We start from the raw sequence: 57671 nt of genomic DNA on the forward strand, positions 1-57671 counted from the left end.
CTGTAAGCCTGTGAAGGTGAGTTGAGAAGCTTGCTGGAGGTATCAGAAGTGCGAATGCTGACATGAGTAACGACAATGCGAGTGAAAAACTCGCACGCCGAAAGACCAAGGTTTCCTGCGCAACGTTAATCGACGCAGGGTTAGTCGGTCCCTAAGGCGAGGCTGAAAAGCGTAGTCGATGGAAAACAGGTTAATATTCCTGTACTTCCGGTTATTGCGATGGAGGGACGGAGAAGGCTAGGCCAGCTTGGCGTTGGTTGTCCAAGTTTAAGGTGGTAGGCTGGAATCTTAGGTAAATCCGGGGTTCCAAGGCCGAGAGCTGATGACGAGTTGCCGTTAGGCGACGAAGTGGTTGATGCCATGCTTCCAAGAAAAGCTTCTAAGCTTCAGATAACCGGGAACCGTACCCCAAACCGACACAGGTGGTTGGGTAGAGAATACCAAGGCGCTTGAGAGAACTCGGGTGAAGGAACTAGGCAAAATGGCACCGTAACTTCGGGAGAAGGTGCGCCGGTGAGGGTGAAGCACTTGCTGCGTAAGCCCACGCCGGTCGAAGATACCAGGCCGCTGCGACTGTTTATTAAAAACACAGCACTCTGCAAACACGAAAGTGGACGTATAGGGTGTGACGCCTGCCCGGTGCCGGAAGGTTAATTGATGGGGTTAGCTAACGCGAAGCTCTTGATCGAAGCCCCGGTAAACGGCGGCCGTAACTATAACGGTCCTAAGGTAGCGAAATTCCTTGTCGGGTAAGTTCCGACCTGCACGAATGGCGTAACGATGGCGGCGCTGTCTCCACCCGAGACTCAGTGAAATTGAAATCGCTGTGAAGATGCAGTGTATCCGCGGCTAGACGGAAAGACCCCGTGAACCTTTACTATAGCTTTGCACTGGACTTTGAATTTGCTTGTGTAGGATAGGTGGGAGGCTTTGAAGCGTGGACGCCAGTCTGCGTGGAGCCATCCTTGAAATACCACCCTGGCAACTTTGAGGTTCTAACTCAGGTCCGTCATCCGGATCGAGGACAGTGTATGGTGGGTAGTTTGACTGGGGCGGTCTCCTCCTAAAGAGTAACGGAGGAGTACGAAGGTGCGCTCAGACCGGTCGGAAATCGGTCGCAGAGTATAAAGGCAAAAGCGCGCTTGACTGCGAGACAGACACGTCGAGCAGGTACGAAAGTAGGTCTTAGTGATCCGGTGGTTCTGTATGGAAGGGCCATCGCTCAACGGATAAAAGGTACTCCGGGGATAACAGGCTGATACCGCCCAAGAGTTCATATCGACGGCGGTGTTTGGCACCTCGATGTCGGCTCATCACATCCTGGGGCTGAAGCCGGTCCCAAGGGTATGGCTGTTCGCCATTTAAAGTGGTACGCGAGCTGGGTTTAGAACGTCGTGAGACAGTTCGGTCCCTATCTGCCGTGGACGTTTGAGATTTGAGAGGGGCTGCTCCTAGTACGAGAGGACCGGAGTGGACGAACCTCTGGTGTTCCGGTTGTCACGCCAGTGGCATTGCCGGGTAGCTATGTTCGGAAAAGATAACCGCTGAAAGCATCTAAGCGGGAAACTTGCCTCAAGATGAGATCTCACTGGAACCTTGAGTTCCCTGAAGGGCCGTCGAAGACTACGACGTTGATAGGTCGGGTGTGTAAGCGCTGTGAGGCGTTGAGCTAACCGATACTAATTGCCCGTGAGGCTTGACCATATAACACCCAAGCAATTTGCGAACCCGGAAGGGCCAGATTGCGGTGTGTGGAGACGAAAGAACCGAAAGTTCGCCAAACGCACAAAGCTGTCACATACCCATTCGTCGGCACGGGCCCCCAGGGCGCGGACCGGCACACAGAATTTCTTGACGACCATAGAGCGTTGGAACCACCTGATCCCATCCCGAACTCAGAAGTGAAACGATGCATCGCCGATGGTAGTGTGGGGTTTCCCCATGTGAGAGTAGGTCATCGTCAAGATTAAATTCCGGAACCCCAACTGCGAAAGCGGTTGGGGTTTTGTTTTGCCCGCAGGAAAGTTCGTGCGTCGAGTTTCCTGCTGGGGGCACTCACAGGGGCATGGCTGAGGATTGCCGTGCAGAGGAGGGTGTAGGACTGTCCAGGATGGCCCCTCGCAAACGCATACGGGTTGTTCGCGTCAAGTGTGCAATGGCGGCAGCACGTGGCTGTGGTGCCCGCAGAGAGGGGCTGTACCGCGTTCTGGCTGCCCTGGAGGCGGCATTGGCACGCTGCACTCCAAAATGCCTTGCCTGGGCTTGATGGCCGCTAAGCGCGATCCAGGCCGAGCAGGAGTCGCGCAATTGATCATGCCGCAGTGGCGATAACGAGTTTCTTGCCATTAATTGATGGCGGGACATTGCTCGCCACTATCCGGAAACGGGCAGTGGCTGCGCCCAATGCATTGGCGCGGCCTGATCAGAATCGCGATCGGTGAGGGAAGGGTAGGAGATAAACCCCAAAAACAAAAAAGCCCGCTGTTAGCGGGCTCTAGAGATGTTACCTAGACGATGGTAGTCGTCTATGTGCTGCAGATGGTGCCCCGAGGGAGACTCGAACTCCCACTCCTTTCGAAAACGGATTTTGAATCCGCCGCGTCTACCAATTCCGCCATCAGGGCTCAATGGCGGCGAAGTATAGAGACGCGCCTACCGTTGGTCAATCACGTTTCATGGTCAATTTTTGATAATTCCGCTAGACTTTCCGGCCCTGCCAGACGAACCCCATCATGCGTGTTGCTGACTTTACCTTCGAGCTTCCTGATTCGCTGATCGCCCGCCATCCGTTGGCCGAGCGACGCGGTAGCCGGCTGTTGACCCTGGACGGGGTCAGCGGTGCCCTGGCACACCGTCAATTCACTGATTTGCTTGAGCATTTGCGCCCTGGCGATCTGATGGTGTTCAACAATACCCGGGTGATTCCGGCGCGGTTGTTCGGGCAGAAGGCGTCCGGCGGCAAGCTGGAGATCCTCATCGAACGGGTGCTCGACACGCACCGCGTGCTGGCCCATGTGCGCTCCAGCAAGTCGCCCAAGCCGGGTTCGAAGATCCTCATCGAGGGCGGCGGCGAGGCCGAGATGCTGGCCCGTCACGACGCGCTGTTCGAGCTGGGTTTCGCCGAAGAGGTGCTGCCGCTGCTCGACCGCGTCGGGCACATGCCGTTGCCTCCTTATATTGACCGCCCTGACGAAGGCGCCGACCGCGAGCGCTACCAGACCGTGTACGCCGAGCGCCTTGGCGCGGTGGCGGCGCCGACCGCCGGCCTGCATTTCGACCAGACCCTGATGGAGGCCATCGCCGCCAAGGGCGTCGAGACCGCGTTCGTCACGCTGCACGTCGGCGCTGGCACGTTCCAGCCGGTGCGGGTCGAGAAGATCGAAGACCACCACATGCACAGCGAATGGCTGGAAGTCGGCGAGGACGTGGTCGATGCCGTCGCCGCCTGCCGGGCGCGGGGCGGGCGGGTGATCGCGGTGGGCACCACCAGCGTGCGTTCGCTGGAGAGCGCGGCTCGCGACGGCGTGCTCAAACCGTTCAGCGGCGACACCGACATCTTCATTTACCCGGGCCGGCCGTTCCATGTGGTCGACGCCCTGGTCACCAACTTCCATTTGCCCGAATCCACGCTGTTGATGCTGGTTTCGGCGTTCGCCGGTTATCCGGAGACCATGGCGGCCTACAAGGCTGCGGTCGACAACGGTTACCGCTTTTTCAGCTACGGTGATGCGATGTTCATCACCCGCAACCCCGCTCCACGCGGCCCAGAGGAAACAGTATGAGTCGCACCTGTCGCATGTCGTTCGAGCTGCTCGCCACCGACGGCAAGGCCCGCCGTGGCCGCCTGACCTTCCCGCGCGGCACCGTCGAGACCCCGGCGTTCATGCCGGTGGGCACCTACGGCACCGTCAAGGGCATGCTGCCGCGGGACATCGAGGCGATCGGCGCAGAGATCATCCTGGGCAACACCTTCCACCTGTGGCTGCGTCCGGGCATGGAAGTGATCAAGAAGCACGGCGACCTGCACGACTTCATGCAGTGGAAAGGCCCGATCCTGACCGACTCCGGCGGCTTCCAGGTGTTCAGCCTCGGCGCCATGCGCAAAATCAAGGAGGAGGGCGTGACCTTCGCCTCTCCGGTCGACGGCGCCAAGGTGTTCATGGGGCCGGAAGAGTCGATGCAGGTCCAGCGCGACCTGGGCTCCGACATCGTGATGATCTTCGACGAATGCACCCCGTACCCGGCCGACGAAGACGTCGCGCGGGTGTCCATGGAGCTGTCCCTGCGCTGGGCCCAGCGTTCGAAGAACGCCCACGGCGACAACACGGCGGCGCTGTTCGGCATCGTCCAGGGCGGCATGCACCAGGACCTGCGCATGCGCTCGCTCGAAGGCCTGGACAAGATCGGCTTCGACGGCCTGGCCATCGGCGGTCTGTCGGTGGGCGAGCCCAAGCACGAAATGATCAAGGTGCTGGACTACCTGCCGGGCCAGATGCCTGCTGACAAACCTCGTTACCTTATGGGCGTTGGCAAACCGGAAGATCTGGTTGAGGGTGTGCGCCGCGGGGTGGACATGTTCGATTGCGTGATGCCGACCCGCAATGCCCGCAACGGGCATCTGTTCATCGACACCGGTGTGCTGAAGATCCGTAACGCGTTCCATCGCCATGATGATTCGCCGCTGGATCCGACCTGCGATTGCTACACCTGCCAGAACTTCTCCCGCGCTTATCTGCACCACTTGGACAAATGCGGCGAAATGCTCGGCAGCATGCTCAATACCATCCACAATTTGCGCCATTATCAGGTGCTGATGGCTGGTTTGCGCGAGGCTATTCAACAGGGTACATTGGCCGCCTTCGTCGAGGCCTTCTATGCCAAGCGCGGGCTTCCCGTACCGCCTTTGGACTGAGTTTCCTGACCCCAAGATTCAACATTTTTGCAACTGGAGTGCTAAATGAGCTTTTTTATCTCTAACGCCATGGCCGACGCGGCTGCACCGGCTGCTGCGCCTGTCGGCGGCGGCTTCGAGTGGATTTTCCTGGTCGGTTTCCTGGTCATCTTCTACCTGATGATCTGGCGTCCGCAGGCCAAACGCGCCAAAGAGCAGAAAAACCTGCTGAGCAGCCTGCAGAAGGGCGACGAAGTGGTCACCACCGGCGGCATCGCCGGCAAGATCACCAAAGTGGCCGATGACTTCGTGGTGCTGGAAGTGTCCGACACCGTGGAAATGAAGTTCCAGAAGGGCGCGATCGCCGCCACGCTGCCAAAAGGCACGCTCAAGGCGATCTAAAGTTTCAACTTCCACTCAATCGACGGGGCGCGCAAGGCGCCCCGCGTCATAGCGGGCGGCGTGATGCTGAACAAATATCCTCTGTGGAAATACATTCTGATCCTGGCGGTGCTGGCGATCGGTCTGATTTATTCCGCTCCCAATCTGTACCCCGATGATCCGGCCATCCAGATCAGCGGCGCCAGCACGGCCCTGCAGGTCAACCAGGCCGACCTGGACCGTGCGGGTACTGCGCTCAAGGAATCCGGGATCGCCGTCAAGGCCGCGAGCCTGTCTGCCAACGGCAAGGGCGGCCTGATCCGCCTGACCAAGGCTGAAGACCAACTGCCGGCCAAGGACGTCGTGCGCAAGGCATTGGGTGACGACTACGTCGTCGCGCTGAACCTGGCCCAGACCACGCCGCAGTGGCTGCGCAACCTGGCCGCGCACCCGATGAAGCTGGGTCTCGACCTGTCCGGCGGTGTGCACTTCCTGCTGGAAGTGGACATGGACAAGGCCATCGACGCGCGCCTGAAGATCTACGAAGGCGAAGTCAAGAGCCTGCTGCGCAAAGAGAAGCTGCGCTACCGCAGCCTGCCGCAACTGGGCGGCGCCATCCAGCTGGGCTTCAGCGACGATGCGTCCCGCGAACAAGCCCGTGCGCTGATCCGCAAGAGCTTCAACGATTTCGACATTGTTCCGGCCGACCTCAACGGCCAGCCGGTGCTGCGTCTGGCGATGACCCCGGCCAAGCTGGTGGAAATCCGCGAATACTCCATCAAGCAGAACCTGACCACGGTGCGCAACCGCGTCAACGAACTGGGTGTCGCCGAGCCGATCGTCCAGCGTCAGGGCGCCAACCGCATCGTGGTTGAGCTGCCGGGCGTGCAGGACACCGCCGAAGCCAAGCGGATCCTGGGCAAGACGGCCAACCTCGAGTTCCGCCTGGCCGCCGAGCCGGGTGCCTCCAAGGCCACTTCCGAGACCTTCGAGTTCCGCGAGGGCAAGCGTCCTCCGGCGCAGATCGAGCGCAGCCTGATCATCACCGGTGACCAGGTCACCGACGCCAAGGCCGGTTTCGGCGAGCACGGCACGCCTGAAGTGAACATCCGCCTGGACGGTCACGGCGGCGAACTGATGAGCCGCGCGACCCGCAGCAACGTCGGCCGCAGCATGGCGGTGATCTTCATCGAACAGCGTCCGGTCACCACCTACACCAAGCAGGTGGTCGACGGCGTCGAGAAAGACGTGGCGGTGCAGTCGTTCAAGGAAGAGAAGAAGATCATCAGCCTGGCGACCATCCAGTCGCCGCTGGGTGCGCAGTTCCGCATCACCGGCCTGAACGGCCAGGGCGAGTCGTCCGAACTGGCGCTGCTGCTGCGCGCCGGCGGCCTGGCGGCGCCGATGTACTTCGCTGAAGAACGCACCATCGGCCCGAGCCTGGGTGCCGACAACATCACCAAAGGCATCGACGCTTCGCTGTGGGGCATGCTGTTCGTCTCGCTGTTCATCATCGCCATCTACCGCTTCTTCGGCCTGATCGCCACGGTCGCGCTGGCCGTGAACATGGTGATGCTGCTGGCGCTGATGTCGCTGCTGGGCGCCACGCTGACCCTGCCGGGCATCGCCGGCATCGTGCTGACCATGGGCATGGCGGTCGACGCCAACGTGCTGATCTTCTCGCGGATCCGCGAAGAGATCGCCGCCGGCATGACCGTGCAGCGCGCCATCAACGAAGGCTTCGGCCGGGCGTTCACCGCGATCCTCGACGCCAACCTGACCACCCTGCTGGTCGGCGGCATCCTCTTCGCCATGGGCACCGGCCCGGTGAAGGGCTTCGCGGTGACCATGTCCCTCGGGATCTTTACCTCGATGTTCACGGCCATCATGGTGACCCGCGCGATGGTCAACCTGATCTTCGGCGGTCGTGACTTCAAGAAGTTGTGGATTTAAGGGGCTGCCATGTTACGTACTATCAACTTCATGGGCGTTCGCAACTTCGCGTTCGGCGTCACTCTGTTCCTGACGGCACTGGCCTTGTTCAGCGTGTTCCACAAGGGCATGAACTGGGGCCTGGACTTCACCGGCGGTACGCTCATCGAGCTGACCTACGAGCGTCCGGCCGATGTCACCAAGGTGCGTGAGCAACTGGCGACGGCCGGTTACCACGAGGCGGTCGTGCAGAACTTCGGCGCGACCACCGACCTGCTGGTGCGCATGCCGGGCGAAGACCCGCAACTGGGCCATCAGGTGGCCGAGGCACTGCAGAAGGTCGGCGGCGAGAACCCGGCGACCGTCAAGCGCGTCGAGTTCGTGGGCCCGCAGGTGGGCGAGGAACTGCGTGACCAGGGCGGCCTGGGCATGCTGCTGGCGCTCGGCGGCATCTTGCTCTACCTGGCTTTCCGCTTTCAGTGGAAATTCGCGGTGGGCGCCATTGTTTCGCTGATCCACGACGTGATCGTGACGATCGGCATCCTGTCGTTCTTCCAGATCACCTTCGACCTGACGGTGCTGGCGGCGGTGCTGGCGATCATCGGCTACTCGCTCAACGACACCATCGTCGTGTTCGACCGGGTCCGCGAGAACTTCCGTGTGCTGCGCAAGGCCAGCCTGATCGAGAACATCAACATCTCGACCACCCAGACCCTGCTGCGCACCATGGCGACCTCGATCTCGACGTTGCTGGCGATCGCGGCGCTGCTGTTCTTCGGCGGCGACAACCTGTTCGGCTTCTCCATCGCCCTGTTCATCGGTGTTTTGGCGGGTACCTACTCGTCGATCTACATCGCCAACGTGGTGCTGATCTGGCTGAACCTGACCAGCGAGGACCTGATCCCGCCGGCCAACACCGACAAGGAAATCGACGACCGTCCTTGAGGCCATCCTCTCCCGGCAGAGTCACCCGAAAAAGGCGCGAGTTGAACTCGCGCCTTTTTTCATGCTCCAAGGCTGGGAGAAGCGCGGGCACGCCCCGCATGTGATGGTCAGGAGGTTCATGTGAACAAGTCGTTGCTGGTTGGTGCGGTATTGGGTGCTGTCGGTGTGACCGCCGGGGGTGCTGTTGCTACCTACAGCCTGGTGAAAAGCGGCCCTGAGTACGCGCAAGTGCTGGCTGTCGAGCCGGTCAAGACGCAGATCAAGACTCCACGTGAAGTGTGCAAGGACGTCACCGTGACCCGTCAGGCGCCGGTGAAGGATCAGCATCAGATCGCCGGTACGGTGGTCGGTGCGTTGGCCGGCGGCCTTTTGGGCAACCAGATCGGCGGCGGCACCGGCAAGAAGATCGCCACGGTGGCCGGTGCGGTCGGCGGCGGTTACGCCGGCAACAAGGTGCAGGAGGGCATGCAGGAGCGTGACACCTACACCACGACGCAGACGCGCTGCAACACCGTGAATGACATCAGCGACAAGGTCGTCGGCTACGACGTTCGCTATTCGCTGGATGGCAAGGAAGGCAAAGTGCGGATGGATCGGGATCCGGGCAACCAGATTCCGGTGGACAAGGAAGGCAAGCTGATCCTATCCCAGGCCCAGCCCGGACAGTGATCAAGCATGAAAAAGCACCCTGCGGGGTGCTTTTTTGTGCCTATCGTTCGGCGTACGACTTGGGGGTCTTGGCTGACTCCATCGCCAGCAGGCTGGCTCCCACATGGATTGTGGTGGCTGCCGAAAGCGGGTCAATCACAGGCATAAAAAAAGCACCCCGAGGGGTGCTTTTCTCGTATTGCGTAGCGCTTAACGCTTCATCGAAGCCGGCAGGTGCGGCTGGATGGCCGTCAGCACGGCCTTGAAGCATTTGGTGTTGCCGGCGACGACGTGGCCTTTCTCCAGGAAGTCGTGACCGCCGGTGAAGTCGCTCACCAGGCCGCCCGCTTCCTGAATCAGCAGGGCGCCGGCTGCCATGTCCCACTCGGACAGGCCCGATTCCCAGAACGCGTCGAAACGGCCGGCGGCCACGTAGGCCAGGTCCAGGCTCGCCGAACCTGCGCGGCGGATGCCGGCGGTCTGGCCCACCAGGGCGCGGAACATGCCCAGGTAGTTGTCCAGGTTGTCCATCTGGTCGTCACGGAACGGGAAGCCGGTGCCCAGCAGGGCGCCGTCCAGGCTGGTGCGGCCGCTGACGCGCAGGCGACGGCCGTTCAGTTGGGCGCCACGGCCACGGCTGGCGGTGAACTCTTCCTGACGGACCGGATCCAGGACAACGGCGTGTTCCAGACGGCCGCGGTATTTGCAGGCGATGCTGACCGCGAAGTGAGGGATGCCGCGCAGGAAGTTGGTGGTGCCGTCCAGCGGATCGATGATCCACAGGTACTCTTCGCCTTCGATGCCGGAGCCTGCGTGCATGCCGGTCTCTTCACCCATGATCGAGTGATTCGGGTAAGCCTTGCGCAGGGCGTCGATGATTTTCTGTTCGGCGGCGCGATCCACCTCGGACACGTAGTCCTTGGCGTCTTTTTCGTCGACCTTGATGCTATCCAGGCGCTCGATGGAGCGGAAGATCAGTTCACTGGCGCTGCGGGCGGCGCGCAGCGCGATATTCAGCATGGGCTGCATGGATGTGTCACCTAAGGTTGTTAAAGAAAGCCGCGCATTCTATCAGAAGTTTTCTTCAGGTGAAGGTCGCTGTTCGCATTCATGGCTTAACGGTAGGCTGTTCTGTAAGATTTGCACCCCTTTCCCGAGTCCGAGAGCCTGCGCCGTGCTGCAAAACATTCGTGTCGTCCTGGTCAACACCAGCCATCCGGGCAACATCGGCGGGACCGCGCGCGCCATGAAGAACATGGGGCTTTCGCGGCTGGTGCTGGTGGAGCCCCGGGTGTTTCCGCACCACGAAGCCGATGCCCGCGCATCCGGTGCCGGCGACATCCTTGAAAACGCGCAAGTCGTCGCCACCTTGGAAGACGCCTTGGTCGGCTGCAACCTGGTGCTGGGCACCAGCGCCCGTGACCGGCGGATCCCGTGGCCGCTGCTCGATCCCCGCGAATGCGGCGCCAAAGTGGTCGAGGAGGCCGGGCAGGGCGCGGAAATCGCCCTGGTGTTCGGGCGCGAGGATTCCGGACTGACCAACGAAGAGCTGCAGCGATGTCACTACCACGTGCACATCCCCTCCGATCCTGAATTCAGCTCGCTGAACCTCGGGGCGGCGGTGCAGGTGCTGAGCTATGAAGTGCGCATGGCCTGGCTGGCGGCGCAAGGCCAGCCGAGCAAGTTCGAAAAGGAAGAAGTGGCCTCCGTCAAAAGCAATGAGCTGGCGACCATGGACGAACTGGAGCGGTTCTACGAGCACCTGGAACAGACCCTGGTGGCCATCGAGTTCCTCGATCCTGAAAAGCCGCGGCACTTGATGGCACGCCTGCGCCGGTTGTACGGACGCAGCTCGGTCAGCCGGGCGGAAATGAATATTTTGCGTGGCATCCTCACGGAAACCCAGAAAGCGGCCCGTGGCGAGCTCCTTAAACGGAAGGAATGATGATGTTCGAGCGTTTGCGTGAAGATATCCAGAGCGTATTCCACCGAGACCCGGCGGCGCGTAACGCTTTTGAGGTTCTGACCTGCTACCCCGGCATGCACGCGATCTGGATCCATCGGCTGTCGGCGATGCTGTGGCGTGCAGAGCTGAAATGGCTGGCGCGGCTGGTGTCGAACTTCGGCCGCTGGTTGACCGGGATCGAGATCCATCCGGGGGCGAAGGTCGGGCGCCGCTTCTTCATCGACCACGGCATGGGCATCGTGATCGGGGAAACGGCTGAGATCGGCGACGACGTGACCCTGTACCAGGGCGTGACCCTCGGCGGCACCAGTTGGAACAAGGGCAAGCGTCACCCGACGCTGGGTGACGGCGTGGTGGTCGGGGCCGGCGCGAAAGTGCTCGGGCCGTTCACCGTGGGTGCCGGCGCCAAGGTCGGCTCCAATGCGGTGGTCACCAAGGAAGTGCCGCCGGGTGCGACCGTGGTGGGCATTCCGGGGCGGATCATCGTCAAGTCCGATGACGAGCAGGACGCCAAGCGCAAGGCGATGGCCGAGAAGATCGGCTTCGATGCCTACGGCGTCAGCGGCGACATGCCGGATCCGGTGGCTCGGGCCATCGGTCAGTTGCTCGATCACCTGCAGGCGGTGGACGGGCGACTGGAGGGGATGTGCGGCGCGCTGAAGGATCTGGGCAGCAATTACTGTGCGAAAGATCTGCCTGAGCTGCGCGAAGAGGACTTCGCTTGCGTCAAGGGCAAGGAAGACACCACGGCGGGTTGAGGCCTGCACGAGGGGAGGCGCGAACGGTGCCGCCCCTCGGGTGTCGCGATCAGGCAATGGCGCAGCGCTGGCCGGTGTGCCATTAAGCCGCAGACCCTGCTATCATGCGCGCGCTCTTTGCGGGTAAACCCGACTAAAGCACTAGGTCTTATAGTTGACTTAAATGCTCGGGAATTGCATACTCCCGCCCATTCCGAACTCCGTGGTAATTGTCCATGCGACTGACTACAAAAGGCCGATACGCCGTGACCGCCATGCTCGACCTGGCGTTGCACGCGCAGCACGGGCCCGTGTCCCTGGCCGATATCTCCGAGCGCCAAGGCATTTCCCTGTCCTATCTCGAACAGCTGTTCGCCAAGCTGCGCCGCAGCAACCTGGTGTCCAGCGTCCGCGGTCCGGGCGGCGGTTACCAGCTGTCCCGCGACATGCAGGGCATCCAGGTCGCTCAGGTGATCGATGCGGTCAACGAATCGGTCGATGCGACCAAATGCCAGGGCCAGGGCGATTGCCATTCCGGCGACACCTGCCTGACCCATCACCTGTGGTGCGACCTCAGCCTGCAGATCCACGAATTTCTCAGCGGTATCAGCTTGGCCGACCTCGTAACTCGCCGTGAGGTGCAGGAAGTGGCCCAGCGCCAGGATCAGCGTCGTTGCAATGGCAAGGCGCCGCGCCTGGACAAGATTGAAGCGTCCGCCGTCGAATGACAGCCAGAGAGCCAGCGGTACGCCAGCCAGCCTGATTTAGGAGATAGTCCATGAAATTGCCGATTTACCTTGATTACTCTGCGACCACCCCGGTCGATCCGCGCGTTGCGCAAAAGATGAGTGAATGCCTGCTGGTCGACGGGAACTTCGGTAACCCGGCATCCCGCTCCCACGTGTTCGGCTGGAAGGCCGAGGAAGCCGTGGAGAACGCCCGTCGTCAGGTGGCCGACCTGGTCAACGCCGACCCGCGCGAAATCGTCTGGACCTCCGGCGCGACCGAGTCCGACAACCTGGCAATCAAGGGTGCGGCACATTTCTACGCCTCCAAGGGCAAGCACCTGATCACCACCAAGATCGAACACAAGGCCGTCCTCGACACCATGCGCCAACTGGAGCGCGAAGGTTTCGAAGTGACCTACATCGAGCCTCGTGAAGACGGTCTGGTCACCCCGGAAATGGTCGAAGCCGCCCTGCGCGAAGACACCATCCTGGTGTCGGTGATGCACGTGAACAACGAAATCGGCACCGTCAACGACATCGCCGCCATCGGCGAGCTGACCCGTTCCAAAGGCATCCTGTTCCACGTCGACGCCGCTCAGTCCACCGGCAAGGTCGAGATCGACCTGCAGAAGCTGAAAGTCGACATGATGTCGTTCTCCGCCCACAAGACCTACGGCCCTAAAGGCATTGGCGCGCTCTACGTCAGCCGCAAGCCGCGCGTGCGCATCGAAGCGACCATGCACGGTGGCGGCCACGAGCGCGGCATGCGCTCCGGCACCCTGGCGACCCACCAGATCGTCGGCATGGGCGAAGCCTTCCGCGTGGCCAAGGAAGACATGGCCGCCGAGAACGTGCGGATCAAGGCCCTGAGCGACCGCTTCTACAAGCAGGTCGAGCACCTGGAGGAGCTGTACGTCAACGGCAGCCTGACCGCCCGCGTTCCGCACAACCTGAACCTGAGCTTCAACTACGTCGAAGGCGAGTCGCTGATCATGGCGCTCAAGGACCTGGCGGTATCGTCCGGTTCGGCCTGCACCTCGGCGTCGCTGGAGCCTTCGTACGTGCTGCGCGCCCTGGGCCGCAACGACGAACTGGCGCACAGCTCGATCCGCTTCACCTTCGGCCGCTTCACCACCGAAGAAGAGATCGACTACGCCGCGCAGAAAGTCTGCGAGGCCGTCACCAAGCTGCGCGCCCTGTCGCCGCTGTGGGACATGTACAAAGACGGTGTCGACATTTCGAAGATCGAGTGGGCGGCACACTGATTTCAAGTCGCCGCGAACCAGCCCTGCGGCCAGAGGCGGCAGGGCCCAAAGAGCGACTCTCTGATGAGTGAGGATTAAGCATCATGGCTTACAGCGAAAAGGTCATCGACCACTACGAAAACCCGCGCAACGTCGGCAAGATGAACGCCGAAGACCCGGATGTCGGCACCGGCATGGTCGGCGCCCCGGCGTGCGGCGACGTGATGCGCCTGCAGATCAAGGTCAACGAGCAGGGCGTGATCGAAGACGCCAAGTTCAAGACCTACGGCTGCGGTTCGGCGATCGCTTCCAGCTCCCTGGCCACCGAGTGGATGAAGGGCAAGACCCTGGACGAAGCCGAAACCATCAAGAACACCCAGCTGGCTGAAGAACTGGCCCTGCCGCCGGTGAAGATCCACTGCTCCGTGCTCGCCGAGGACGCCATCAAGGCGGCCGTGCGCGACTACAAGCAGAAGAAAGGTTTGCTCTAACAGCACACATCGCAAGATGTAAGGAGTCTCGATGGCCATCAGCATGACAGAAGCCGCCGCCAAGCACGTGCGCCGTTCCCTGGACGGTCGCGGCAAGGGCGAAGGGATCCGCTTGGGCGTCCGCACCACGGGCTGCTCGGGGCTGGCGTATGTGCTGGAATTCGTCGATGCCCTGGGCGAAGACGACCAGGTGTTCGAAAGCCATGGCGAAAAGGTGATCATCGATCCCAAGAGCCTGGCGTACCTGGACGGCACCGAACTCGATTTCGTCAAGGAAGGGTTGAACGAAGGCTTCAAGTTCAACAACCCCAACGTGCGCGGTGAGTGTGGCTGCGGCGAAAGCTTCAACGTCTGAGGCCGCTCGTGGGTATTCCTTGTCATTTCGCCTTGTTTGACCTGCAACCGGATTTTCGCCTGGATCTCGAGCAGTTGGCCTCGCGCTACCGCGAGCTGGCGCGCGGCGTTCACCCAGACCGCTTCGCCGACGCCTCCGAGCGCGAGCAGCGGCTGGCGCTGGAGCAGTCCGCCCGGCTCAACGAGGCGTACCAGACCCTCAAGAGCCCCCCGCAACGCGCGCGTTACCTGCTCACCATGAGCGGGCGCGAGCTGCCGCTGGAGGTGACGGTGCACGATCCGGAGTTCCTGCTGCAGCAGATGGAGCTGCGCGAGGAGCTCGAAGACCTGCAGGACAACGCCGACCTGGACGGTGTCGCCGCCTTCAAGCGCCGGCTGAAGGCCGCCCAGGACCGATTGAACGAAAGCTTCGCAGCCTGTTGGAACGACGCGGCGCAACGCGAGCAGGCCGAACGCCTGATGCGGCGCATGCAGTTCCTCGACAAGCTCTCCTACGAAGTGCGCCAGCTAGAAGAGCGCCTCGACGATTAACCCAGTGCCGCTCCGGTCGCACGCCTGATATACAGATAAGTCCTGATCACGATGGCCCTACTGCAGATCGCCGAACCCGGCCAAAGTCCTCAACCGCACCAGCGCCGTCTGGCTGTGGGGATCGACTTGGGCACTACCAATTCGCTGGTCGCTGCGTTGCGCAGTGGTCTTTCCGATCCGCTGGCCGACGCCCAAGGGCAGGTGATCCTGCCGTCCGCCGTGCGGTATCACGCCGACCGCGTCGAGGTCGGCGAGTCGGCCAAGCTGGCCGCATCCGCAGACCCTCTGAACACCGTGCTGTCGGTCAAGCGCCTGATGGGGCGTGGCCTGTCCGACGTCAAGCAGCTGGGCGAGCAACTGCCGTACCGCTTCGTCGGCGGCGAGTCGCACATGCCGTTCATCGACACGGTTCAGGGGCCGAAGAGCCCGGTCGAAGTCTCCGCCGACATCCTGAAGGTGCTGCGCCAGCGCGCCGAAGCGACGCTGGGCGGCGAGCTGGTCGGTGCGGTGATCACGGTGCCGGCCTATTTCGATGATGCACAGCGCCAGGCCACCAAGGACGCGGCGAAGCTCGCCGGTCTGAACGTGCTGCGCCTGCTCAACGAGCCGACCGCCGCCGCTGTGGCCTATGGCCTGGATCAGCATGCCGAAGGCCTGGTCGCGATCTACGACCTGGGCGGCGGCACCTTTGACATTTCCATCCTGCGCCTGACCGGCGGTGTCTTCGAAGTGCTGGCCACCGGCGGCGACAGCGCCCTGGGCGGCGATGACTTCGACCATGCCATCGCCGGCTGGATCATCGAGGGCGCCGGCCTGTCCGCCGACCTCGATCCGGGTGCGCAACGCAATCTGCTGCAGACCGCTTGCGCGGCCAAGGAAGCGCTGACCGATGCCGCTGCGGTTGAGGTGGTTCATGGCGACTGGAAGGCGCAACTGACCCGCGAAGCGTTCGACGCGCTGATCGAGCCGATGGTCGCGCGCAGCCTCAAGGCTTGCCGCCGTGCCGTGCGTGATTCCGGCATTGAGCTGGAAGACGTTCACGCCGTGGTCATGGTCGGCGGTTCGACCCGTGTGCCGCGTGTGCGCGAAGCCGTCGCCGAGGCCTTCGGCCGTCAGCCGCTGACCTCCATCGACCCGGATCAAGTGGTGGCCATCGGGGCCGCGATCCAGGCCGACACCCTGGCCGGCAACAAGCGTGACGGCGGCGAACTGCTGCTGCTCGACGTGATTCCGCTGTCCCTGGGGCTGGAAACCATGGGCGGGCTGATGGAGAAGGTGATTCCGCGCAACACCACCATCCCGGTCGCCCGCGCCCAGGATTTCACCACCTACAAAGACGGCCAGTCGGCCATGGCGATCCATGTGCTGCAGGGCGAGCGCGAGCTGATCAGCGACTGCCGCTCCCTGGCGCGCTTCGAGCTGCGCGGGATTCCGGCGATGGTGGCCGGCGCGGCGAAGATCCGCGTGACCTTCCAGGTCGATGCCGACGGTCTGCTCAGCGTCTCCGCCCGTGAACTGGGCTCGGGCGTCGAGGCCAGCATCCAGGTCAAGCCGTCCTACGGCCTGACCGACGGCGAAATCGCCAAGATGCTCAAGGACTCGTTCCAGCACGCCAACGACGACAAGGTCGCCCGTGTCCTGCGCGAGCATCAGGTCGACGCCCAGCGCCTGGTCGAGGCAGTGCAGGCTGCCCTGGACGCCGACGGCGAGCGTCTGCTGGACGCCGAAGAACGCATGGTCATCGACCTGCAGGTGCAGGAACTGACCGAACTGATGAAGGGCACCGATGGCTTCGCCATCGAGCAGCAGACCAAGCGTCTGTCGCAAGTGACCGACGCCTTTGCCGCCCGCCGCCTGGATTCGACGGTGAAAGCCGCGCTGGCGGGGCGCAACCTGAATGAAATCGAGGATAACTGATGCCGCAGGTCATTTTTCTGCCACACGAGAAGTTCTGCCCTGACGGCATGGTGGTCGAGGCCGAGCCCGGCACGTCCATTCTCGAACTGGCCCACGAGCACCACATCGAGATGGAAAGCGCCTGCGGCGGCGTTTGCGCCTGCACCACCTGTCACTGCATCATCCGCGAAGGTTTCGATTCGCTGGAAGAGGCCGACGAACTGGAAGAGGACTTCCTCGACCGTGCCTGGGGCCTGGAAGCCCAATCGCGCCTGGCCTGCCAGGCCATTGTCGGCGAGGAAGACCTGACCGTCGAAATCCCGAAATATTCGCTTAACCATGCGGCCGAAGCGCCGCACTGACTGGTAAGACTGTCATGAGCTACGGCTGGAATGATGTTCAACGCATTGCAGAAGAGCTGGCCGAGGCCCATCCGGGCGTCGATCCGTACTCTGTCAATTTCGTCGACCTGCAAAAATGGATCATGGCGCTGCCGGATTTCGACAACGACTCGGGCCGTGTGGGCGAGAAGGTGTTGGAAGCGGTTCAGACGCTCTGGGCCGACGAGTTAGACTGATCGTCCTCGCAGGTTAGGCAATACCCAAGAACCCGCGTATAATTCGCGGGTTTAATTTTTCGCAAATTACCGTTTCTGGAGTTACACCATGGCTGTTCAACGTACTTTCTCCATCATCAAGCCTGACGCCGTTGCAAAAGGCGCTGCCGGCGAAATCGTTACCCGTTTCGAAAAGGCTGGCCTGAAAGTGGTTGCTTCGAAAATGAAGCAACTGTCCAAAGCCGAAGCCGAAGGTTTCTACGCTGAGCACAAAGAGCGCGGTTTCTTCGGTGACCTGGTTGCTTTCATGATCTCCGGTCCAGTGGTCGTTCAGGTTCTGGAAGGCGAAAACGCCATCGCTCGCAACCGTGAGCTGATGGGCGCCACCAACCCTAAAGAAGCTGCTGCCGGCACCATCCGCGCTGACTTCGCTGAATCGATCGACGCCAACGCCGTTCACGGTTCGGACTCCGAAGCCGCTGCCGCTCGCGAAATCTCGTACTTCTTCGCAGCTACCGAAGTAACCACTCGCTAAGCATTGGCTTAAAGAGTGAAGGTGAATCCATGACGACATCGACTGCTAAAACCAACCTGCTGGGTCTGACCCAGCCGGAAATGGAAAAATTCTTCGACTCAATCGGGGAGAAGCGTTTCCGTGCCGGTCAGGTTATGAAATGGATTCACCACTTTGGCGTGGATGATTTCGACGCCATGACGAACGTCGGCAAGGCCTTGCGCGAGAAGCTCAAGGCCGTTGCCGAAATTCGTGGTCCCGAAGTGGTCAGCGAGGACATCTCCAGCGACGGCACCCGCAAGTGGGTGGTGCGCGTGGCGTCCGGCAGCTGTGTCGAGACCGTGTACATTCCCCAGGGCAAGCGCGGCACCCTCTGCGTTTCGTCCCAGGCAGGCTGTGCCCTGGACTGCAGTTTCTGCTCCACCGGCAAGCAAGGCTTCAACAGCAACCTCACCGCCGCCGAAGTCATCGGCCAGGTGTGGATCGCGAACAAATCCTTCGGCAGCGTTCCGGCCACCATCGACCGCGCCATCACCAACGTGGTGATGATGGGCATGGGCGAACCGCTGCTGAACTTCGACAACGTCGTGGCCGCCATGCATCTGATGATGGATGACCTGGGCTACGGGATCTCCAAGCGCCGCGTGACCCTGTCCACGTCGGGTGTGGTGCCGATGATCGATGAGCTGGCCAAGCACATCGACGTGTCCCTGGCGTTGTCCCTGCACGCACCGAACGACGCATTGCGCAACCAGTTGGTGCCGATCAACAAGAAGTACCCGCTCAAGATGCTGCTCGACTCGTGCGTGCGCTACATGTCCGCCCTGGGCGAGAAGCGTGTGCTGACCATCGAGTACACCTTGCTCAAGGACGTCAACGACAAGCTCGAGCATGCGGTCGAGATGATCGAGCTGCTCAAGGACATCCCCTGCAAGATCAACCTGATCCCGTTCAACCCGTTCCCGCATTCCGGGTACGAGCGGCCGAGCAACAACGCCATCCGCCGGTTCCAGGATCAGCTTCACCACGCAGGCTTCAACGTCACCGTGCGCACCACCCGTGGTGAGGACATCGACGCCGCCTGCGGTCAATTGGTAGGACAGGTGCTGGATCGCACCCGTCGCAGCGAACGCTACATCGCGGTGCGCGAATTGAGCGCCGACGGCGATCTGGCGCAGAACGCCGCGAACACTCACTAAGAGAGGATCTCTATGTCCCTGCGCTTCGCGCTGCTGTTGCTGTTGGCCAGCCTCTGTGCTGGCTGTGTCCTGTCGGGCGACTACAACCCGATGAAGACCAGCAAGGGCCGCGACGAGGCGCGGGCTGCCTACGTGCAGTTGGGACTGGGTTATTTGCAACAGGGTATGACCGAACGGGCCAAGGTGCCGCTCAAGAAGGCCCTGGAGCTGGACGGCTCGGATGCCGACGCCAACGCCGCCCTGGCGCTGGTGTTCCAGGCCGAGCTGGAGCCTCAGCTGGCCGACGAGCACTTTCGCAAGGCGCTGTCCTCCCGTCCCGCCGATGCCCGGATCCTCAACAACTACGGCAGTTTTCTCTACGAGCAGCAGCGTTACAAGGACGCCTACGAGCGATTTGAACAGGCGGCCGCCGATACCCTGTATCCTGAGCGTTCCCGGGTCTTCGAGAACCTCGGCATGACCGCGGCGAAGCTCGGCCAGCGCGACCTGGCGCAGCAACAGCTGGAAAAGGCGCTGCGCCTGAACCGCCAACAGCCGCGGGCGTTGCTGGAAATGGCTGAGTTGTCCTTCGAAGACAGGCATTATGTGCCCGCGCGAGACTATTACGACCGTTACAGCCAGTTGTCCGAGCAGAACGCACGCAGCCTGTTGCTCGGCGTGCGGCTGGCGAAAGTGTTTGAAGATCGCGACAAGGCCGCCAGTTACGGCCTGCAACTAAAACGACTCTATCCCGGTACGCCGGAATATCAGCAATACCTGTCGGAGCAATGATGAAAGCGGCGCATCCCGAAGTTGTAGCAGCGACTCGCGTTAACCCCGGTGAGACCTTGCGCCAGGCCCGCGAAAGCAATGGCTGGTCGCTGGCCGAAGTGGCCCTCAAGCTCAACCTCACCGTGACTTCCCTGAGCAACCTCGAAGCCGGCGCGTTCGACAAACTGCCGGGGCATACCTTCGCTCGCGGCTACATTCGCGCCTACGCCAAATTGCTCGGCATGGATCAGGCTGTCCTGGTCCAGCAGTTCGACCAGTCCACCGGCACCGACTCCCAGGGCAGCAACGTGCACAGCCTGGGACGGATCGAGGAGCCGGTGCGGGTTTCCCACACCATCTTGCGCATCGTCAGCCTGTTGCTGCTGATCGCGGTCATCGGCGGCGGTTTCGTCTGGTGGCAGGATCAGACCTCGCTGCGCACCAAGGACCTGATCGGCCTGGCTCCGGAGCACGTCGAAGTCGAAGGCGCCGACGGCACCACCCAGATCCACCCGCTGGACGAGCCGGAAGACCAGGCTGTCGAAGAGGGCCAGGCCGAGGCTTCCGCCCCGCTGGCGCTGCCGCAGGGCGAAACCTCCACTGAAACCGCCGCGGAAGCGACCGGCACCGAAGCGGCCGCTGCGCAGACTGCGCCAGCGGCTCCTGCTCCGACTGCAACGCCTGCCGCCCCGGTTCACACGCCGGCGCCGGTCGTCGCCGCGCCTGCCCCTGTTGCTCCGGCCGCCCCCGCGCCAGCCGTTGTCGCCCCGGCGGCTCCGGTCGTCCAGGCGCCTGCGCCGGTGACGGCGCCAGCCGCGCCGGTCGCCGGCCAGGGCCAGGGCCAGGTACAAGTGCAGTTCACCGCCGATTGCTGGACGCAAGTCACCGACGGCAGCGGCAAGGTGCTGTTCAGCGGGCTGAAGCGCAAGGGCGACAGCCTGTCGGTCGCCGGCAAGCCTCCGTTCGCGGTGCGCCTGGGCTATGCCCGCGGCGCTCAGGTCAGCTACAACGGCCAGGCGGTCGATGTGGCTCCGTTCACCAGTGGCGAGACCGCTCGCCTGAAGTTGGGTCAATAAGTCATGCACGGCGAATCTCCAATCAAACGGCGCGTATCGCGCAAGATCTGGGTCGGCAACGTGCCGGTGGGCGGCGATGCGCCCATCGCAGTGCAGAGCATGACCAACAGCGACACCAATGACGTCGCCGCCACCGTCGCCCAGATCAACCGTCTGGAAGCCGCCGGCGTCGACATCGTGCGCGTGTCGGTGCCGGACATGGACGCCGCCGAGGCGTTCGGCAAGATCAAGCAACTGGTCAAGGTTCCGCTGGTCGCCGACATCCACTTCGACTACAAGATCGCGCTGCGCGTGGCTGAGCTGGGTGTTGACTGCCTGCGGATCAACCCGGGCAACATCGGCCGCGAAGACCGCGTGCGTGCGGTGGTCGACGCCGCCCGCGACCGCGGCATCCCGATCCGCATCGGCGTGAACGCCGGTTCCCTGGAAAAGGACCTGCAGAAGAAATACGGCGAGCCGACACCGGCCGCGCTGGTCGAGTCGGCCCTGCGTCACGTCGAGCACCTCGAACGCCTGAACTTCCAGGACTTCAAGGTCAGCGTAAAAGCCTCCGACGTGTTCATGGCCGTCGAAGCGTACCGCCTGCTGGCCAAGGAAATCGTCCAGCCGCTGCACCTGGGCATCACCGAAGCCGGCGGATTGCGCTCGGGCACGGTGAAATCCGCCGTGGGCCTCGGTATGCTGCTCGCCGAAGGGATCGGTGACACCATCCGCATCTCGCTGGCGGCCGACCCGGTCGAGGAAGTGAAAGTCGGCTACGACATCCTCAAGTCCTTGCATTTGCGTTCCCGAGGCATCAACTTCATCGCCTGCCCGAGCTGCTCTCGCCAGAACTTCGACGTGGTCAAGACCATGAACGAGCTGGAAGGGCGCCTCGAAGACCTGCTGGTGCCGCTGGATGTCGCGGTGATCGGCTGCGTGGTCAACGGCCCAGGCGAAGCCAAGGAAGCCCATATCGGCTTGACCGGCGGCACGCCGAACCTGATTTACATCGACGGCAAGCCGTCGCAGAAACTGACGAACGACAATCTGGTGGACGAGCTGGAAAAGCTGATCCGCGAGAAGGCGGCCGAAAAGGTCGAAGCCGACGCTGCGGTCATCGCGCGCGGCTGATCGAACGAATTAAGGAATCTTTGTGAGCAAGTCTCTGCAAGCCATCCGTGGCATGAACGACATCCTGCCCGAGCAGACACCGGTATGGCGCTATTTCGAAGGCACCGTTTCGCGTCTGCTGGACAACTACGGCTACCGCCAGATCCGCATGCCGATCGTCGAGTTCACCGAGCTGTTCAAGCGCTCGATCGGCGAAGTGACCGACATCGTCGAAAAAGAGATGTACACCTTCGAGGACCGTAACGGCGACTCCCTGACCCTGCGTCCGGAAGGCACCGCCGCCTGCGTGCGCGCTGTGCTGGAGCACGGCATCACCGGGGGCGGCCAGGTGCAGAAGCTGTGGTACATCGGCCCGATGTTCCGTCACGAGCGTCCGCAGAAAGGCCGTTACCGCCAGTTCCACCAGATCGGCCTGGAAGTGTTCAACCTGGACGGCCCGGACATCGACGCCGAACTGATCGTGCTGACCTGGCGCCTGTGGGGCGAGCTGGGCATCCGCGATGCGGTCAAGCTTGAACTCAACAGCCTGGGCACCAGCGAGTCCCGCGCCCGTTACCGCGATGCGCTGGTCGAGTACCTCTCGGCGCACCACGACAAACTGGACGAAGACAGCCAGCGCCGCCTCAAGACCAACCCGCTGCGCGTGCTCGACACCAAGAACGCCGACACCCAGGCCGTGCTGGTCGGTGCGCCGAAGATGGCGGACTACCTGGACGACGAGTCCCGCGCGCACTTCGAAGGCCTGAAGGCCCGTCTGGATGCCGTCGGCATTCCGTACGTGCTCAATCCGAAGCTGGTCCGCGGCCTCGACTACTACAGCAAGACCGTGTTCGAGTGGGTCACCGACAAGCTGGGCGCCCAGGGCACCGTGTGCGCGGGCGGCCGTTACGACGGCCTGGTCGAGCAGATGGGCGGCAAGCCGACCGCAGGCGTCGGTTTCGCCATGGGCATCGAGCGTCTTGTGCTGCTGCTGGAAACCCTGGAGCAGATCCCGGAAGAGATCTCCCGGCAGGTGGACGTCTACCTCTGCGCCTTCGGCGAAGAGGCCGAACTGGCCGGGCTGGCCTTGGCCGAGCGCGTGCGTGACGCGCTGCCGAACCTGCGCCTGCAGGTCAACGCCGGCGCCGGCAGCTTCAAGAGCCAGTTCAAGAAAGCCGACAAGAGCGGTGCGCTGTTCGCGCTGATCCTCGGCGACGACGAAATGGCCCAGCGCACGGTCGGCGTCAAACCCCTGCGTGGCCAGGGCGAACAACAAAACATCGGCTGGGATGCGCTCGCTGCGCACCTGGCCACCTGCGTCGTGCAGGGTTGAAGCTGTCAAACAGCCGAATTAGCGATCAAAGGAGTATTGGGGTGTCGAGTACCGAAGACGAACAGTTGGCGGATTTGAAGGACTGGTGGGCACGCAACGGCAAACCTCTGGTCACCGGCGGCCTGTTGGCGCTGGTCATCGTGTTCGGCTGGCAGGCTTTTCACAAGTACCAGAGCAACCAGGCGCAGGGCGCTTCGGTGCTCTATCAGCAATTGCTGGAAACCACGCTGACCCCTGACGGCAAGCCTGACGCCGCCCGCGTCACGGACCTGGCCGGCAAGCTCAACAGCGAATTCGGCGGCAGCGCCTACGCGCAGTACGGCAGCCTGTTCGTGGCCAAGGTGGCCGTCGACAGCGGCAAGCTGGACGATGCGGCGACCGAGCTCAAGGCCATCATCGACAAGCCGGCCAACCCGGCGCTGGGCGAAATCGCCCGTCAGCGCATGGCGCAGGTGCTGGGTGCGCAGAACAAGGCCGACGAAGCCCTGAAGCTGCTCGAAGGCGACGCCGACAAGGCGTTCCTCGCCACCCGCGAAGAACTCAAGGGCGACCTGCTGGTGCAGCTGGGCCGTACCGACGAAGCGAACGCGGCGTATCAAAAGGCCAAGGCGGCGCTGTCGGACGAGGCAGCGGTCGGTGGCCTTCAAATCAAGCTGGACGACCTGGCCAAAGGGGATGCGTGACGTGATCGGTTGGAAGCATGCAGCAGTGCTGGCTCTGGCCATTCTGGCCGCGGGTTGCAGCAGCAACAGCAAAAAGGAACTGCCACCGGCCGAACTGACCGACTTCAAAGAGGAAGTGGTCCTGCACAAGCAGTGGAGCCGCTCGATCGGTGACGGTCAGGGCGAAACCTACAACATGTTGGTGCCGGCGATCGACGGCGACAGCATCTACGCCGCCGACGTGACCGGCATCGTGATGGGCCTGGACCGCAGCAACGGCGACGTGAAGTGGAAAAAGGACCTTGAGCTGCCGGTGTCCGGCGCCGTGGGTGTGGGTTACGGCCTGGTGCTGATCGGCACGCTGCGCGGCGAAGTCGTCGCGCTCGATGCCATCAACGGCGAAGAGAAGTGGCGTTCGCGGGTCAACAGCGAAGTCCTCGCGCCGCCGGCCAACAACGGCGACGTGGTGGTGGTGCAGACCCAGGACGACCGTCTGATCGGTCTGGACGCCTCCACCGGCAACCAGCGCTGGGTGTATGACAGCACCCCGGCCGTGCTGACCCTGCGCGGCACCAGCGCGCCGATCGTCACCAACCGCCTGGCGGTGGCCGGCCTGTCGACCGGCAAGGTGGTCGCGGTGGACATCTCCAACGGCGTGCCGGTGTGGGAACAGCGCATCGCGATTCCGCAGGGCCGTTCCGAGCTGGAGCGTGTGGTCGACATCGACGGCGGCCTGCTGCTGTCCGGCGGTACCCTGTACGTCGCCAGCTACCAGGGCCGCGTCGCGGCGCTGGACCTGGAGAGCGGCCGTCAGCTGTGGCAGCGCGACGCGTCGAGCTACGCGGGCCTGGCCCAAGGTTTCGGCAGCGTCTACGTGAGCCTGTCTTCGGGCACCGTCGAAGGCGTCGACGAGCGTTCCACCACCGCGCTGTGGAGCAACGACTCGCTGGCCCGCCGTCAACTGTCGGCGCCGGAAGTGTTCTCCAGCTACGTGGCGGTCGGTGACCTGGAAGGTTACCTGCACCTGCTGAGCCAGGTGGACGGCCGTTTCGTCGGCCGTGAGCGCATCGACAGCGACGGCCTGCGCGCACGTCCGCTGGTGGTGGGCGATACGATCTATGTGTATGGCAACAGCGGCAAACTGGAAGCCCTGACCATCAAGTAACAACTATGCTTGGGGAATTCCCCAAGCGGCTTCACCTGTGGGAGCGGGCTTGCCCGCGTAGGGCGTCAACGATGACGCGTGCTGCTTCGGCGGTACGTTTTTTCGCCGGCAGCCCCCCGCAGAGCAGCCCCGAGCACCAGCCGCTGCCACGCAGCGGCTTTTGTATTTTCTGAAATAACGCAGTGGAGAGCCGCATGGTTCCCGTAATCGCCCTGGTGGGCCGACCGAACGTCGGCAAGTCCACCTTGTTCAACCGCCTGACCCGGACCCGCGACGCCATCGTCGGCGACCTGTCCGGTCTGACCCGTGATCGCCAGTACGGTGAGGCCAAGTGGCAAGGGCGCTCCTACATTCTGATCGACACCGGCGGCATCTCCGGCGACGAGTACGGCATGGACGAAAAGATGGCCGAGCAGTCGCTGCTGGCCATCGAAGAAGCGGATGTCGTCCTGTTCCTGGTGGACGCCAAGGCCGGCTTCACCGCCGCCGACCAGATGATCGCCGAGCACTTGCGCAAGCGTAACAAGCGTTCCTTCGTGGTCGCCAACAAGGTCGACAACATCGACCCGGAAATGGCCCGCGCCGAATTCGCCCCGATGGGCATGGGCGACGCCATCCCGATCGCCGGCGCCCACGGCCGCGGCATCACCCAGCTGCTGGAGACCGCCCTGGGCGATTTCCCCAAGGATGATGACGAGCCGCAGGACGGCGAAGAGGAAGAAGACGTCGCCGAAGGCGAGGAAGCCAAGCGCATTCCCGGCCCGAGCGAGAAGGACGGCATCAAGATCGCCATCATCGGTCGCCCGAACGTCGGCAAGTCGACCCTGGTCAACCGCATGCTCGGCGAAGAGCGCGTGATCGTCTACGACCAGCCCGGCACCACCCGCGACAGCATCTACATTCCCTTCGAGCGCAACGAAGAGAAGTACACGCTGATCGACACCGCCGGTGTGCGCAAGCGCGGCAAGATCCACGAGGAAGTCGAAAAGTTCTCCGTGGTGAAGACCTTGCAGGCGATCAAGGACGCCAACGTGGTGATCTTCGTGATGGACGCCCGCGAAGGCGTGGTCGACCACGACCTCAACCTGCTGGGCTTCGCCCTCGAGGCAGGCCGTGCGATGGTGATCGCGCTCAACAAGTGGGACGGCATGACCCCGGGCGAGCGTGACTACGTGAAGACCGAGCTGGAACGCCGGCTGTTCTTCGTCGACTTCGCCGACATCCATTTCATCTCGGCGCTGCACGGCACCGGCGTGGGCAACCTCTACGGTTCGGTGCAGAACTCGTTCAAGTCGGCGGTCACCCGCTGGCCGACCAGCCGCCTGACCCAGATCCTCGAAGACGCGGTCAGCGAGCACCAGCCGCCGATGGTCAACGGCCGCCGGATCAAGCTGCGCTATGCCCACCTGGGCGGCGCGAACCCGCCGCTGATCGTGATCCACGGCAACCAGATCGAGAAAGTGCCGAAGTCGTATGTGCGCTATCTGGAGAACACCTACCGTCGTGTGCTGAAGCTGGTCGGTACGCCGATCCGCATCGAGTTCAAGGGCGGCGAGAACCCGTACGAAGGCAACAAGAACACGCTGACCGACCGCCAGGTCAACAAGAAGCGTCGCTTGATGTCGCACCACAAGAAAGCCGAGAAGAAGCGCCGCGATAGGAAGTAGGGCAGCGCAAGCTTCAAGCCTTAAGCTGCAAGCCACAAGCCACAAGCCACAAGCTACAAGCTACAAGCTACAAGCAAGGCAAAAGCCATAGGGGCTCTTTTCAGAGCCCTTTTTTGTGCCTGTCGGTCTAACGCCAGCAGCTTGGAGCTTGGAGCTTGGAGCTTGGAGCTTGGAGCTTGCGGCTTGTGGCTTAGCGCTTGACCCCCCTGCCCTACAGCTTGAAACTGGCGGCTCACCTGCAAGGGGCTATCGATGATCACCAGCAAGCTGCCGAATGTCGGCATCACCATCTTCACGCAGATGTCTCAGCTCGCGGCGCAGACCGGAGCGATCAACCTGTCACAGGGCTTTCCCGATTTCGACGGCCCCCAGGCGCTGCGCGACGCCGTCGGGCGCCACATCGCCAGCGGCCATAACCAGTATTCGCCGATGACCGGCCTGCCGGCGCTGCGCGAGCAGATCGCGGCGAAGATCGCCCGCAGCTACGGCGCCAGCGTGGATGCCGACAATGAAGTGACGGTCACCCCCGGCGCGACCCAAGCGATCTTCTGCGCCATCCAGGCGGTCATCCGCAGCGGCGACGAAGTCATCGTGTTCGACCCGGCCTACGACAGCTACGAGCCGGCGGTGGAACTGGCCGGCGGCCGTTGCGTGCACGTGCAGCTCGCCCTGGACGATTTCGCCATTGATTTCGACCGGCTCAGCGCCGCCATCGGCCCGCGCACGCGGATGATCATCCTCAACACCCCGCACAACCCCAGCGGCGCCCTGATCAGCCGTGCCGAGCTCGACCGGTTGGCCGAGCTGATCCGCGACCGCGACATCTATGTGATCAGCGACGAAGTCTACGAGCACCTGGTGTACGACGGCGTGGCCCATGTCAGCGTGCTGGCCCACGAGGAGCTGTATCAGCGTGCGTTCGTGGTCAGCTCGTTCGGCAAGACCTATCACGTCACCGGCTGGAAGACCGGCTACGTCGTGGCGCCGCCGGCCCTGAGCGCCGAGCTGCGCAAGGTGCACCAGTACGTCAGTTTCTGCGGGGTGACGCCTCTGCAGTACGCCCTGGCCGACTACATGGCCGCGCATCCTGAGCACGTCGAAGAACTGCCGGCGTTCTACCAGGCCAAGCGCGACCTGTTCTGCGATCTGCTGGCGCCTTCGCGGTTCCGGTTCACCCGGGTGGCCGGCACCTATTTCCAACTGGTCGACTATTCGCAGATCCGTCCCGACCTGAACGATGTCGAGATGGCGATGTGGATGACCCGCGAGCATGGCGTGGCCAGCATCCCGGTGTCGGTGTTCTGCCAGCATCCACCGCAAGGCCAGCGCCTGGTGCGCCTGTGCTTTGCCAAACGCGAGGAGACGCTGCGCGAAGCGGCGGCAAAACTATGCGTGATCTGAGTGCGTTGCCCGACCTTGATGTGGCGCTGATCCAGACCAGCCTGGCCTGGCACGACCGCCAGGCCAACCTGGAGCATTTCGAGGCGCTGCTGGAGCAGGCCCGTGGAGCTGATCTGGTGATCCTGCCGGAGATGTTCACCACCGGGTTCTCCATGGCGTCCGAGACGCTGGCCGAAGCCGAGAACGGCCCGACCAGCAAATGGCTGCGGGCCCAGGCGGCGAAGCTGGAGGCCGTGGTCACCGGCAGCGTGATCATCCAGGCCGCCGACGGCAGCCACCGCAACCGCTTGCTGTGGGCGCGGCCGGACGGCGAGGTGCTGCACTACGACAAGCGTCACCTGTTCCGCATGGCCGGCGAGCACAACCACTACACGCCGGGCGAGCGGCAGGTGCAGTTCGAGCTCAAGGGCTGGCGCGTGCGTCCGCTGATCTGCTACGACCTGCGTTTTCCGGTGTGGAGCCGCGACGCCCAGGACACCGACCTGCTGCTGTACACCGCCAACTGGCCGGGCGCCCGTCGGCAGCACTGGAACCGTCTGCTGCCCGCGCGGGCCATCGAGAACCTGTGCTACGTGGCGGCGGTCAACCGCATCGGCACCGACGGCAAGGGCTTCGCCTACACCGGCGACAGCCAGGTGCTGGACTTCCAGGGCGAAACCCTGCTGGCGGCGGGGGAGGCGGACGGCGTGTTCCGCGTGGTGCTGGAGGCGGCGACGCTGGCGGCCTACCGTGAGCGCTTCCCGGCGAACCTGGATGCGGACACGTTCGAGTTCACTTGAAGCGGTGAACGCAAAACCATCCGGCAAAAAGAAAGGCCCCAGGGTTCGCACCCTGGGGCCTTTTGCATGGCGGCGGCCGGTTACGCGGCTTTCGCTTCCGGCTGGCTCAGGGAGCGGTTCAGCGCGCTGAACAGGGCCTTGAAGCTGGCGGTGGTGATGTTCTCATCGATGCCCACGCCGTGCACCGCACGTTCGCCGTTCACCCGCAACTCGATGTAGGCCGCTGCCTTGGCGTTGGTGCCCGCGCCGATGGCGTGTTCGTTGTAGTCCATGATCTCCACCGGAATCGGCAGGCCGGCCACCAGCGCTTCGAGCGCGCCGTTGCCTTTGCCGCGCCAATGCAGGTTGGTTTCGCCCTGGCCCTTGCTCGCCACTTCCACTTCGACGGCGCTGTGGCCGTTCTCTTCCTGCAGGCGATGGCTGACCAGCGCGTACGGAGTGTTGGCCTGCAGGTATTCGGTGTGGAGCAACGCATGGATCTGCTGGGCGGTCATCTCCAGGCCCAGGCGGTCGGTCTCGCGCTGCACGACCTGGCTGAACTCGATCTGCATGCGGCGCGGCAGGCTGATGCCGTATTCCTGCTCCAGCAGGTAGGCGATGCCGCCCTTGCCCGACTGGCTGTTGACGCGGATCACCGCCTCGTAGCTGCGGCCGATGTCGGCCGGGTCGATCGGCAGGTACGGCACTTCCCACAGGGCGTCGGATTTCTGCTGGGCGAAGCCCTTGCGGATCGCGTCCTGGTGGGAACCGGAGAACGCGGTGTGCACCAGGTCGCCGACGTACGGGTGACGCGGGTGCACCTGGATCTGGTTGCACTCCTCGACGACCTTGCGCACGCCGTCGATGTCGGAGAAGTCCAGCTCAGGGTCGACGCCCTGGGTGTACATGTTCAGGGCCACGGTGACGAGGTCGACGTTGCCGGTGCGCTCGCCGTTGCCGAACAGGCAGCCTTCGACGCGGTCGGCGCCGGCCATCAGGCCCAGCTCGGTGGCGGCCACGCCGGTGCCGCGGTCGTTGTGGGTGTGCAGGCTGATGATCACGCTGTCACGGCGGTTGATGTGGCGGCCGAACCATTCGATCTGGTCGGCGTACACGTTCGGCGTCGCGCATTCGACGGTGGCCGGCAGGTTGAGGATCATCTTGCGCTCAGGCGTCGGGTTCCAGACCTCGATCACCGCGTCACAGACCTCCTTGGCGAACTCAAGCTCGGTGGCGCTGAAGGTTTCCGGCGAGTACTCGAACGTCCACTCGGTTTCCGGCTGCTGCGCGGCGTATTTGACGAACAGCTTGGCGGCGTTGACCGCGATGGCCTTGATGCCGTCCTTGTCCTGGTTGAACACGATGCGGCGGAACGACGGCGAGGTGGCGTTGTACAGGTGAACGATGGCTTTCTTGGCACCGCGCAGGGACTCGAAGGTGCGCTCGATGAGGTCTTCGCGGCCCTGGGTGAGCACCTGGATGGTGGTGTCGTCCGGGATGTGGCCGTCTTCGATCAGGGTGCGCACGAAGTCGAAGTCGGTCTGCGAGGCGGCCGGGAACGAGGCCTCGATTTCCTTCACGCCCACCTGCACGAGGGTCTTCCAGAAGCGCAGCTTTTTCGCCGAGTCCATCGGTTCTATCAGCGACTGGTTGCCGTCACGCAGGTCGGAGCTGCACCAGATCGGCGCGGCGTCGATGGTCTTCGACGGCCAGGTGCGGTCCGGCAGGTTGATCACGGGAAACGCGCGGTATTTCGAAGACGGGTCTTTGAGCATGCTCATCGGGAAATTCCTTATTGTCTGGGCCGAAAAGAGGCGGCCTGCCGGTGGAACGAATGTTCGGAGAGAAGCAGAGACGAGGCGCAGCGATTCAGCCCGGCAGTCGTGCGCTGACGAGGCACAGGCTGCGGTGCTGGCGAAGCTGAATAAGGGTGTGAGAGGTTTTCATGCCCTCAACCCTAACCGTGAGGGGGGAGGATGGCAAGCAGTGGGAAAAATTTGAGAGGAATACTCGGAAAACGGGGATTCGCGAGATTTTATTGTGCCGGGTGGCGCTGAATTTCTGAATGATTGCGCACTGTTTTGGGTCGGCGCAATTGGCGGATACGGGATCTTGGGGATGAAAAGCCCGGTTTCTTCGGGGGGGTGCGCTGATGTTCAGATCGCCATCGTCGGATCGCCGCCCGGGGCAAGCCCGCTCCCGCAGTGATTGATGTCGCGCACAAGATTCAGGTCAGTTGCCGACCCTGTGGGAGCAACTGTCTTAATCATGTCCTGCGGCGCTTGGACTGCCGCCATCGCTGGCAAGCCAGCTCCCACAGGTGTCGCGGATCACCGGAGATCCTTGTGGGAGCGGGCTTGCCCGCGATGAGGCCAGCGCTTTCACCGCGGGCTCAGGGCTGGAACGCGCCGATGAAGATCGCCGGATCCACCCGCGCGTCGTTCAGGCTGACGTTCCAGTGCATGTGCGGCCCGGTCGCCCGGCCGGTGGCGCCGACCTTGCCCACCACCGCGCCGCGGGCCAGCTGCTGGCCGTTGGTCACGTCGATCTTCGACATGTGGCAGAACATGCTGATGAAGCCCTGGCCATGGTCGACGAACACTGTGTTGCCGTTGAAGAAGTAGTTGCCGATCAGGATCACCTTGCCCGCCGCCGGGGTCTTGATCGGGGTGCCGGCCGGCACCGCGAAGTCCAGGCCCGCATGGGGGTTGCGCTCTTCGCCGTTGAAGAAGCGGCGCACGCCGAACTTGCTCGACAGCGGTCCGTTGACCGGTTTGTCCAGCAGCAGGTTGCTCGGCGTGTTCGGGCTGAAGCTGCGGTAGGCCTTGATCTGTTCGGCCAGTTCGCCCTCGATGCGCTTGAGGTTCGCCGGGTTCGGGTTGACCTGCTGGGTGTTCTTCAGGGTGATGTGCTGTTCCGGGTATTTCTTGCTGCCCACGGTGAAGTTCAGGCTGCGGCCGGCGCTGCTGATCTGCTGCACGCCCGGCTTGACCGTCAGCGGCACGCCGACGATGGCCAGCCAGTTGTTCTGTTCCTTGACCACCAGCACCGGCTTGCCCTGGTAGGTGGCTTTGGGCGCCTGGGCGGCGTTGCCCAGGTCGACCACCGCCACGCCGCCCGGCACCGGTTTGTTCAACAGCCTTGTGATGTAGCTGTCGGCGTGGGCATTGAAGGTCAGGCACAGCAACAGCAGCGGAGCGAGGAAACGCGGCATGGATCAGTCCAGTAGAGAAAGGGTGACAGGCGTCAGGTGATTGTCCTCGACGCGCACGTGCAGTTCGCCTTCGCCGAGCCGGGCCTTGAGGCGCTGGCCAGTCTGCGTCTGCGCGGCGCTTCGGATCGCGTTGCCGCGCTCGTCCAGCAGGATGCTGTAGCCCCGGCCGAGCGTCGCCAGCGGGCTGACCACATGCAGGGTCTGCATCTGGCTGTGCAGTTGCTGGCGCCGGCTCTTCAGGCCTTCGCGCATGGCCCGGGGCAGGCGTTCGGCCAGGCTGTCCAGGCGTTGGCGCAGCAGGGCCAGTTGGCGGCCCGGATGCTGTCCGCCGAGGCGGGCCTCCAGGCGCAGCAGGCGTTCGCGGCGGGTGTTCAAATGGCGCTCGAAGGCCCGGCGCAGGCGCATGTCCAGGTCGTCCAGGCGCTGGGCTTGCTGACGCAGGCGTTCGCCGGGATGGCGCAGGCGGCGGGTCATGCCTTCCAGGCGCAGGCGGTCGCGCATCAGGCGGTCGCGCATGCGCATCACCAGGCGCCGGTGCAGGCTTTCGACCTGGCGGATCAGGTGGCTGGAATCCGGGGCGAGCAGTTCGGCGGCGGCGGAGGGCGTGGGTGCGCGCACGTCGGCCACGAAGTCGCTGATCGACACGTCGGTCTCATGGCCGACGGCGCTGACGATCGGCGTCACGCAGGCATCCACGGCGCGGGCCACGGCTTCTTCGTTGAAGCACCAGAGGTCTTCCAGCGAACCGCCGCCCCGGGCCAGGATCAACGCATCGAAGCCGCGGGCGTCCGCCAGCTTCAGGGCGCGGACGATCTGCGCCGTGGCCTCGCGGCCCTGCACGGCGGTGGGGATCAGCGTCAGTTGCACCTGCGGTGCGCGGCGGCGGAACACGCTGATGATGTCGCGGATCACCGCGCCGGTCGGCGAACTGATGATGCCGATGCGCTGCGGGTGCGCCGGCAGCGGCACTTTGCGTTCGGCGCTGAACAGGCCTTCGGCGCTGAGCTTTTCCTTCAGCGCGTCGAATGCCAGGCGCAAGGCACCGTCGCCGGCCGGCTCCACGGTATCGAGGATCAGCTGATAGTCGCCGCGGCCCTCGAACAGCGAGACCTTGCCGCGCACCTTGACCGCCAGGCCGTCCTTCAGCGCCTGGCGCACCCGCGCCGCGTTCTGGCGGAACAGCGCGCAGCGCACCTGGGCGCCGCTGTCCTTGAGGGTGAAATACACGTGGCCGGACGCCGGGCGGGCCAGGTTGGAGATTTCGCCTTCGACCCAGATGTTGCTGAACACGTCTTCGAGCAGCACGCGGGCGCGGCCGTTGAGCTGGGTGACGGTCAGGACTTCGCGGTCAAGGCCGAGCCTTGCAAAGGGATCTTTAATCATGGGGCGCAGTGTAAAGGCATTCGGTGGCGATTCTCCATGACTGCGCCCAATTCCCTTGTGGGGGCGATTGTTCTCGCCCGCTATGCGCTGCCCTCAATGACGTCATCGCCGGCAGGCCGGGCGGTGAAGGTTTCGATGAAACGTCGGATCAGCGGTTGCGGATCCTGCCGGCAGGCGAGGGCGACGGTGCTTCGGCAGCCGGGGTCGGCCAAGGGCAGGAAGCGCACGCCCGGCGGGGCGATGGCCTGCATCGACTCCGGCAGCAAGGCGATGCCGAACCCGCCCTGGATCAGTTGCAGTTGCGTGGTCTTGCGCGACATCACCCGTGCCGCTTTCGGGAAGAAACCGTGGCGCATGCACAGCTCCGCGCATAAATAGCTGAGCCCGCCGCGCTGCGGGTGCGGGATCGAGATGAACGGCTCGTCCTTCAAGTGCGCCAAGTCGATGGCCGCATCGTTCTTGACCAGCCGATGGGTGTCCGGCACCGCCAGCAGCAGGCGTTCGGTGAACAGCGGCAGCACCTGGACGCCTTCGCGCTGGCGCAGCACCGGCAGGCGCAGCAGGCCGACATCGAGACGGCCCTCGGCAAGCTCTTCGAGCTGCGCTTCGGAGGAAAGCTTGCCGATGTCCAGCGACACGCCGGGCAGTCGCTCGAGGAACACGCCGATGTCGTCCAGCAGCCGACCGCTGAGCGCCACGGTGCTGGAATGGCTCAGGCGCACCGTGCCGCGCCGGCCGGTGCCGACCTCGGTGGCCAGGGCGCTGGCCTTGTCCAGTTCGGCGAGCAGGTTGCGGGCCCGGGGCAGGAAGGCTTCGCCGGCCGCCGTGAGCCTGGGCTGGCGGGCGGTGCGTTCGAACAGCGGGGTGTGCAGGCGCTGCTCCATGTCCTTGATCTGCCGGCTCAGCGCGGACTGGGCGATGAACAGGCGCTCGGCGGCGGCGCTGAAGCTGCCGCAGTCGGCGATTTCCACGAAGTAGCGCAGTTGGCGGGTGGAGAGCACGAGGTATGCCTTTTTGAGATGGCTGGGTGGCCCAGGCGATATTAGTCGCAAGGCTCGCCGATGGCTAAAGTCATTCCGGACTGACATGAGGAGGCGGACGGATGAGCGTGGCGGCATTGTTGAACGAATGGTCGTGGGGTGTCGGGGGCTGGGCCGCCGTCGGCGCGGGGGTGGCGCTGGCGTATGTGGTCTTCGGCATCGCCGGTTTCGGCACGGCGCTGGTGGCGGGGCCGATCCTGATCCTGTTCATGCCGCTGTCCAAGATCGTGCCGTTGCTGGTGCTGCTGGATTTCGTCGCCGCGTTCGGCAACCTGCTGCCGTCGCGGCGGGACGTGGCGAAACCGGAACTGCTGCGCCTGCTGCCGTGCATGGCGGTGGGGTGCACGCTGGGGGTGATTTTCCTGCTCAACCTCAAGTCCGACCTGCTGTTGCTGATGATGGGGCTGTTCATCAGCGCGTATGCGGTCTACAGCCTGTGGGGCAAGGCTCGGCCGACGCGGCTGGCCGCCGGCTGGGCGCTGCCGATGGGCACGGTGGGCGGGCTGTTCGGCGCGCTGTTCGGCAGCGGCGGGTTTCTGTATGCGATCTACCTCAACGGCAGGTTGCCCAAGGACGCGGCGCGGGCCACGCAGAGTGCGCTGATCAGTTGCAGCACGGTGGTGCGTTTGAGCCTGTTCGCCGTCGCCGGGGTGTATGCCGAGCTACCCTTGCTGATGCTCGCGCTGTGCCTGATGCCGGCCATGGCGCTGGGCTTGTGGTCCGGGCGGCGGCTGACCGCGCGCCTGTCCCGCGAGGCGTTCGTGCGGCTGGTGACCTGGCTGGTGCTGGCCAGCGGGATCGCGCTGATCGGGCGTTACCTGGGCACTTGACCGGAGCGCGTCAGGGATTAAGCTGCCGGCCTTCCGGGCCCCTTCGCGGGCAAGCCCGCTCCCGCAGGGTTCATGTGACCTGTGTGGGAGCGGGCTTGCCCGCGAAGGCGTCAGCCGCCACACCGCAGGATTTTCCATGAACTCGCAAAGCATCCTCGTCCCGAAAATCTCCACCTTGCCGGTGCACGAACCCCGCGCCCGGGCCATCGTGCGCTGGCTGGTGCGCAAGAACATCGTCGAGGAACAGTTGAGCACCTGCGGGCGCACCGGCAACCGCATGGGCCATGCGATCGCCGAAGGCGCCCGCGAGGTGGTGCTGCACCCTGAGGCGCTGCCGTTCGGCGAGCCGGTCAACGGCCTGGAGATCATCGTCAAGCGCTGCATCTATACACCGGCCAAGGGCTTCCTCGAAGAGGCCGGCTGCGCCGAGTGCCGCCAGGAGGTGGGCGAAGCGCTGTTCGAAAGCCTGGAAGACTGGATGCCCAACCGCACCGACAACTTCACCTGCCCCGAGTGCGGGCACGAAGATGACATCAATGGTTTTCTGTTCCTGCAGCCGTGCGCGTTCTCCAACTTGGGTTTCATCTTCAACAACTGGCTGGAGGCGGGGTTCAGGCAGAGCTTCATCGACGAATTCGCCGACTGGCTGGACCAGCCGGTGAGCTGGGTCAAGGTGGAGCTCTAGGCCCCAGGCTTTCCGTACATCAGCAACATTGATGTCAGGCGAGTTTTGCATTGAGCCCGGCGGGGTGTCTGAGTATAATGGCGCGCTTCCATTTTCCCGCCCGGGAGCCCCCGCGATGCTGCGTATCAGCCAAGAAGCTCTGACCTTCGACGACATTCTCCTAGTGCCCGGTTATTCCGAGGTGCTTCCCAACGAAGTCAGCCTGAAGACCCGCCTTACCCGTGGCATCGAGCTGAACATTCCTCTGGTTTCCGCCGCCATGGACACCGTCACTGAAGCCCGTCTGGCCATCGCCATGGCTCAGGAAGGCGGCATTGGCATCATCCACAAGAACATGACCATCGAACAGCAGGCCGCCGAAGTGCGCAAGGTCAAGAAGTTCGAGGCCGGCGTGGTCAAGGACCCGATCACCATCGAGGCCGACGCCACCGTGCGTGACCTGTTCGAACTGACCCGCCAGCACAACATCTCCGGCGTGCCGGTGCTGCACGACGGCGACCTGGTCGGCATCGTCACCTCCCGCGACGTGCGTTTCGAGAACCGCCTGGACGTCAGCGTCCGCGAAGTGATGACCCCCAAAGAGCGTCTGGTCACCGTCCGCGAAGGCGCCGACAAGAATGAAGTCCGCGAGCTGCTGCACAAGCACCGCCTGGAAAAAGTCCTGATCGTCGACGACAAGTTCGCCCTCAAGGGCATGATGACCGTCAAGGACATCGAGAAGGCCAAGGCCTACCCGCTGGCCAGCAAGGACGACCAGGGTCGTCTGCGCGTCGGCGCTGCGGTCGGCACCGGCAAGGACACCGGCGAGCGTGTCGCCGCCCTGGTCAACGCCGGCGTTGACGTGGTGGTGGTCGACACCGCCCACGGCCACTCCAAGGGCGTGATCGACCGCGTTCGCTGGGTCAAGGAAAACTTCCCTGAAGTGCAGGTGATCGGCGGCAACATCGCCACCGGCGCCGCCGCCAAGGCCCTGGCCGAAGCCGGCGCCGACGCGGTCAAGGTCGGCATCGGCCCTGGCTCGATCTGCACCACCCGCATCGTCGCCGGTGTCGGCGTTCCGCAGATCAGCGCCATCGCCAACGTGGCCGCCGCCCTTGAGGGCACCGGCGTTCCGTTGATCGCCGACGGCGGCATCCGCTTCTCCGGCGACCTGTCCAAGGCCATCGTGGCCGGCGCGTCCTGCGTGATGATGGGTTCGATGTTCGCCGGCACCGAAGAGGCGCCGGGCGAGATCGAACTGTTCCAGGGCCGTTCCTACAAGGCCTACCGCGGCATGGGCTCGCTGGGCGCGATGGCCCAGGCCCAGGGTTCCTCCGACCGTTACTTCCAGGACTCCTCGGCCGGCGCCGAGAAACTGGTTCCGGAAGGCATCGAAGGCCGCGTGCCGTACAAGGGCACCCTGACCGCGATCATCCACCAGCTGATGGGCGGCCTGCGCTCCTCGATGGGCTACACCGGCAGCGCCAACATCGAAGAGATGCGCACCAAGCCTGAGTTCGTGCGGATCACCGGTGCCGGCATGGCCGAATCCCATGTCCACGACGTGCAGATCACCAAGGAAGCGCCAAACTACCGCGTAGGTTGAGCCTTCAAAATCGCTAAGCAACCGGGGCTGTTCATTCAGCCCCGAGTTGTTTCTGAATCACGACTGTTACTGATTGACTTAAGACGAGACTGAATCATGGCCCTCGATATTCACGCTCACCGCATCCTGATCCTCGACTTCGGTTCCCAGTACACCCAACTGATCGCCCGCCGCGTGCGCGAGATCGGCGTGTACTGCGAACTGCACCCGTTCGACATGGACGAAGATGCGATCCGCGAATTCGCCCCGAAGGGTGTCATCCTCGCCGGCGGCCCCGAGTCCGTGCACGTCGCCGACAGCCCTCGCTGCCCGCAGGCCGTGTTCGACCTGGGCGTGCCGGTCTTCGGCATCTGCTACGGCATGCAGACCATGGCCGAGCAGCTGGGCGGCAAGGTCGAAGGCTCCGAGCTGCGTGAGTTCGGCTACGCCCGTGTCGATGTGGTCGGCAAGAGCCGCCTGCTCGACGGCATCGAAGACCACATCGACGCCGACGGCCTGTTCGGCCTCGACGTGTGGATGAGCCACGGCGACAAGGTCACCAAGATGCCGGAAGACTTCCACATCCTGGCCAGCACCCCGAGCTGCCCGATCGCCGGCATGTTCAACGACGAGCGCGCCTACTACGGCGTGCAGTTCCACCCGGAAGTGACCCACACCAAGCAGGGCGGCCGCATCCTGTCGCGCTTCGTCCTCGACATCTGCGGTTGCGAAGCCCTGTGGACGCCGTCGAAGATCGCCGAAGACGCCATCGCCAACATCCGTGCCCAGGTCGGCACCGACAACGTGCTGCTGGGCCTGTCCGGCGGCGTCGATTCCTCGGTGGTCGCGGCGCTGCTGCACAAGGCCATCGGCGACCAGCTGACCTGCGTGTTCGTCGACAACGGCCTGCTGCGCCTGCACGAAGGCGACCAGGTGATGGCCATGTTCGCCGAGAACATGGGCGTCAAGGTGATCCGCGCCAACGCCGAAGACCAGTTCCTGAACAACCTGGCCGGCGAAGCCGACCCTGAGAAGAAGCGCAAGATCATCGGCCGCACCTTCATCGACGTGTTCGATGCCGAGTCCTGCAAGCTGAACAACATCAAGTACCTCGCCCAGGGCACCATCTACCCGGACGTGATCGAGTCGGCCGGCGCCAAGAGCGGCAAGGCCCACGTGATCAAGTCGCACCACAACGTGGGCGGCCTGCCGGAAGAGATGAACCTGAAGCTGGTCGAGCCGCTGCGCGAGCTGTTCAAGGACGAAGTCCGCCGTCTGGGCCTGGAGCTGGGCCTGCCGTACGACATGGTCTACCGTCACCCGTTCCCGGGCCCGGGCCTGGGCGTGCGCATCCTCGGCGAAGTGAAGAAGGAATACGCGGACCTGCTGCGCCGCGCCGACCACATCTTCATCGAAGAGCTGCGCAAGGCCGACTGGTACCACAAGGTCAGCCAGGCGTTCGTGGTGTTCCAGCCGGTGAAATCGGTGGGCGTGGTCGGCGACGGCCGTCGTTACGCGTGGGTCGTGGCCCTGCGTGCCGTCGAGACCATCGACTTCATGACCGCCCGTTGGGCGCACCTGCCGTACGAACTGCTGGAAACCGTTTCCGGCCGCATCATCAATGAGATCGAAGGCATCTCCCGCGTCACCTACGACGTGTCGAGCAAGCCGCCGGCGACCATTGAGTGGGAGTGATCCCGGCCGGCCCCGTCACGGCGGGGCCGATCCTGTGACACCCGAAGCCCCCGGTCGCAAGACCGGGGGCTTTTTGCATCCGCCGGCGGGCAAAGGCTCAGCGCGGCAAGCGGCCTTCGAGGTTCATGCCCATTTCGCTCAAGGCCCAGGACATTTCCTCAAGGCTGGCGAAATGCATCTGCTCGAGGCCGACCCATCCGGGGCGATGGATCCGGTAGGTGCCGTCCGCAGGCCGCTCGAGCGGCGTGCGCACGATCTGCCCGTCCCGGCTGCGGTGGATCAATGTCACGGCGTCTTCGGCCTTCTCGAAGGTGAACATGCCGCGCCGCATCAGGATCCGCTCAAGATCCGCAGGCGTTCTTGCGACCGGAGGCTGCGCCAGCTTCAGGCTCAGGTCGGCATACAGCATGTCGAATTCGCCTTGCTGGAGAGCCTCTTGGTGCATATAGCCTTTGCCTGTCCGGATGCCTTGGTCGATCTCGACGGTCGTTGCCTCTCCGAGCGGCACCTCCTCGATGCGCAGGCCGATGCCGCCCTGCAATTCACTGATGCCGGCCACGCCCCGGAAGGTATTGGTGTTTTCCTGACCGGTGAGGACCACCCATTTCCCTGCGCCGTTGAGCGATTGATCGGCTTGCATGACTGTGTGGGTGAGGTAGTTCTTGATGGCCTGTTCCTGCCTGTCCGTAAAGGACGCATCGGGGTAGCGGTAGCTGGCCAGGCAATCGGTCGCCTGCACCCGGATCTCGTTGAGGCGTGCGGCCTTGACCGTTTCAAGCAGGGTGTGCACGCCCGACGGATCGCTTTGCAGCTGCCGCAGGGCCCGCTCCAGGTCGCCGGACATCTCCCCGGTGCGGAAAAACGCATTCAGGTCGGTTTGGCTGAAGTCGTTGAGCAGGCGGTGGACGTACAGGGTTCTGACCCCTTGCCGCGCCAGGTTCGGCATGTTTTCGATGAGAAAACGCAGGCTGGCGATGCGATCCTGGCTCTCGCCCACGACCAGGCCGGGCGCCGAGGCGAACACCTTGTCGATCAGGTCTGCGGCGGTGGTCGTCGGTGTGAGGGCAGGAACCGGAGGACGGGCGGGCAAGGAGGAGAAAAGGTTCTTGCGAGCAAAGAAGCGAAGGACGTCCCCTGACAACTTGCGTCGCAGGGCCGCAACGTGTTCGTCGTAAGGGGTGATCCCCTTCATCGTGCCGTCGGGCAACCTCATGATTTTGATGTGCGTCTCCCGTTCGCCCAGGGCCAGTTTCCTGAGGCTGTAGCGGGGGGGCGAGTCGTAGCCGGTGACCGGCAGGCGCAGCGGTGGCGGCGATGGCGGGGCGGGCGCCGGGGCAGTCCGGGACATGCCCTTGAGGTTGTTGCCTCCGCCCTTCAGGCCGCCACCCGGCGCCAGTTCCCATTCGCCTTGGGCGTTCAGGCGCACCGGCACGGTGCCGGAAAAGGCGTTCGGGCGGGCAGGGTCGACGATGGCCCAGGTGCCGGGGCCGTTGGCGTCGGGTTCGAAGCGCACGTAATAGGCATCGCCGTCGAGGCTGATGGCCGTCGCGGGGTTGCCGTCGAGCCGGTAGATGCCCTGGAACCTTCCGGGCCCGGCGTCCGGCATTTTTCCTTCGAGCACTTCGTTGGCCTGCCAGCGTAACAGTTTGCCCTGGGGCAGTTCCGCCGGGGGCGGCGCAGCGGTCTCCGGCGGCAGTGGCCACCCCATTGGCCGCAGACCTCTCTCCATCAAGGCCTGCTTGAGTTCATCGCAATCGTCGGCCGTGATGAAGTCGTACTCGGGCCGCATCGGCACCTGCAGACTGATCCTGCCGCCGGGCGTCATCCGCACGACGCTGTCCGCCATCTGCTGTGCCTCGTTGCGGTAGACCACCAGGATGCTGTTGCGGTAACGCTGAAAGGTGAACATGCCGGGTTCCGGCAACAGGGCCCGCAGCTCCTGCGGTGTGCGGTAGGCCCATGGCGTCGGCATCTGCACACGCCAGGTGCCCTGGATCCGGGCCTGCACGGCATCCAGGTCGCCTCCGCCCTGCGGCTCGTCGACCGGGGAGCCGGGGTAGTCGTAGTATTCGACGACCACCCCGGGGTCGGCGCCGATGGGCGCCTCAAGGCCTGGCGGCACGTCGTCGAAACGCAGGCTCAGGGCGTCGGCCTGTTCAGTGATGCCTTGGTGGCCCCTGAAAGTGGTCATGTGTTCCCGGTTCACCAACGCCACCCATCTGGCCGGGCCTTTGATGGCTTCGTTGAAGCGGATGACCTGGCCGGCGAAGAAACTTCTGGTCATCGGCAGGCCCGGCTCCGAGCCGAACGCGGAGCGGTTGACGTGGTAGGTGGTGGACAGGTCGAGCGCCTGCACCCGGATCTTTGCGGCATTGGCGGCCCTCACCACCCGGGTGAGCGTGAACCGGCCATCGGGATCGTTGCCGGACATGAAGTCGAGCTTGCGCAGGTACTCTTCCAGTTCGGCAGGCATTTGGCCGGTGAGGGCGAACGTGTCCAGTTCCGACTGGTTGACGTTGGCCAGCAGTTGCTGCACGTAGAGTGTCTTCACGCCCCGGCCGGCGAGGGCGGGCATGTTTTCGATCAGGAACTGCTTGCTGCCGATGCCGCCTTGCGTTTCGCCGATGACCAGCCCCGGCTTTTGCGCGAAGGCGGCGTCGAGCAGGTCGTCCGGTGAATCGAGGGCCGCCGCCGTGGCGACGGGCAGGCGCGGCGTGACGGGGTTGGCCGCATACCAGGCGCGGGCATCGCTGATCAGATTGTCGCGCGCGGTTTCCTGGCTCAGCTCGAAGCGGCTCAGTGCGCGCGTCCGGCCGAAGGCGTCGGTGACCGGCCTGACATCGTCCGCGCCGCCCAGGGCCCAGGCGCGCATGTCCGGGGCGTCGATTTCGGGCACCTGCGTGCCGGGCAGTTGTGCCCATTGCTGCGCGGCTGAAGTGCTGGCGTGCGGCACGTCCATGCCGCCCTTGAGCCCGAGCCGGGGAAGGGGTTCCCACTGGCCGGCGGCGTTCAGGCGTACGGGAATCGAACGGACGAAGGCATTCGGCCGGGCGGGGTCGATGATGGCCCAGTGGCCGGTGCCGTTCGCGGAGGTTTCATAGCGCACGTAGTAACTGCCGTCGCCGAGGCGGATGGCCCATGACGGGTCGGACGGCAGGCTGTGGATGCCCTGGAAGCGGCCCGGTTCGCGGCTCAGCGTCGTGTCGTCGAGGGTAAGGCCGGTTCGGTAGGACGCCGGGATTCCGGACTCAGGCCGTGGAGGCTCGACGGCTTGGGCATCCGCCGTAGGGGGTGATGGCTTGAGTGTGGCGGACGGCTGCGTTGCGTTTTTCAGCTCCGCCGTTTCGCTGGCCTCCGCCGCTTCGACGGCGGGGCCGACCTCCTCCAAGGAGCCGGGGCCGCCGAGGGTCAACACGTTCAGCAGCAGGTCGATGCCGGCGAGCACCGCCCCCAGAATGCCGGCCTTGCGCTCTTCGGGGGTTCTGCCGTTGACCGCCTGATCGATGTTCAGCCCCATGTCGGCGATGCTCGCCCCGATCAACGGCAATGCGACCGGCCAGCCGACGACGGCCATCGGGGCGAAGACTTTCATGCCGGCGCTGAGGTAGCCGATCCAGAGCTTTTTGCGCAGGTCGCCGTTGGACACCAGCGTCAGCTCGGCCTCGATGAACAGGGCGTCGCGGGCCGACGCCTGCAGCCAGGTGAAGGCGTCGCCGCCGATGGCGGTGTCGTTCTGGTTGATCAGGTGGTGGTCGTACCGGCCCCAACTGCTGACCAGGCGGTTCATCAGATCGGTGATGTCGTCGCTGATCTGTTGGCGGTCGGCGAGGGAGAAGTGCGTCATGAACGCCTGTCGGTCCTGCGGTTTGTTCATCCGCAGCAACATCCAGAAGTGCATGTCGGTGGCGGTTTCCAGCACGGTGAAGGCGTTGGCCTCGCCGGGCAGGTAAACGATTTGCCGCCCCTTGGGCGCGACGAAACGCAGGATGTCGGTGGCGGTGAACCCGGCGACATCCAGCGTCCGGACAGTGCCCGTCGTGGCCTGCGCCGACCGCAGCCAATCCAGCGTGACCGGCCAGGTGAGCGGGCCGAGCGCGGCATGTGTGACGAAGCGGAAATCTTCGTCGCTCAGTTGGCGCTTGTCCCGGGCCTGCACGGCCTTGAGCAGAAAGTTGCATTTGGCCAGGATGCGGAAATCGTCGCCTGAGCGCTGCCAGAACGCGGTCAGCCGTTCCTTGTACAGTGCGCTGAAATCGATGCTCCAGAAGTCCTTCAGCACTTCGTCGCCGTGCAGGCGGACTTCGTTGGTTTCATTGAAGGTGCCGGCGGCGGGGCCTGCGGTATAGAAGCCTGCGTACACGTCGAGCAGGTCGGCGTTGTCCTGGTCGGCGACGCGAAAGCGCTGGATCACCAGTTGGGTGAGGGTCAGCGTCGAGGTCGGCGTGGCATTGACGTGTTCCCAGCCGGTGAAGGCCCGGCCATTGCTTTGGGCCGCATCGAAGCGGTGGAAATACACCCGATCCGGGTCGAGGCCGGTGATGCCGTGCTTTTTCAGCAGGTCGCCGGCCACTTCGCGAGCGGTGTCGTGCAGGCTCGGGCAATCGGTGATGACGCGGCTGGCGATGGCCTTGAGCGTGGCCTTGTCGGCGGCGTTGGGCAGCGGGCGGTCGTTGTCTGGAATCATGCTCTCTCACTCCTTGAGATAAGGGCCGGGAGCATGACCCGTCCGTGCGGAGCTGGTGCGGTACATAGTTATCGCTTTGCCGCTGCGGCCCCACGTCGCCCTTACCGTTTGCCAGTTGCGGGTGTATCGTATTCGCCTTTTGCGGGCCCGGTGCCCGCCGTCGATCCGTGAGGTAGCCCAGTTCATGTCCTTTACCCGTCGCCAAATCCTCGGTGGCCTGGCCGGTCTTGTTGTCGTTGGCGTCGGCGCGGGGGGCGCATCGCGCTATTGGCTGGGCAAGAGAGCCGAGGCCGACGCGGGCCATGACTACGAGCTGATCGCCGCGCCCCTGGACGTCGAGCTGGTGGCCGGGCACAAGACCCAGGCCTGGGCCTTCGGCCCGTCGGCGCCGGGCACCGAACTGCGCGTGCGTCAGGGCGAGTGGCTGCGGGTGCGCTTCATCAACCGCCTGCCGGTGGCCACCACCATCCACTGGCACGGCATCCGCCTGCCGCTGGAAATGGACGGCGTGCCGTACGTCTCGCAATTGCCGGTGCTGCCGGGCGAATACTTCGACTACAGGTTCCGCGTGCCGGACGCCGGCAGCTACTGGTATCACCCGCATGTGAGCAGCAGCGAAGAGCTCGGCCGCGGGCTGGTGGGGCCGCTGATCGTCGAGGAGCGCGAGCCGACCGGCTTCCGCTACGAAAAGACCCTGAGCCTGAAGAACTGGCACGTGGACGACGAGGGCAACTTCGTCGACTTCAGCATCCCTCGTGAAGCGGCCCGTGGCGGCACGGCCGGACGGCTGTCGACCATCAACGGCGTGCCGTCGCCGGTGATCGAACTGCCTGCCGGGCAGATCACCCGGGTGCGACTGCTCAACCTCGACAACACCCTGACCTACCGCATCAACATCCCCGGCGTCGAGGCGCAGATCTACGCGCTGGACGGCAACCCGGTGGAGCCCCGGCCGCTGGGCAAGGAATACTGGCTCGGCCCCGGCATGCGCATTTGCCTGGCGATCAAGGCCCCGGCGGCCGGCGAGGAACTGTCGCTGCGCAACGGCCCGGTGCGGCTGGGCACCCTGCGTTCGGTGGCCAACGACGATGCGCCGACCGATTGGCCGAAGGCGCTGCCCGCCAACCCGGTGGCCGAGCCGGACCTGGCCAAGGCCGAGAAACTCAACTTCAATTTCGAATGGGTCGGTTCCGTGTCGGTGAACGTCGACAACGGCAAGCCGCCGAGCCTGTGGCAGATCAACGGCAAGGCCTGGGACATCACCGACAAGACCTGCGCCGACCGGCCGATCGCCAGCCTGAAGCTGGGCCAGAGCTACATTTTCGAACTCAAGAACATGACCCAGTACCAGCACCCGATCCACCTGCACGGCATGAGCTTCAAGGTGCTCGCGTCGAACCGGCGCAAGATCGTTCCGTACTTCACCGACACCTACCTGCTGGGCAAGAACGAGCGCGCGCAAGTGGCGCTGGTGGCGGACAACCCCGGGGTGTGGATGTTCCACTGCCATGTGATCGACCACATGGAAACCGGCCTGATGGCCGCCATCGAGGTGAAGTGATGCGCCAGATCCGCCCCGCGGCGATCATCGACCGCAGCCGCGACCGCGATTTCATGCGCGAGGCGCTGGCCCTGGCCGCGCAGGGCGCCGCCCTCGGCGAAGTGCCGGTGGGCGCGGTGCTGGTGCAGGACGGCGAGATCGTCGGCCGCGGCTTCAATTGCCCGATCAGCACCAGCGACCCCAGCGCCCACGCCGAGATGGTCGCCATCCGCGCCGCCGCCCAGGCGGCCGGCAACTATCGCCTGCCGGGCAGCACGCTCTATGTGACGCTGGAGCCGTGCAGCATGTGCGCCGGGCTGATCGTGCATTCGCGCATCGCACGGGTGGTGTACGGCGCGCCGGAGCCCAAGGCCGGGATCGTGCAGAGCCAGGGGCAGTTCTTCACCCAGGGCTTTCTCAACCATCGGGTGCTGCACGAGGGCGGGGTGCTGGCGGAGGAATGCGGGGCGGTGCTGACCGAGTTCTTCAGGGCGCGGCGCGCCAAGTCTTCGGACTGAACGCCTGCTTCGTGCGGGAGATCTTGTCTGCTTCGATTCGGCGGCGTCTTGGCGGACGCCATCGCCAGCAGGCTGGCTCCCACACGGTTTAGCGGTGAACGCAGTGGCTGCATTAGGCCGAGTCCCCTTGTGGGAGCCAGCCTGCTGGCGATGGCGCCGGTGAGGGCGCCGCAGGGCAGGCTGATTTACTTGCGGGCGACGATCACCGCCCGCATCGGCGCCGGCAGCCCTTCGATCGTCTTGCTGTGGTCGTTCGGGTCGAGGAAATCGCTCAGCGACTGATACTTCATCCACTCGGTGCTGCGCTGTTCCTCCACGGTGGTGAAGCTCACGTCCACGCAGCGCACGTCGCTGAAGCCGGCGCGGCGCAGCCACAGCTCCAGCGCCGGCACCGACGGCAGGAACCACACGTTGCGCATCTGCGCGTAGCGGTCCTCCGGCACCAGCACCTGGTGCCGGTCGCCTTCGACCACCAAGGTCTCCAGCACCAGTTCGCCGCCCTTGACCAGGCAATCCTTGAGCGCCAGCAGATGCTCGATCGGCGAACGACGATGGTAGAACACGCCCATGGAAAACACCGTGTCGAAACCTTCGAGGTTCGGCGGCAGGTCTTCGAACGGGAACGGCAAGTGCCAGGCGTTGGGCTGCGACAGGTAACGCTGCACCGCCTGGAACTGGCAGAAGAACAGCCAGTTCGGATCGACCCCGATCACGCTGTCGGCCCCGGCGCCGAGCATGCGCCACATGTAGTAGCCGTTGCCGCAGCCGACATCGAGGATGCGCTTGCCCGCAAGGTTCAGGTGCGGGGCGACCCGCGACCATTTCCAGTCCGAGCGCCACTCGGTGTCCACGTGCACGCCGAACAGGTCGAACGGCCCCTTGCGCCACGGCGACAGGCCCATCAGCGCGGTGCGCATCTGCGCGCGGGTGGCGTCGTCGCAGTCGCTGTCCAGGGTCAGGCCGTCGAGCAGGTCGACTTCGCTCGGCTGGATCTGCGGCAAGGCGTCCAGCGCGCTTTGCCAGCGCTCCAGGTCGCCGTGGCCCTTTTCCATCTTCTTGTCGAGCTGCGCTTGCAGGGTATTGGCCCAGTCGGCCAGCGGCGTGCCGGCCAGACGGCGGGCGAGGGGGGACAGATCGATCATGGCAGGGCAATCAACGAGGCGAAGTTAAGGCATTGGAACCACGGCACGACTTTCGAGAACCCGGCGGCCAGCAGGCGTTCGCGGTGTTCTTCGAGGCTGTCGGGCTTCATGACGTTTTCGATGGCGCTGCGCTTCTGGGCGATCTCCAGTTCGCTGTAGCCGTTGGCGCGCTTGAACGCCACATGCAGGTCGGTGAGCAGCGCGTGTTCGTCGGCGTCGTTGAAGCGCAGCTTCTCGGACAGGATCAGCGCGCCGCCGGGCAGCAAGGCCTGGCGGATGCGGCCGAGCAGGGCCAGGCGCTGCTCCGGTGCGATGAACTGCAGGGTGAAGTTCAGCGCCACCACCGAGGCCGGCTTGAAGTCGAGCGCCAGGATGTCGGCTTCGATCACCTCGACCGGCAGCAGCTCCTGGAACATCGAGTCCTGGCCGTTGAGGTACTCGCGGCAGCGTTCGACCATCGCCGCCGAATTGTCCACGGCGATCACCCGGCAACCGTCGGTGCGCACATGGCGGCGCAGGGCCTGGGTCACGGCGCCGAGGGAGGCGCCCAGGTCATAGAGCACGCTGTGGGGCTGGGCGAACTGCGCGGCGAGCACGCCGAGGTTCTCGACGATGGTCGGGTAACCCGGCACCGAACGCTTGATCATGTCCGGGAACACCCGCACCACGTCCTCGTTGAAGGCGAAGTCAGGCACCTGGGCCATGGGCTGGGCGAAAATGCGGTCGGGTTCTTTGCTCACGGCGGTTCCGGCGGTTCGGTGGAAAAGGCCGGCATTTTAGCCAAATCGGCAGCGGGATGCGCGGGTTGGCTGATAAACCGCGTTCGCCAGCGCGGCACACCTCTTCGTGGCGAGGGAGCTTGCTCCCGCTCGGCTGCGCAGCCGTCGCAACGGCTACCCACCTGCAATACCGCGTGCACCGGATTTTGGGCCGCTTCGCAACCCGGCGGGAGCCAGCGCCCTCGCCACAGGGTCAGCGTTGTTTTTGCGAGAACGCCGAGGCGGCGATGCCCCATTGGCCCAGCCAGTAGCTGAGGATGATGATGTAAGGCGCGGCATGGAACGGCGCGACGAAGCGGTTGATGCCGATCACGCTGTCGGAGAACACGAATGCCACGGCCCCGCCGGCCGCCAGCAGCGCCGAGCGTTGCGGCACGCCGCTGCCCAGGCGGGCGAGGGCGCGCCAGAGCATGGCGCTGATCGCCGTGCCGTAGACGATCACCGGCACCAGCAACGGACCCAGGCCGCTGGAAACCAGGATCCCCAGCAACACCGCACCCAAGGCCAGGGCGAGGATCAGCGGCAACACCGCCGGGCGCCGGCAATCGCTGAGGTAAGCCTTCAGATACGCCAGGTGCGCGACCAGGAACGCCCCGAGGCCGAACACGAACAGGTCGCCCGGCCAGGCCAGCAGCACGTCGCCCAGCAGCGAGAAGATCAGGCCCAGGCTGATCCAGCGCCGGTAGTCGCCGGGCGGCGCGTCGTGCAGCCAGCCGAGCAGCGCCAGCACCGGCAGCGGCTTGACCAGCAGGCAAAGCAGCGCCGCGTGGGTGCTCAGGCCGTAGAGGAAGGTCACCGCGCCCATCAGCGCCAGGATCAGCCAGCCCATGTCAGTTGACCGAAATGGCGCAGTCGAAGGTTTCCACCGGCAGCACTTCCGGCGCCCACGGCTGCTGCGAGGTCAGGCGCAGGCGCCCGGTGCCCGTGGCAAAGGCCTGGAAGCGCCAGGTGGACAGGCCCGCCGCGCCGACCACGCCGGCGTCCTCGGGGTTGCTGTAGACCTCGGGGCTCAAGGCGCGCAGCACACCGCCGGCGGAGTCCTGGATGGCCCAGCGGTAGCCGGTGGTGGGGTTGCTGGGCAGGGTCACGATCAGGTTTTGCCCGTTGCTCAGCCGCACCGGGCATTCGCTTTGTTTTTCCACGGTCACGTTGGTTTTCGGTTGCGTGGCGCAGGCCGCCAGCAGGGCGAGACTCAGGGGGACGAACAGGCGAATGGGGGACATGGGGTGAGGGGCTCCGGCGTTCTCGACGAACGGCGAGCATAACTGAAGATGAGACAAAGTGTGACAGCCTGGCGGGACGAGGCTGTCAATTCCGGCCCCTTCGCGGGCAAGCCGAATCGTCGCACTGGTCCAGGGTGTACACAGCACCCCTGTAGGAGCCAGCCTGCTGGCGATGGCGCCGGTGAAGGCGCTGCGGGGGGCAAGGTACAACCTCCCCCCGCATTGTTCTGCGGCCATGCGCAGCCTTGGCTGACGTCATCGCCAGCAGGCTGGCTCCAACAGGATCTGCGGTCACCGCATGGCTCTGCGGGAACACCGGTGCGGGAGCTGCCCGAATATCAGAACAGCACCTTCGCCACATCCGCGAACCGCTTGGCGAAGTGCACGGTGATGCCTTCCTTGAGGTAGTCCGGCAGCTCCTCGAAGTTGCCCCGGTTCGCCTCCGGCAGGATCAGTTCGAAGAGCTTCTGCCGGCGCGCCGCGATGACTTTCTCCCGCACCCCGCCGATCGGCAGCACATGACCGGTCAGGGTCAGTTCGCCGGTCATGGCCACGCCTTTCTTCGGCGGCTGGTTGCGCGCCAGCGACAGCAGGGCGCTGGCCATGGTCACGCCGGCGCTCGGGCCGTCCTTGGGCGTCGCGCCTTCCGGCACGTGCAGGTGGACGAACGCCTCGTCGAAGAACTTCGGATCGCCGCCGAAGGACTTCAGGTGCGAGCTGACGTAGCTGTAGGCGATCTCCGCCGATTCCTTCATCACGTCACCCAGTTGCCCGGTGAGCTTGAAGCCCCGGTTGAGCGTGTGGATGCGCGTCGCCTCGATCGGCAGGGTCGCGCCGCCCATGCTGGTCCAGGCCAGCCCGGTGATGACGCCGGTGCCGGACAGCACCTGCTCGTTGCGAAACACCGGATGGCCCAGCGAGGCTTCCAGGTCCTTGGGGCCCAGCTTGATGACGGCCTTCGGCTCGTCGATCAGCTTCATCACCGCCTTGCGCACCAGTTTGCCCATCTGCTTTTCCAGCTGGCGCACGCCGGCCTCGCGGGCGTAGCCGTCGATCAGGGCCTTGAGGGCCGCGTCGCTGATGCTCAGGCTGCCCTTGGACACGCCGGCCTTCTCCAGGAGCTTGGGCCACAGGTGACGCTTGGCGATGGCGACCTTCTCTTCGGTGATGTAGCCCGACAGGCGAATCACTTCCATCCGGTCCAGCAACGGGCCGGGGATCGAGTCCAGGGTGTTGGCGGTGCAGACGAACAGGACCTTGGACAGATCCATCCGCAGGTCGAGGTAGTGGTCGAGGAATTCGACGTTCTGCTCAGGGTCCAGGGTCTCCAGCAGCGCCGAGGCCGGGTCGCCCTGATAGCTCTGGCCCATCTTGTCGATCTCGTCGAGCATGATCACCGGGTTCATCACTTCGACGTCTTTCAGGGCCTGCACGAGCTTGCCCGGCTGCGCGCCGATGTAGGTGCGCCGGTGGCCCTTGATCTCGGCCTCGTCGCGCATGCCGCCGAGGCTGAAGCGGTAGAACGGCCGGCCCAGGGATTCGGCGATGGATTTGCCGACGCTGGTCTTGCCCACGCCCGGCGGCCCCACCAGCAGCACGATGGAACCGCTGATCTCGCCCTTGTAGGCGCCGACCGCGAGGAATTCGAGGATCCGGTCCTTGATGTCGTCGAGCCCGGCGTGGTGCTTGTCCAGCACCTTGCGCGCGTGCTTGAGGTCGAGCTTGTCCTCGCCGTACACGCCCCACGGCACCGAGGTGGTCCAGTCGAGGTAGTTGCGGGTGACCGCGTACTCCGGCGAACCGGTCTCGAGGATCGACAGCTTGTTCATTTCCTCTTCAAGGCGCTTCTGCACCTGCGCCGGCAGGACTTTGCCCTCCAGACGCTGCTCGAACTGTTCGAGGTCGGCGCTGCGGTCGTCCTTGGTCAGGCCCAGTTCCTGCTGGATGACCTTGAGCTGTTCCTTGAGGAAGAACTCGCGCTGGTGCTCGCCGATCTTGCGGTTCACCTCGGCGGAGATCTCTTTCTGCAGGCGCGCGACCTCGACTTCCTTGCGCAGCATCGGCAGGACTTTTTCCATGCGCTTGAGCATCGGCACGCAGTCGAGCACTTCCTGCAGTTCGGGGCCTGTGGCCGAGGTCAGGGCGGCGGCGAAGTCGGTCAGCGGCGACGGGTCGTTGGGGCTGAAGCGATTGAGGTAGTTCTTCAGCTCTTCGCTGTACAGCGGGTTGAGCGGCAGCAGTTCCTTGATCGCGTTGATCAGCGCCATGCCGTAGGCCTTGACCTCGTCGGTCGGCTCGGTGGGCTGGTGCGGGTATTCGACCTCCACCAGGTATGGCGGACGGTGGTGCTTGAGCCAGGTCTTGATGCGCACGCGGCTCAGGCCCTGGGCGACGAACTGCAGCTTGCCGTTCTCGCGGCTGGCGTGGTGCACCTTGACCAGGGTGCCGTACTCGGGGAGCGCCTTGGTGTTGAAGTGGCGCGGGTCTTCCTGGGGCGTGTCCATGAAGAACAGGGCAAGCGAGTGGTGCCCGGACTGGCTGACCAGGTCCAGGGTCTCGGCCCACGGCTCTTCGTTGACGATGACCGGCAGCACTTGCGCGGGAAAGAACGGACGGTTGTGGATCGGGATGACGTAGACCTTGTCCGGCAGGTTCTGGCCGGGCAGGGCCAGGCCCTTGCCGGTGGAGCGGTGTTCGATGTGTTCGGCTTCGGTGTAGTCGTCGGGGTTGTCCGGGAATTCTTGCTGGTCGCTCATGGGGCACCTGCGCAATGGGGTATGGGGCTTAGATGGGGCAGGGGGTGGGTGGTTTCAATGGGGTGAGGTGTTTCTGGGTGTGTGTTCAGGGTTTTGACAGGGTTTGGGGGTGGGTTGGGTTTGGTTGGGTTGGCCTTGGCGGCCTTTGGGCCGACCAGGTTGGGGGTTATTTGGTGTGTATATCCGTTTCTTCGGGGGTGGCGGCTGGCGGTTCCGCCCTTACGGCGGGTCACTTTTTTCAAACGCCAAAAAAGTAACCAAAAAGGCTGGCCCCGGCGTTCGGCCCCTCGCTGAGGCTCGGGGTTCCTTCGCTCCGGGATTCATCCGGGGGCATCGGCTACGGTTTGCTTCGCTGCACCTCCTTCCGATGTGTTTGGCTGCGCCAAACGGCGCTGCGCGCCCACCCCCGGATGAACCCCTCCGCTCAGCCTTCCGAAGGGGCCGGCAGATCAAGATCAAAAGCGAGGCGAGCTGACACTCGGCCTTTTGAGAGGCGCGCGATGGCGGCCTGACAGCCGACCAAATCCTCCCAGACCCGCTCAGCCCCTGTGGGGGCTGGCTTGCCAGCGATGACGGCCTGCCAGCCGACCAATATCTCCCTGACCTCCTCAGTCCCTGTGGGAGCTGGCTTGCCAGCGATGACGGCCTGCCAGCCAACCAATCCCTCCCAGACCACATCAATCCCTGTGGGAGCCAGCCTGCTGGCGATGGCGGCCTGCCAGCCGACCAATCCCTTCCTGGCACGCCCACTCCCAAAGGCTTGCAGTGTTCCGCCGCCAACAAAAAAAGGCGATGCCCACACCGGGCATCGCCTTTTCTTTACTGCCGCTGACGCTTATTCGGACAGTTTGTAGGCAATCACATAGTCACCCATCTTGGTGCCCAGCGAGCCGTGGCCGCCGACCACCAGCAGGACGTACTGCTTGCCGTCCTTGCCGGTGTAGGTCATCGGGGTGGCTTGGCCGCCGGCCGGCAGGCGGGATTTCCACAGTTCCTTGCCGGTGTTGACGTTGTAGGCGCGCAGGTACTGGTCCAGGGTGCCGCTGAGGAAGCCGACGCCGCCGGCGGTGACGATCGAGCCGCCCATGCTCGGCACGCCCAGGGTCAGGCCGATCGGCAGCGGCGAGCTGTCGCGGCTGGTGCCGTTCTTGCGTTTCCACACGACTTTGCCGGTGGTCAGGTCGATGCCGGCCACGTAGCCCCAGGCCGGGGCCTGGCACGGTACGCCGAACGGCGACATGAACGGGTGCATGATCACCGCGTACGGTGCGCCGGTGTTCGGCTGCACGCCGGCGGTCTCGCTTTCGCGCTTGCTGCCGGCGGCGACTTGGGCGCGCGGCACCATTTTCGAGACGAAGGCCATGTAGTTCGGGCTGGTGAACAGCATCTGGCGGACCGGATCCACCGAGACGCCGCCCCAGTTGAACACGCCCACGTTGCCGGGGTAGACCAGGCTGCCCTGTTCCGACGGCGGGGTGTACTGGCCTTCGTAGCGCAGTTCCTTGAACTGGATGCGGCACAGCATCTGGTCGAACGGGCTGGCGCCCCACATGGCTTTTTCGGTGAGTTCCGGGGCCAGCAGGTTCAGGTCCGAACGGGCCTGGGTCGGTGCGGTGCGGTCACCCTTCACGGCGCCCTGCGGCACCGGGATCTCGCGGATCGGGATGATCGGCGTACCGTCGCGGCGGTCGAGGACGTACAGGCTGCCTTGCTTGGTCGGGGCGATCAGCGCAGGTTTCACGCCGTCGGCGGTTTTCATGTCCAGCAGGGTCGGCTGGCTGCCGACGTCCATGTCCCACAGGTCGTGGTGGGTGAACTGGTAGTTCCAGCGCACCTTGCCGGTGGAAAGGTCCAGCGCGACGACGCCGGCGCTGAACTTCTCGGCGCCCGGGGTGCGGTCGGCGCCCCACTGGTCAGGGGTCTGGTTGCCCAGCGGCAGGTAGACCATGCCGAGCTTCTCGTCGACGCTGGCCAGCGACCACATGTTGGCCGAGTTGCGGCTGTAGGTCTGGCCCGGTGCCAGAGGTTCGGTGGCGTCCGGGTTGTTGCTGTCCCAGTTCCACACCAGGTGGCCGTCGCGCACGTCGTAGGCGCGGATCACGCCGGACGGCTCGTTGGTCGATTCGTTGTCGGTGACGTGACCGCCCATGATCACCAGGTCGCGGGAGATCGCGGCAGGCGAGGTGGCGTAGTAGCCGCCCGGGGTGAACGGGCCGATGCCTTGGGTCAGGTCGACCGTGCCGTTTTTGCCGAAGCCTTCGCAGACCTTGCCGGTGTCGGCGTTGAGGGCGATCAGGCGGGCGTCGGCGGTCGGCAGGTACAGGCGGCGCGGGCAGGCCTGGGCAACGGCCTTGCCGGCCTCGGAGATGACGGCGGACGCCGCGTTCTCGGCCTTGGCATAGGCGGCTTCGTCGTAGTACGACACGCCGCGGCAGGTCATGTGGGCGAAGCCCTTGAAGCCCACCGGGCTCTTGATCTGCGGGTCGAAACGCCAGATTTCCTTGCCGGTGTCCGGATCCAGCGCCAGCACCTTGCTGTGGGCGGTGCAGGCATAGAGCATGCCGTTGGCTTTCAGCGGGGTGTTTTCGTTGGTCAGCTCCACCGGGTCGTCGGCGGTCGGCAGGTCGCCGGTGCGGATGCGCCAGGCTTCCTGCAGCTTGCCGACGTTGGCCGGGGTGATCTGCTTGAGCGGCGAGTAGCGGTCGCCGAACTCGCTGCGGCCGTAGGCCTGCCAGTCGCCTTCAGGCATCTGCGGCGCGGTGCTGGTCATGTCGGCGGTGTCGCGGCCCAGTTCGCCGAAGGTTTCGCCCGGGTGGGTGAACTGGCTGGCCACGGCGCTGGCGCCGGCCAGGACGACGGCCACGCTCAGGGCACCGGTGCCCAGCGGAGCAGGGCCCTCCAGCAGCAGCGGACGGCGGAACCACGGCAACAGCATGACCACGCCCAGGGCGAACCACAGCGCCAGGCGCGGCACCAGTTGCCACCAGTCCAGGCCGACTTCCCACAGGGCCCACGCGGTGCTGGCCAGCAGCACCACGGCGTACAGGCCCAGCGCCGCGCGGCGGGCGCGCAGCAGCAGGATGCCGGTCACCGCGATGCCGAGGCCCGCCAGCAGGTAGTACAGCGAACCGCCGAGCAGGCTCAGCTTGATCCCCCCGGCCAGCATGGCCAGGCCCATCAACAGAAGCAGAATGCCGAGCAGGCTCGGCAGCAGACGGCTTCGACTCGAGGCACCTTCAGTGCTCATAGTGTGATTCTCCGTGACGTTTCAAAGAGACCCGCGCTGTAGTCACTGTAGATGACGATCCGGCGCGGGCATGGTTCAGATAAATCTGTCGGGGTGGTGCCTGTTCCTGTAGGAACCGGCCTGCTGGCGATGGCGTCAGTGAGGACGGCTTCCACAGGTTCTTTCCATGCACCTCAGAACGACGACTGGATCTTGATCCCGCCGATCAGCGCGTCGTCGACCTTGTCCACGCCACCGGGGTGGCGGATGTACTGCAGGTTCGGGCGCACGGTCAGCCAGTTCGCCAGGTGCACGCCGTAATAGAGTTCGGCGCTGTATTCGGTGTCCTGGGGCGGCAGGAACGACGGGTCGTTGTAGTCGTAGACGGCGCGGGCCTGGTTGCTGGCCTCGGCGTTCTTGCGGTAGGCCGGGTTGACGTGCACGCGGGCCAGGGCGAAGCCGATGTCGTCTTTGGCGCGGGCGGCGAACGGGCCTTTGTAGACCAGGCCGGCCTGCACGTAGTTGTCGATGGCGTTGGTCTTCTTGTCGTGCATCGTGGCGTTGGCGAACAGGCTCAGGCCGCGGCTGTTGTCGCTGGCGACGCTGGTGATCTGCTGCTGCGCGCCGAACCACACGCCGTGCTTGCTGGAAGCGCTGCGGTAGGCCTCGCCGCTCAGGGCCGCCGGCTGGCCGTTGCGGTCCTTGTAGGCGTCGGTGGCGTTGGCGCTGCTGTAGTAGTAGCCGGCGCGGTATTCGCCCGGCAGGCCCGCCAGCTTCGGCGTCCACACCAGTTCCACCGGCAGCACGGCGCCTTGGGTACCGCTGCCGCTGAGCTTGAAGCCATTGCCGCGGTCCAGGTTCGACGGGTTCTGCTCGTAGGCGCCGACCTGGGCGTACAGCTCCGGCGTCAGGTGATACTTGACCCGCAGCGCCCACTGGCTGACCGGCCAGTTGTACCAGATGCCGCCGACCCAGTTGCCGACCTGGGAGCCGCAGAACGCCAGGTTCTGGAAGTCGCAGGGGAAGCTGTTGAAGTCTTCGCCTTCGCCGAAGCGGCCGACCTTGATGTCGAGCTTGCGGTCGAAGAACTTCTGCTGGTACCACATCTGCGTCAGACGCGTGGTCTGGCCGCGGCCCCAGACTTCCTGGGCCGAGGTGAAGCCGCCCACGCGTGGATCGTTGATGCGGTCGTTGCTGATGTTGTTGCCGTTGCGCTGGGTGATCGTCAGCTGAAATTGCGCGTCCTCCCAACCGAGGATCTTCGTAAGGTCCAGGTGAGTGCCCAGGGCGAACTGGTCGCTGTAGCGCGCGGTGCGGTCGTGGTCGTAGCCGCCGTGCAGGTTGCTGCCCATCTCCCCGGTGTAGTCGAGCTTGAAGTCGTAGCCCTTCTGCGCGAGTTCGCTGCGGGTGCCGTTCCAGTCGCCGAGCATCCACGGCGAGTCGCTGTCGAAGGCCGCAGCAGCCTGGGCGCAGGTGGCAAGGCCCAGGGCGGTGCAGCCGCCGAGCAGGCGGAGGGTTGAGACAGCGCTGTCTCTGAAGGGCGGAAAATCAGGCATGAAGAGGTCTTTCTTGATCGTTTTCGGGGAATGGAGGGGCCGCTACGATATGTCGCAGGCAGTGAAGCGATTCAGCGGCCGGGCGGCAGGATAATGTCCTGTTACAAAAACACAAAGCGCTTTTGCTGACATGGATCATTTCGGATTCGGTAACAGTCCGGTAAGGCGCCCGGCCGATGGCGCATCACCTACATTTAAGGAAGCTGCGCTTCCCCAAGCAGGAGCCCTCGGCTAAGGTGCGCGGCTTCTGCGTTTTCACTTCGCCCAAAGGCCCGGCATGAACGAACACAATCCCGACCCGCTGCACGGCGTGACCCTCGAACAGATCCTCACCGCGCTGGTGGCCCATTACGAATGGACGGGGCTGGCCGAGCGCATCGACATCCGCTGCTTCAAGAGCGACCCGAGCATCAAGTCGAGCCTGACCTTCCTGCGCAAGACCCCGTGGGCCCGGGAAAAGGTCGAGCGCCTGTACGTGAAGCTGATGCGCACCAAGCGCCCGCTCTGACATGGACGCCGGGCTGCGGCGACGGTGGGTCACCCTGGCGGCCGTGCTCGGCTGGGGCGGCCTGGGCATTCAGCTGTACCTGATCCTGTTCGCGCGCTGGAGCGTCGGCGCCAGCCTGCTGGGCGGGCTGGTGAGCTACTTCAGTTACTTCACGATCCTCACCAACACCCTGGCGGCGACGGTGCTGACCTGCGCGGTGAGCCGCCGCGAGTCCGCCGCCCGGCGCTGGTTCCTGCAACCTTCGGTCAGCGGTGCGGTGGCCGTGAGCATCGCGGTGGTGGGGCTCGCCTACAGCCTTCTGCTGCGCCACCTGTGGCACCCGCAGGGTTGGCAGTTCATCGCCGATGAACTGCTGCATGACGTCATGCCCTTGGTGTTCCTGGCCTATTGGTGGTGCTGCGTGCCCAAGGG

At 64.4% G+C, this 57671-nt stretch carries 48 protein-coding genes, 1 tRNA gene and 2 rRNA genes (2 of these 51 only partly in view); 37 read left to right on the forward strand and 14 right to left on the reverse strand.

The window, feature by feature from the left end:
- Positions 1 to 1704: ribosomal RNA gene (locus tag KVG96_RS02470) — 23S ribosomal RNA — on the forward strand (it extends 1187 nt beyond the left edge of the window).
- Between the two features lie 146 nt (positions 1705 to 1850).
- A 5S ribosomal RNA gene (gene rrf, locus KVG96_RS02475) occupies positions 1851 to 1966 on the forward strand.
- Between the two features lie 573 nt (positions 1967 to 2539).
- Here rrf and KVG96_RS02480 read toward each other — a convergent pair.
- A tRNA-Leu gene (locus tag KVG96_RS02480) sits at positions 2540 to 2624 on the reverse strand.
- A 108-nt stretch (positions 2625 to 2732) separates the two neighbouring features.
- Here KVG96_RS02480 and queA point away from each other — a divergent pair.
- From queA to KVG96_RS02510, 6 genes are all read left to right on the forward strand, one after another.
- Complete coding sequence (gene queA, locus KVG96_RS02485) at positions 2733 to 3782, forward strand: tRNA preQ1(34) S-adenosylmethionine ribosyltransferase-isomerase QueA (RefSeq protein WP_217890685.1); 1050 nt, start codon at positions 2733 to 2735, stop codon at positions 3780 to 3782.
- Positions 3783 to 3796: 14 nt separating this feature from the next.
- Positions 3797 to 4912 (forward strand): tRNA guanosine(34) transglycosylase Tgt, encoded by a 1116-nt coding sequence (gene tgt / locus KVG96_RS02490; protein ID WP_217892428.1) that lies wholly within the window; start codon positions 3797 to 3799, stop codon positions 4910 to 4912.
- 45 nt (positions 4913 to 4957) lie between these two features.
- Positions 4958 to 5293, forward strand: coding sequence for a preprotein translocase subunit YajC (gene yajC / locus KVG96_RS02495; protein ID WP_085586631.1), 336 nt, complete (start codon positions 4958 to 4960; stop codon positions 5291 to 5293).
- Positions 5294 to 5356: 63 nt separating this feature from the next.
- A complete protein-coding gene (secD, locus tag KVG96_RS02500) occupies positions 5357 to 7225 on the forward strand; it encodes a protein translocase subunit SecD (protein ID WP_085586632.1) in 1869 nt (622 codons plus the stop codon).
- Positions 7226 to 7234: 9 nt separating this feature from the next.
- Positions 7235 to 8149 carry a protein translocase subunit SecF gene (gene secF / locus KVG96_RS02505; protein WP_217890686.1) on the forward strand — a complete coding sequence of 305 codons (915 nt, stop codon included), beginning with the start codon at positions 7235 to 7237 and terminating at the stop codon, positions 8147 to 8149.
- 120 nt (positions 8150 to 8269) lie between these two features.
- Positions 8270 to 8818: a glycine zipper 2TM domain-containing protein gene (locus KVG96_RS02510; protein ID WP_085586634.1), complete on the forward strand. Its 549-nt coding sequence runs from the start codon at positions 8270 to 8272 to the stop codon at positions 8816 to 8818.
- A 189-nt stretch (positions 8819 to 9007) separates the two neighbouring features.
- Here the strand turns inward: KVG96_RS02510 and suhB are convergent, their stop codons facing one another.
- A complete protein-coding gene (suhB, locus tag KVG96_RS02515; RefSeq protein ID WP_217890687.1) occupies positions 9008 to 9826 on the reverse strand; it encodes a type III secretion system regulator SuhB in 819 nt (272 codons plus the stop codon).
- Between the two features lie 145 nt (positions 9827 to 9971).
- On the opposite strand from suhB, the gene trmJ reads away from it, so the two are divergent.
- The 21 genes from trmJ to KVG96_RS02620 all read left to right on the forward strand — a co-directional run bounded on the left by trmJ (position 9972) and on the right by KVG96_RS02620 (position 28938).
- Positions 9972 to 10742, forward strand: coding sequence for a tRNA (cytosine(32)/uridine(32)-2'-O)-methyltransferase TrmJ (gene trmJ / locus KVG96_RS02520; protein WP_085586636.1), 771 nt, complete (start codon positions 9972 to 9974; stop codon positions 10740 to 10742).
- Between the two features lie 2 nt (positions 10743 to 10744).
- A complete protein-coding gene (cysE, locus tag KVG96_RS02525; RefSeq protein ID WP_085641064.1) occupies positions 10745 to 11521 on the forward strand; it encodes a serine O-acetyltransferase in 777 nt (258 codons plus the stop codon).
- Positions 11522 to 11736: 215 nt separating this feature from the next.
- A complete protein-coding gene (iscR, locus tag KVG96_RS02530; RefSeq protein ID WP_007956690.1) occupies positions 11737 to 12228 on the forward strand; it encodes a Fe-S cluster assembly transcriptional regulator IscR in 492 nt (163 codons plus the stop codon).
- Positions 12229 to 12278: 50 nt separating this feature from the next.
- A complete protein-coding gene (locus KVG96_RS02535; protein ID WP_217890688.1) occupies positions 12279 to 13493 on the forward strand; it encodes an IscS subfamily cysteine desulfurase in 1215 nt (404 codons plus the stop codon).
- An 83-nt stretch (positions 13494 to 13576) separates the two neighbouring features.
- Positions 13577 to 13963: a Fe-S cluster assembly scaffold IscU gene (gene iscU / locus KVG96_RS02540; protein WP_002552476.1), complete on the forward strand. Its 387-nt coding sequence runs from the start codon at positions 13577 to 13579 to the stop codon at positions 13961 to 13963.
- A gap of 31 nt (positions 13964 to 13994) precedes the next feature.
- Entirely contained in the window at positions 13995 to 14318 is a 324-nt protein-coding gene (gene iscA / locus KVG96_RS02545) for an iron-sulfur cluster assembly protein IscA (RefSeq protein ID WP_085586639.1), read from the forward strand.
- A gap of 8 nt (positions 14319 to 14326) precedes the next feature.
- Positions 14327 to 14848, forward strand: coding sequence for a co-chaperone HscB (hscB, locus tag KVG96_RS02550; RefSeq protein WP_217890689.1), 522 nt, complete (start codon positions 14327 to 14329; stop codon positions 14846 to 14848).
- Positions 14849 to 14899: 51 nt separating this feature from the next.
- Positions 14900 to 16765: a Fe-S protein assembly chaperone HscA gene (hscA, locus tag KVG96_RS02555; protein ID WP_217890690.1), complete on the forward strand. Its 1866-nt coding sequence runs from the start codon at positions 14900 to 14902 to the stop codon at positions 16763 to 16765.
- On the forward strand, positions 16765 to 17106 hold the full coding sequence (fdx, locus tag KVG96_RS02560) for an ISC system 2Fe-2S type ferredoxin (RefSeq protein WP_085641068.1): 342 nt from the start codon (positions 16765 to 16767) through the stop codon (positions 17104 to 17106). The genes hscA and fdx overlap by 1 nt, the downstream gene beginning before the upstream one ends.
- A gap of 14 nt (positions 17107 to 17120) precedes the next feature.
- Complete coding sequence (gene iscX / locus KVG96_RS02565) at positions 17121 to 17321, forward strand: Fe-S cluster assembly protein IscX (RefSeq protein ID WP_217890691.1); 201 nt, start codon at positions 17121 to 17123, stop codon at positions 17319 to 17321.
- 88 nt (positions 17322 to 17409) lie between these two features.
- Positions 17410 to 17835 (forward strand): nucleoside-diphosphate kinase, encoded by a 426-nt coding sequence (gene ndk / locus KVG96_RS02570; protein WP_003227894.1) that lies wholly within the window; start codon positions 17410 to 17412, stop codon positions 17833 to 17835.
- Positions 17836 to 17864: 29 nt separating this feature from the next.
- Entirely contained in the window at positions 17865 to 19013 is a 1149-nt protein-coding gene (gene rlmN / locus KVG96_RS02575) for a dual-specificity RNA methyltransferase RlmN (RefSeq protein ID WP_085586644.1), read from the forward strand.
- A 12-nt stretch (positions 19014 to 19025) separates the two neighbouring features.
- On the forward strand, positions 19026 to 19784 hold the full coding sequence (pilW, locus tag KVG96_RS02580) for a type IV pilus biogenesis/stability protein PilW (protein ID WP_217890692.1): 759 nt from the start codon (positions 19026 to 19028) through the stop codon (positions 19782 to 19784).
- Positions 19784 to 20839, forward strand: a complete 1056-nt coding sequence (locus KVG96_RS02585; protein ID WP_217890693.1) for a RodZ domain-containing protein — start codon at positions 19784 to 19786, stop codon at positions 20837 to 20839. The genes pilW and KVG96_RS02585 overlap by 1 nt, the downstream gene beginning before the upstream one ends.
- Positions 20840 to 20842: 3 nt before the next feature.
- On the forward strand, positions 20843 to 21952 hold the full coding sequence (gene ispG, locus KVG96_RS02590) for a flavodoxin-dependent (E)-4-hydroxy-3-methylbut-2-enyl-diphosphate synthase (protein WP_025109215.1): 1110 nt from the start codon (positions 20843 to 20845) through the stop codon (positions 21950 to 21952).
- Between the two features lie 22 nt (positions 21953 to 21974).
- Positions 21975 to 23264, forward strand: a complete 1290-nt coding sequence (gene hisS, locus KVG96_RS02595; protein ID WP_085586647.1) for a histidine--tRNA ligase — start codon at positions 21975 to 21977, stop codon at positions 23262 to 23264.
- Between the two features lie 41 nt (positions 23265 to 23305).
- Positions 23306 to 23947 (forward strand): tetratricopeptide repeat protein, encoded by a 642-nt coding sequence (locus KVG96_RS02600; RefSeq protein ID WP_085586648.1) that lies wholly within the window; start codon positions 23306 to 23308, stop codon positions 23945 to 23947.
- Positions 23940 to 25091 carry an outer membrane protein assembly factor BamB gene (gene bamB, locus KVG96_RS02605; RefSeq protein ID WP_085586649.1) on the forward strand — a complete coding sequence of 384 codons (1152 nt, stop codon included), beginning with the start codon at positions 23940 to 23942 and terminating at the stop codon, positions 25089 to 25091. Before KVG96_RS02600 ends, bamB begins: the two co-directional genes overlap by 8 nt.
- Positions 25092 to 25285: 194 nt before the next feature.
- The gene (gene der / locus KVG96_RS02610; RefSeq protein WP_217890694.1) at positions 25286 to 26758 is read left to right on the forward strand and encodes a ribosome biogenesis GTPase Der; all 1473 of its coding nucleotides are present in this window, start codon (positions 25286 to 25288) and stop codon (positions 26756 to 26758) included.
- A 252-nt stretch (positions 26759 to 27010) separates the two neighbouring features.
- Entirely contained in the window at positions 27011 to 28159 is a 1149-nt protein-coding gene (locus tag KVG96_RS02615; protein WP_217890695.1) for a pyridoxal phosphate-dependent aminotransferase, read from the forward strand.
- Positions 28147 to 28938, forward strand: coding sequence for an amidohydrolase (locus tag KVG96_RS02620; RefSeq protein ID WP_217890696.1), 792 nt, complete (start codon positions 28147 to 28149; stop codon positions 28936 to 28938). Before KVG96_RS02615 ends, KVG96_RS02620 begins: the two co-directional genes overlap by 13 nt.
- A gap of 80 nt (positions 28939 to 29018) precedes the next feature.
- Here KVG96_RS02620 and leuA read toward each other — a convergent pair whose 3' ends face one another.
- The 4 genes from leuA to KVG96_RS02640 form a co-directional block, all read right to left on the reverse strand.
- Entirely contained in the window at positions 29019 to 30698 is a 1680-nt protein-coding gene (leuA, locus tag KVG96_RS02625; protein WP_085586652.1) for a 2-isopropylmalate synthase, read from the reverse strand.
- A gap of 611 nt (positions 30699 to 31309) precedes the next feature.
- Positions 31310 to 32131: a peptidoglycan DD-metalloendopeptidase family protein gene (locus tag KVG96_RS02630; RefSeq protein WP_217890697.1), complete on the reverse strand. Its 822-nt coding sequence runs from the start codon at positions 32129 to 32131 to the stop codon at positions 31310 to 31312.
- Positions 32132 to 32134: 3 nt separating this feature from the next.
- The gene (gene xseA / locus KVG96_RS02635; RefSeq protein WP_217890698.1) at positions 32135 to 33514 is read right to left on the reverse strand and encodes an exodeoxyribonuclease VII large subunit; all 1380 of its coding nucleotides are present in this window, start codon (positions 33512 to 33514) and stop codon (positions 32135 to 32137) included.
- 80 nt (positions 33515 to 33594) lie between these two features.
- Positions 33595 to 34515 (reverse strand): LysR family transcriptional regulator, encoded by a 921-nt coding sequence (locus KVG96_RS02640; RefSeq protein ID WP_217890699.1) that lies wholly within the window; start codon positions 34513 to 34515, stop codon positions 33595 to 33597.
- A gap of 101 nt (positions 34516 to 34616) precedes the next feature.
- Between KVG96_RS02640 and KVG96_RS02645 the strand changes: the two genes are divergently transcribed.
- The 4 genes from KVG96_RS02645 (at position 34617) to guaA (ending at position 39328) form a co-directional block, all read left to right on the forward strand.
- Positions 34617 to 35384, forward strand: a complete 768-nt coding sequence (locus KVG96_RS02645) for a sulfite exporter TauE/SafE family protein (protein WP_217890700.1) — start codon at positions 34617 to 34619, stop codon at positions 35382 to 35384.
- 136 nt (positions 35385 to 35520) lie between these two features.
- Positions 35521 to 36069: a sugar ABC transporter ATPase gene (locus tag KVG96_RS02650; RefSeq protein ID WP_217890701.1), complete on the forward strand. Its 549-nt coding sequence runs from the start codon at positions 35521 to 35523 to the stop codon at positions 36067 to 36069.
- Positions 36070 to 36184: 115 nt separating this feature from the next.
- The gene (gene guaB / locus KVG96_RS02655) at positions 36185 to 37654 is read left to right on the forward strand and encodes an IMP dehydrogenase (protein WP_085586658.1); all 1470 of its coding nucleotides are present in this window, start codon (positions 36185 to 36187) and stop codon (positions 37652 to 37654) included.
- Between the two features lie 96 nt (positions 37655 to 37750).
- The gene (guaA, locus tag KVG96_RS02660; protein ID WP_085586659.1) at positions 37751 to 39328 is read left to right on the forward strand and encodes a glutamine-hydrolyzing GMP synthase; all 1578 of its coding nucleotides are present in this window, start codon (positions 37751 to 37753) and stop codon (positions 39326 to 39328) included.
- 97 nt (positions 39329 to 39425) lie between these two features.
- Here guaA and KVG96_RS02665 read toward each other — a convergent pair whose 3' ends face one another.
- Complete coding sequence (locus tag KVG96_RS02665; protein WP_217890702.1) at positions 39426 to 44012, reverse strand: membrane-targeted effector domain-containing toxin; 4587 nt, start codon at positions 44010 to 44012, stop codon at positions 39426 to 39428.
- A 184-nt stretch (positions 44013 to 44196) separates the two neighbouring features.
- On the opposite strand from KVG96_RS02665, the gene KVG96_RS02670 reads away from it, so the two are divergent.
- Positions 44197 to 45573, forward strand: a complete 1377-nt coding sequence (locus KVG96_RS02670) for a multicopper oxidase family protein (RefSeq protein WP_217890703.1) — start codon at positions 44197 to 44199, stop codon at positions 45571 to 45573.
- Positions 45573 to 46070: a tRNA adenosine(34) deaminase TadA gene (gene tadA, locus KVG96_RS02675; RefSeq protein WP_217890704.1), complete on the forward strand. Its 498-nt coding sequence runs from the start codon at positions 45573 to 45575 to the stop codon at positions 46068 to 46070. Before KVG96_RS02670 ends, tadA begins: the two co-directional genes overlap by 1 nt.
- Positions 46071 to 46255: 185 nt before the next feature.
- Here tadA and cmoB read toward each other — a convergent pair whose 3' ends face one another.
- The 7 genes from cmoB to KVG96_RS02710 all read right to left on the reverse strand — a co-directional run bounded on the left by cmoB (position 46256) and on the right by KVG96_RS02710 (position 56752).
- A complete protein-coding gene (gene cmoB / locus KVG96_RS02680) occupies positions 46256 to 47212 on the reverse strand; it encodes a tRNA 5-methoxyuridine(34)/uridine 5-oxyacetic acid(34) synthase CmoB (RefSeq protein WP_217890705.1) in 957 nt (318 codons plus the stop codon).
- The gene (cmoA, locus tag KVG96_RS02685) at positions 47209 to 47916 is read right to left on the reverse strand and encodes a carboxy-S-adenosyl-L-methionine synthase CmoA (RefSeq protein WP_225927287.1); all 708 of its coding nucleotides are present in this window, start codon (positions 47914 to 47916) and stop codon (positions 47209 to 47211) included. The genes cmoB and cmoA overlap by 4 nt, the downstream gene beginning before the upstream one ends.
- A 268-nt stretch (positions 47917 to 48184) precedes the next feature.
- Positions 48185 to 48820, reverse strand: coding sequence for a lysoplasmalogenase (locus tag KVG96_RS02690; RefSeq protein ID WP_217890706.1), 636 nt, complete (start codon positions 48818 to 48820; stop codon positions 48185 to 48187).
- Position 48821: 1 nt separating this feature from the next.
- Positions 48822 to 49214, reverse strand: a complete 393-nt coding sequence (locus tag KVG96_RS02695; protein ID WP_217890707.1) for a protease inhibitor I42 family protein — start codon at positions 49212 to 49214, stop codon at positions 48822 to 48824.
- Positions 49215 to 49552: 338 nt separating this feature from the next.
- A complete protein-coding gene (lon, locus tag KVG96_RS02700; RefSeq protein WP_085634025.1) occupies positions 49553 to 51970 on the reverse strand; it encodes an endopeptidase La in 2418 nt (805 codons plus the stop codon).
- An 835-nt stretch (positions 51971 to 52805) separates the two neighbouring features.
- A complete protein-coding gene (locus tag KVG96_RS02705; RefSeq protein WP_217890708.1) occupies positions 52806 to 55217 on the reverse strand; it encodes a glucose/quinate/shikimate family membrane-bound PQQ-dependent dehydrogenase in 2412 nt (803 codons plus the stop codon).
- Positions 55218 to 55390: 173 nt separating this feature from the next.
- Positions 55391 to 56752 (reverse strand): carbohydrate porin, encoded by a 1362-nt coding sequence (locus KVG96_RS02710; protein ID WP_217890709.1) that lies wholly within the window; start codon positions 56750 to 56752, stop codon positions 55391 to 55393.
- A 277-nt stretch (positions 56753 to 57029) separates the two neighbouring features.
- On the opposite strand from KVG96_RS02710, the gene KVG96_RS02715 reads away from it, so the two are divergent.
- Both KVG96_RS02715 and KVG96_RS02720 read left to right on the forward strand, forming a co-directional pair.
- Positions 57030 to 57260, forward strand: coding sequence for a VF530 family protein (locus KVG96_RS02715; RefSeq protein WP_217890710.1), 231 nt, complete (start codon positions 57030 to 57032; stop codon positions 57258 to 57260).
- 1 nt (position 57261) lies between these two features.
- Positions 57262 to 57671, forward strand: the 5' portion of a protein-coding gene (locus KVG96_RS02720) for a Pr6Pr family membrane protein (protein ID WP_217890711.1). 232 nt of this gene lie beyond the right edge of the window; the window shows 410 of its 642 coding nt (coding positions 1–410); the start codon lies at positions 57262 to 57264; its stop codon lies beyond the right edge, outside the window.

The sequence above is a fragment of the Pseudomonas ekonensis genome (assembly GCF_019145435.1).
In the GTDB taxonomy this organism is placed as follows: domain Bacteria; phylum Pseudomonadota; class Gammaproteobacteria; order Pseudomonadales; family Pseudomonadaceae; genus Aquipseudomonas; species Aquipseudomonas ekonensis.

Coding starts and splice junctions, on each gene's coding strand:
- KVG96_RS02630 (WP_217890697.1), bottom strand. CDS start 32,131: ATGCCGCGTTTCCTCGCTCCGCTGCTGTTGCTGTGCCTGACCTTCAAT.
- queA (WP_217890685.1), top strand. CDS start 2,733: ATGCGTGTTGCTGACTTTACCTTCGAGCTTCCTGATTCGCTGATCGCC.
- KVG96_RS02705 (WP_217890708.1), bottom strand. CDS start 55,217: ATGAGCACTGAAGGTGCCTCGAGTCGAAGCCGTCTGCTGCCGAGCCTG.
- iscR (WP_007956690.1), top strand. CDS start 11,737: ATGCGACTGACTACAAAAGGCCGATACGCCGTGACCGCCATGCTCGAC.
- cysE (WP_085641064.1), top strand. CDS start 10,745: ATGTTCGAGCGTTTGCGTGAAGATATCCAGAGCGTATTCCACCGAGAC.
- iscX (WP_217890691.1), top strand. CDS start 17,121: ATGAGCTACGGCTGGAATGATGTTCAACGCATTGCAGAAGAGCTGGCC.
- rlmN (WP_085586644.1), top strand. CDS start 17,865: ATGACGACATCGACTGCTAAAACCAACCTGCTGGGTCTGACCCAGCCG.
- fdx (WP_085641068.1), top strand. CDS start 16,765: ATGCCGCAGGTCATTTTTCTGCCACACGAGAAGTTCTGCCCTGACGGC.
- secD (WP_085586632.1), top strand. CDS start 5,357: ATGCTGAACAAATATCCTCTGTGGAAATACATTCTGATCCTGGCGGTG.
- leuA (WP_085586652.1), bottom strand. CDS start 30,698: ATGAGCATGCTCAAAGACCCGTCTTCGAAATACCGCGCGTTTCCCGTG.
- KVG96_RS02645 (WP_217890700.1), top strand. CDS start 34,617: ATGAGCGTGGCGGCATTGTTGAACGAATGGTCGTGGGGTGTCGGGGGC.
- cmoA (WP_225927287.1), bottom strand. CDS start 47,916: ATGGCCCAGGTGCCTGACTTCGCCTTCAACGAGGACGTGGTGCGGGTG.
- ndk (WP_003227894.1), top strand. CDS start 17,410: ATGGCTGTTCAACGTACTTTCTCCATCATCAAGCCTGACGCCGTTGCA.
- ispG (WP_025109215.1), top strand. CDS start 20,843: ATGCACGGCGAATCTCCAATCAAACGGCGCGTATCGCGCAAGATCTGG.
- KVG96_RS02665 (WP_217890702.1), bottom strand. CDS start 44,012: ATGATTCCAGACAACGACCGCCCGCTGCCCAACGCCGCCGACAAGGCC.
- secF (WP_217890686.1), top strand. CDS start 7,235: ATGTTACGTACTATCAACTTCATGGGCGTTCGCAACTTCGCGTTCGGC.
- KVG96_RS02535 (WP_217890688.1), top strand. CDS start 12,279: ATGAAATTGCCGATTTACCTTGATTACTCTGCGACCACCCCGGTCGAT.
- cmoB (WP_217890705.1), bottom strand. CDS start 47,212: ATGATCGATCTGTCCCCCCTCGCCCGCCGTCTGGCCGGCACGCCGCTG.
- KVG96_RS02615 (WP_217890695.1), top strand. CDS start 27,011: ATGATCACCAGCAAGCTGCCGAATGTCGGCATCACCATCTTCACGCAG.
- guaB (WP_085586658.1), top strand. CDS start 36,185: ATGCTGCGTATCAGCCAAGAAGCTCTGACCTTCGACGACATTCTCCTA.
- iscA (WP_085586639.1), top strand. CDS start 13,995: ATGGCCATCAGCATGACAGAAGCCGCCGCCAAGCACGTGCGCCGTTCC.
- KVG96_RS02650 (WP_217890701.1), top strand. CDS start 35,521: ATGAACTCGCAAAGCATCCTCGTCCCGAAAATCTCCACCTTGCCGGTG.
- tgt (WP_217892428.1), top strand. CDS start 3,797: ATGTCGTTCGAGCTGCTCGCCACCGACGGCAAGGCCCGCCGTGGCCGC.
- pilW (WP_217890692.1), top strand. CDS start 19,026: ATGTCCCTGCGCTTCGCGCTGCTGTTGCTGTTGGCCAGCCTCTGTGCT.
- lon (WP_085634025.1), bottom strand. CDS start 51,970: ATGAGCGACCAGCAAGAATTCCCGGACAACCCCGACGACTACACCGAA.
- tadA (WP_217890704.1), top strand. CDS start 45,573: ATGCGCCAGATCCGCCCCGCGGCGATCATCGACCGCAGCCGCGACCGC.
- KVG96_RS02620 (WP_217890696.1), top strand. CDS start 28,147: ATGCGTGATCTGAGTGCGTTGCCCGACCTTGATGTGGCGCTGATCCAG.
- KVG96_RS02585 (WP_217890693.1), top strand. CDS start 19,784: ATGAAAGCGGCGCATCCCGAAGTTGTAGCAGCGACTCGCGTTAACCCC.
- KVG96_RS02690 (WP_217890706.1), bottom strand. CDS start 48,820: ATGGGCTGGCTGATCCTGGCGCTGATGGGCGCGGTGACCTTCCTCTAC.
- suhB (WP_217890687.1), bottom strand. CDS start 9,826: ATGCAGCCCATGCTGAATATCGCGCTGCGCGCCGCCCGCAGCGCCAGT.
- yajC (WP_085586631.1), top strand. CDS start 4,958: ATGAGCTTTTTTATCTCTAACGCCATGGCCGACGCGGCTGCACCGGCT.
- der (WP_217890694.1), top strand. CDS start 25,286: ATGGTTCCCGTAATCGCCCTGGTGGGCCGACCGAACGTCGGCAAGTCC.
- xseA (WP_217890698.1), bottom strand. CDS start 33,514: ATGATTAAAGATCCCTTTGCAAGGCTCGGCCTTGACCGCGAAGTCCTG.
- iscU (WP_002552476.1), top strand. CDS start 13,577: ATGGCTTACAGCGAAAAGGTCATCGACCACTACGAAAACCCGCGCAAC.
- KVG96_RS02710 (WP_217890709.1), bottom strand. CDS start 56,752: ATGCCTGATTTTCCGCCCTTCAGAGACAGCGCTGTCTCAACCCTCCGC.
- bamB (WP_085586649.1), top strand. CDS start 23,940: ATGCGTGACGTGATCGGTTGGAAGCATGCAGCAGTGCTGGCTCTGGCC.
- KVG96_RS02715 (WP_217890710.1), top strand. CDS start 57,030: ATGAACGAACACAATCCCGACCCGCTGCACGGCGTGACCCTCGAACAG.
- hscA (WP_217890690.1), top strand. CDS start 14,900: ATGGCCCTACTGCAGATCGCCGAACCCGGCCAAAGTCCTCAACCGCAC.
- KVG96_RS02695 (WP_217890707.1), bottom strand. CDS start 49,214: ATGTCCCCCATTCGCCTGTTCGTCCCCCTGAGTCTCGCCCTGCTGGCG.
- guaA (WP_085586659.1), top strand. CDS start 37,751: ATGGCCCTCGATATTCACGCTCACCGCATCCTGATCCTCGACTTCGGT.
- KVG96_RS02670 (WP_217890703.1), top strand. CDS start 44,197: ATGTCCTTTACCCGTCGCCAAATCCTCGGTGGCCTGGCCGGTCTTGTT.